The organism is Oryzicola mucosus (assembly GCF_014534685.1).
Classification (GTDB): Bacteria; Pseudomonadota; Alphaproteobacteria; order Rhizobiales; family Rhizobiaceae; genus Oryzicola; species Oryzicola mucosus.
Window position 1 is genome coordinate 113,199 of sequence record NZ_JACVVX010000008.1, and the last position, 57,341, is coordinate 170,539.

50 protein-coding genes and 1 riboswitch (1 of these 51 only partly in view) are annotated in these 57,341 nt (G+C 62.0%); of the genes, 38 read left to right on the plus strand and 12 right to left on the minus strand.

What is annotated here, in order from left to right:
- Positions 1-237 carry the 5' end (the start) of a TetR/AcrR family transcriptional regulator gene (locus ICI42_RS20280; RefSeq protein ID WP_188166426.1) on the minus strand. 462 nt of this gene lie to the left of the window's left edge, so 237 of the gene's 699 nt are visible here — the first part of the coding sequence; it begins with the start codon at positions 235-237; the stop codon falls past the left edge of the window.
- A 94-nt stretch (positions 238-331) separates the two neighbouring features.
- Between ICI42_RS20280 and ICI42_RS20285 the strand changes: the two genes are divergently transcribed.
- The 3 genes from ICI42_RS20285 to ICI42_RS20295 all read left to right on the plus strand — a co-directional run bounded on the left by ICI42_RS20285 (position 332) and on the right by ICI42_RS20295 (position 3,780).
- On the plus strand, positions 332-2,368 hold the full coding sequence (locus ICI42_RS20285; RefSeq protein ID WP_188166427.1) for an NADH:flavin oxidoreductase: 2,037 nt from the start codon (positions 332-334) through the stop codon (positions 2,366-2,368).
- A 39-nt stretch (positions 2,369-2,407) separates the two neighbouring features.
- The gene (locus ICI42_RS20290) at positions 2,408-3,007 is read left to right on the plus strand and encodes a dimethylsulfoniopropionate lyase (RefSeq protein ID WP_188166428.1); all 600 of its coding nucleotides are present in this window, start codon (positions 2,408-2,410) and stop codon (positions 3,005-3,007) included.
- Positions 3,008-3,102: 95 nt separating this feature from the next.
- A complete protein-coding gene (locus ICI42_RS20295) occupies positions 3,103-3,780 on the plus strand; it encodes a DUF2161 domain-containing phosphodiesterase (RefSeq protein WP_188166429.1) in 678 nt (225 codons plus the stop codon).
- A 36-nt stretch (positions 3,781-3,816) separates the two neighbouring features.
- Here the strand turns inward: ICI42_RS20295 and ICI42_RS20300 are convergent, their stop codons facing one another.
- Positions 3,817-4,293 (minus strand): group II truncated hemoglobin, encoded by a 477-nt coding sequence (locus tag ICI42_RS20300; RefSeq protein WP_230980466.1) that lies wholly within the window; start codon positions 4,291-4,293, stop codon positions 3,817-3,819.
- A gap of 58 nt (positions 4,294-4,351) precedes the next feature.
- Here ICI42_RS20300 and ICI42_RS20305 point away from each other — a divergent pair, with 58 nt between their 5' ends.
- The 4 genes from ICI42_RS20305 to ICI42_RS20320 all read left to right on the plus strand — a co-directional run bounded on the left by ICI42_RS20305 (position 4,352) and on the right by ICI42_RS20320 (position 9,640).
- A complete protein-coding gene (locus tag ICI42_RS20305) occupies positions 4,352-4,708 on the plus strand; it encodes a winged helix-turn-helix transcriptional regulator (protein ID WP_188166431.1) in 357 nt (118 codons plus the stop codon).
- Positions 4,709-4,921: 213 nt separating this feature from the next.
- Entirely contained in the window at positions 4,922-7,297 is a 2,376-nt protein-coding gene (locus ICI42_RS20310) for a xanthine dehydrogenase family protein molybdopterin-binding subunit (RefSeq protein WP_188166432.1), read from the plus strand.
- A gap of 8 nt (positions 7,298-7,305) precedes the next feature.
- Positions 7,306-8,022, plus strand: coding sequence for an enoyl-CoA hydratase/isomerase family protein (locus ICI42_RS20315; RefSeq protein WP_330999211.1), 717 nt, complete (start codon positions 7,306-7,308; stop codon positions 8,020-8,022).
- A 79-nt stretch (positions 8,023-8,101) separates the two neighbouring features.
- Entirely contained in the window at positions 8,102-9,640 is a 1,539-nt protein-coding gene (locus ICI42_RS20320; protein WP_188166434.1) for a tannase/feruloyl esterase family alpha/beta hydrolase, read from the plus strand.
- A gap of 25 nt (positions 9,641-9,665) precedes the next feature.
- Here the strand turns inward: ICI42_RS20320 and ICI42_RS20325 are convergent, their stop codons facing one another.
- Complete coding sequence (locus tag ICI42_RS20325; RefSeq protein ID WP_188166435.1) at positions 9,666-10,577, minus strand: acyl-CoA thioesterase; 912 nt, start codon at positions 10,575-10,577, stop codon at positions 9,666-9,668.
- Positions 10,578-10,720: 143 nt separating this feature from the next.
- On the opposite strand from ICI42_RS20325, the gene ICI42_RS20330 reads away from it, so the two are divergent.
- The 6 genes from ICI42_RS20330 to ICI42_RS20355 all read left to right on the plus strand — a co-directional run bounded on the left by ICI42_RS20330 (position 10,721) and on the right by ICI42_RS20355 (position 19,270).
- Positions 10,721-12,187, plus strand: a complete 1,467-nt coding sequence (locus tag ICI42_RS20330) for an NAD-dependent succinate-semialdehyde dehydrogenase (RefSeq protein WP_230980468.1) — start codon at positions 10,721-10,723, stop codon at positions 12,185-12,187.
- 28 nt (positions 12,188-12,215) lie between these two features.
- A complete protein-coding gene (locus ICI42_RS20335; protein WP_188166436.1) occupies positions 12,216-13,913 on the plus strand; it encodes a thiamine pyrophosphate-requiring protein in 1,698 nt (565 codons plus the stop codon).
- Positions 13,913-15,148, plus strand: coding sequence for an alpha-hydroxy acid oxidase (locus ICI42_RS20340; RefSeq protein ID WP_188166437.1), 1,236 nt, complete (start codon positions 13,913-13,915; stop codon positions 15,146-15,148). The genes ICI42_RS20335 and ICI42_RS20340 overlap by 1 nt, the downstream gene beginning before the upstream one ends.
- The gene (locus ICI42_RS20345; protein WP_188166438.1) at positions 15,145-16,794 is read left to right on the plus strand and encodes a thiamine pyrophosphate-requiring protein; all 1,650 of its coding nucleotides are present in this window, start codon (positions 15,145-15,147) and stop codon (positions 16,792-16,794) included. Before ICI42_RS20340 ends, ICI42_RS20345 begins: the two co-directional genes overlap by 4 nt.
- 4 nt (positions 16,795-16,798) lie before the next feature.
- Positions 16,799-18,178 (plus strand): FAD-binding oxidoreductase, encoded by a 1,380-nt coding sequence (locus ICI42_RS20350; RefSeq protein ID WP_188166439.1) that lies wholly within the window; start codon positions 16,799-16,801, stop codon positions 18,176-18,178.
- A gap of 75 nt (positions 18,179-18,253) precedes the next feature.
- Entirely contained in the window at positions 18,254-19,270 is a 1,017-nt protein-coding gene (locus ICI42_RS20355; protein WP_188166440.1) for an amidohydrolase family protein, read from the plus strand.
- A 354-nt stretch (positions 19,271-19,624) separates the two neighbouring features.
- Here ICI42_RS20355 and ICI42_RS20360 read toward each other — a convergent pair whose 3' ends face one another.
- The 4 genes from ICI42_RS20360 to ICI42_RS20375 all read right to left on the minus strand — a co-directional run bounded on the left by ICI42_RS20360 (position 19,625) and on the right by ICI42_RS20375 (position 23,285).
- Positions 19,625-20,101, minus strand: coding sequence for a MarR family winged helix-turn-helix transcriptional regulator (locus ICI42_RS20360; protein WP_230980469.1), 477 nt, complete (start codon positions 20,099-20,101; stop codon positions 19,625-19,627).
- Between the two features lie 182 nt (positions 20,102-20,283).
- A complete protein-coding gene (locus tag ICI42_RS20365; protein WP_188166441.1) occupies positions 20,284-21,273 on the minus strand; it encodes a Bug family tripartite tricarboxylate transporter substrate binding protein in 990 nt (329 codons plus the stop codon).
- A gap of 56 nt (positions 21,274-21,329) precedes the next feature.
- A complete protein-coding gene (locus tag ICI42_RS20370) occupies positions 21,330-22,835 on the minus strand; it encodes a tripartite tricarboxylate transporter permease (protein WP_188166442.1) in 1,506 nt (501 codons plus the stop codon).
- On the minus strand, positions 22,836-23,285 hold the full coding sequence (locus ICI42_RS20375; RefSeq protein WP_188166443.1) for a tripartite tricarboxylate transporter TctB family protein: 450 nt from the start codon (positions 23,283-23,285) through the stop codon (positions 22,836-22,838). It abuts the gene before it with no gap.
- Between the two features lie 360 nt (positions 23,286-23,645).
- Here ICI42_RS20375 and ICI42_RS20380 point away from each other — a divergent pair, with 360 nt between their 5' ends.
- From ICI42_RS20380 to ICI42_RS20395, 4 genes are read left to right on the plus strand one after another with little or no spacing between them, the layout of a single operon-like run.
- The gene (locus ICI42_RS20380) at positions 23,646-24,866 is read left to right on the plus strand and encodes an FAD-dependent monooxygenase (protein ID WP_188166444.1); all 1,221 of its coding nucleotides are present in this window, start codon (positions 23,646-23,648) and stop codon (positions 24,864-24,866) included.
- On the plus strand, positions 24,863-25,681 hold the full coding sequence (locus ICI42_RS20385) for an IclR family transcriptional regulator (RefSeq protein ID WP_188166445.1): 819 nt from the start codon (positions 24,863-24,865) through the stop codon (positions 25,679-25,681). The genes ICI42_RS20380 and ICI42_RS20385 overlap by 4 nt, the downstream gene beginning before the upstream one ends.
- 11 nt (positions 25,682-25,692) lie before the next feature.
- Positions 25,693-26,373: a dienelactone hydrolase family protein gene (locus ICI42_RS20390; RefSeq protein WP_188166446.1), complete on the plus strand. Its 681-nt coding sequence runs from the start codon at positions 25,693-25,695 to the stop codon at positions 26,371-26,373.
- The gene (locus ICI42_RS20395; protein ID WP_230980470.1) at positions 26,370-27,578 is read left to right on the plus strand and encodes an alpha/beta hydrolase family protein; all 1,209 of its coding nucleotides are present in this window, start codon (positions 26,370-26,372) and stop codon (positions 27,576-27,578) included. The genes ICI42_RS20390 and ICI42_RS20395 overlap by 4 nt, the downstream gene beginning before the upstream one ends.
- A 52-nt stretch (positions 27,579-27,630) precedes the next feature.
- Here ICI42_RS20395 and ICI42_RS20400 read toward each other — a convergent pair whose 3' ends face one another.
- Entirely contained in the window at positions 27,631-28,167 is a 537-nt protein-coding gene (locus tag ICI42_RS20400) for a VOC family protein (RefSeq protein ID WP_188166447.1), read from the minus strand.
- Between the two features lie 106 nt (positions 28,168-28,273).
- Between ICI42_RS20400 and ICI42_RS20405 the strand changes: the two genes are divergently transcribed.
- From ICI42_RS20405 to ICI42_RS20440, 8 genes are all read left to right on the plus strand, one after another.
- A complete protein-coding gene (locus tag ICI42_RS20405; RefSeq protein ID WP_188166448.1) occupies positions 28,274-29,053 on the plus strand; it encodes a helix-turn-helix transcriptional regulator in 780 nt (259 codons plus the stop codon).
- A 19-nt stretch (positions 29,054-29,072) separates the two neighbouring features.
- Complete coding sequence (locus ICI42_RS20410) at positions 29,073-29,798, plus strand: SDR family oxidoreductase (protein WP_188166449.1); 726 nt, start codon at positions 29,073-29,075, stop codon at positions 29,796-29,798.
- A gap of 71 nt (positions 29,799-29,869) precedes the next feature.
- Positions 29,870-30,733 carry a p-hydroxycinnamoyl CoA hydratase/lyase gene (locus ICI42_RS20415; protein WP_188166450.1) on the plus strand — a complete coding sequence of 288 codons (864 nt, stop codon included), beginning with the start codon at positions 29,870-29,872 and terminating at the stop codon, positions 30,731-30,733.
- Positions 30,726-32,858: an acetate--CoA ligase family protein gene (locus ICI42_RS20420; RefSeq protein WP_210317400.1), complete on the plus strand. Its 2,133-nt coding sequence runs from the start codon at positions 30,726-30,728 to the stop codon at positions 32,856-32,858. The genes ICI42_RS20415 and ICI42_RS20420 overlap by 8 nt, the downstream gene beginning before the upstream one ends.
- A 30-nt stretch (positions 32,859-32,888) precedes the next feature.
- Positions 32,889-34,334, plus strand: a complete 1,446-nt coding sequence (locus ICI42_RS20425; protein WP_188166452.1) for an NAD-dependent succinate-semialdehyde dehydrogenase — start codon at positions 32,889-32,891, stop codon at positions 34,332-34,334.
- A gap of 10 nt (positions 34,335-34,344) precedes the next feature.
- Entirely contained in the window at positions 34,345-35,205 is an 861-nt protein-coding gene (locus ICI42_RS20430; protein WP_188166453.1) for a p-hydroxycinnamoyl CoA hydratase/lyase, read from the plus strand.
- Between the two features lie 86 nt (positions 35,206-35,291).
- Positions 35,292-35,495, plus strand: a riboswitch (cobalamin riboswitch).
- Positions 35,496-35,616: 121 nt separating this feature from the next.
- Positions 35,617-36,864: an aromatic ring-hydroxylating oxygenase subunit alpha gene (locus ICI42_RS20435; protein ID WP_188166454.1), complete on the plus strand. Its 1,248-nt coding sequence runs from the start codon at positions 35,617-35,619 to the stop codon at positions 36,862-36,864.
- A gap of 9 nt (positions 36,865-36,873) precedes the next feature.
- Positions 36,874-37,980, plus strand: a complete 1,107-nt coding sequence (locus ICI42_RS20440; RefSeq protein WP_188166455.1) for a hybrid-cluster NAD(P)-dependent oxidoreductase — start codon at positions 36,874-36,876, stop codon at positions 37,978-37,980.
- A 75-nt stretch (positions 37,981-38,055) separates the two neighbouring features.
- Here the strand turns inward: ICI42_RS20440 and ICI42_RS20445 are convergent, their stop codons facing one another.
- A complete protein-coding gene (locus ICI42_RS20445; RefSeq protein ID WP_188166456.1) occupies positions 38,056-38,748 on the minus strand; it encodes a trimeric intracellular cation channel family protein in 693 nt (230 codons plus the stop codon).
- Positions 38,749-39,008: 260 nt separating this feature from the next.
- Between ICI42_RS20445 and ICI42_RS20450 the strand changes: the two genes are divergently transcribed.
- The 3 genes from ICI42_RS20450 (at position 39,009) to ICI42_RS20460 (ending at position 42,771) form a co-directional block, all read left to right on the plus strand.
- Complete coding sequence (locus ICI42_RS20450; protein ID WP_188166457.1) at positions 39,009-41,492, plus strand: membrane-bound PQQ-dependent dehydrogenase, glucose/quinate/shikimate family; 2,484 nt, start codon at positions 39,009-39,011, stop codon at positions 41,490-41,492.
- Between the two features lie 125 nt (positions 41,493-41,617).
- Positions 41,618-42,274: a cytochrome c oxidase assembly protein gene (locus ICI42_RS20455; RefSeq protein WP_269140800.1), complete on the plus strand. Its 657-nt coding sequence runs from the start codon at positions 41,618-41,620 to the stop codon at positions 42,272-42,274.
- Positions 42,271-42,771 (plus strand): CopD family protein, encoded by a 501-nt coding sequence (locus ICI42_RS20460; protein WP_330999210.1) that lies wholly within the window; start codon positions 42,271-42,273, stop codon positions 42,769-42,771. Before ICI42_RS20455 ends, ICI42_RS20460 begins: the two co-directional genes overlap by 4 nt.
- Here the strand turns inward: ICI42_RS20460 and ICI42_RS20465 are convergent.
- Complete coding sequence (locus ICI42_RS20465) at positions 42,752-43,219, minus strand: DUF2231 domain-containing protein (RefSeq protein WP_330999212.1); 468 nt, start codon at positions 43,217-43,219, stop codon at positions 42,752-42,754. The two genes, ICI42_RS20460 and ICI42_RS20465, sit on opposite strands and share 20 nt — an antisense overlap.
- Positions 43,220-43,375: 156 nt before the next feature.
- Here ICI42_RS20465 and coxB point away from each other — a divergent pair, with 156 nt between their 5' ends.
- From coxB to ICI42_RS20495, 6 genes are all read left to right on the plus strand, one after another.
- The gene (gene coxB, locus ICI42_RS20470) at positions 43,376-43,987 is read left to right on the plus strand and encodes a cytochrome c oxidase subunit II (RefSeq protein ID WP_230980473.1); all 612 of its coding nucleotides are present in this window, start codon (positions 43,376-43,378) and stop codon (positions 43,985-43,987) included.
- Complete coding sequence (gene ctaD, locus ICI42_RS20475; protein WP_188166460.1) at positions 43,984-46,482, plus strand: cytochrome c oxidase subunit I; 2,499 nt, start codon at positions 43,984-43,986, stop codon at positions 46,480-46,482. Before coxB ends, ctaD begins: the two co-directional genes overlap by 4 nt.
- Entirely contained in the window at positions 46,479-46,793 is a 315-nt protein-coding gene (locus tag ICI42_RS20480) for a hypothetical protein (RefSeq protein ID WP_188166461.1), read from the plus strand. The genes ctaD and ICI42_RS20480 overlap by 4 nt, the downstream gene beginning before the upstream one ends.
- Before the next feature lie 209 nt (positions 46,794-47,002).
- The gene (locus ICI42_RS20485) at positions 47,003-48,088 is read left to right on the plus strand and encodes an NAD(P)H-dependent flavin oxidoreductase (protein WP_188166462.1); all 1,086 of its coding nucleotides are present in this window, start codon (positions 47,003-47,005) and stop codon (positions 48,086-48,088) included.
- Between the two features lie 381 nt (positions 48,089-48,469).
- Positions 48,470-49,498 carry a ribosome small subunit-dependent GTPase A gene (rsgA, locus tag ICI42_RS20490; protein ID WP_188166463.1) on the plus strand — a complete coding sequence of 343 codons (1,029 nt, stop codon included), beginning with the start codon at positions 48,470-48,472 and terminating at the stop codon, positions 49,496-49,498.
- A gap of 66 nt (positions 49,499-49,564) precedes the next feature.
- Positions 49,565-51,238, plus strand: a complete 1,674-nt coding sequence (locus ICI42_RS20495) for an FAD-dependent oxidoreductase (RefSeq protein ID WP_188166464.1) — start codon at positions 49,565-49,567, stop codon at positions 51,236-51,238.
- Positions 51,239-51,350: 112 nt separating this feature from the next.
- Here ICI42_RS20495 and ICI42_RS20500 read toward each other — a convergent pair whose 3' ends face one another.
- Together ICI42_RS20500 and ICI42_RS20505 are read right to left on the minus strand one after the other, a co-directional pair.
- Positions 51,351-52,121, minus strand: a complete 771-nt coding sequence (locus ICI42_RS20500; RefSeq protein WP_188166465.1) for a fumarylacetoacetate hydrolase family protein — start codon at positions 52,119-52,121, stop codon at positions 51,351-51,353.
- The gene (locus ICI42_RS20505) at positions 52,122-53,186 is read right to left on the minus strand and encodes a LacI family DNA-binding transcriptional regulator (RefSeq protein WP_188166466.1); all 1,065 of its coding nucleotides are present in this window, start codon (positions 53,184-53,186) and stop codon (positions 52,122-52,124) included. It abuts the gene before it with no gap.
- Between the two features lie 181 nt (positions 53,187-53,367).
- Between ICI42_RS20505 and ICI42_RS20510 the strand changes: the two genes are divergently transcribed.
- The 4 genes from ICI42_RS20510 (at position 53,368) to ICI42_RS20525 (ending at position 57,222) form a co-directional block, all read left to right on the plus strand.
- On the plus strand, positions 53,368-53,919 hold the full coding sequence (locus ICI42_RS20510) for a TRAP transporter small permease (RefSeq protein ID WP_188166467.1): 552 nt from the start codon (positions 53,368-53,370) through the stop codon (positions 53,917-53,919).
- Positions 53,920-53,999: 80 nt separating this feature from the next.
- Positions 54,000-55,280 carry a TRAP transporter large permease subunit gene (locus ICI42_RS20515; protein WP_188166468.1) on the plus strand — a complete coding sequence of 427 codons (1,281 nt, stop codon included), beginning with the start codon at positions 54,000-54,002 and terminating at the stop codon, positions 55,278-55,280.
- 45 nt (positions 55,281-55,325) lie between these two features.
- Complete coding sequence (locus ICI42_RS20520; protein ID WP_188166469.1) at positions 55,326-56,339, plus strand: TRAP transporter substrate-binding protein; 1,014 nt, start codon at positions 55,326-55,328, stop codon at positions 56,337-56,339.
- A 67-nt stretch (positions 56,340-56,406) separates the two neighbouring features.
- Positions 56,407-57,222, plus strand: coding sequence for an HpcH/HpaI aldolase family protein (locus tag ICI42_RS20525; protein WP_188166470.1), 816 nt, complete (start codon positions 56,407-56,409; stop codon positions 57,220-57,222).
- Positions 57,223-57,341: the final 119 nt, after the last annotated feature.

Consider the following 57,341-nt stretch of genomic DNA (forward strand, 5'->3'; position numbering starts at 1 on the left):
CTGCAGAAGAGCGTCGAGAAGCGCTTCACGGTCGGCGAAAAACCAATAAAAGCTCGTTCTCGACAGATTAAGCTTCTTGGCGAGGGGAAGTATGCGTACGGCATCGACCCCGGCATCGATGAAGGCGTCATAAGCGCTTTTCAGCCAGACGTCCTTTGAGCCGCGCCACACTGTCTCGTTCAAATCTGCCTCCCGGCAATTCCACGTCGACCGGCTGAGGATGCATCGGCGGAACATCTGTGTCAACCGAATAGACGGCTGTATACGTTATCTTGACAGCACTGTACATTTTAGGATTTTATCGCCTGCATCCGTTGTCAAGGCAGGTAAAATGTCCGGCGATCCACTGCTCCAGCCCTACCAGCTCAAGCATCTCACCTTGAAAAACAGGATAATCGTAACGTCGCACGAGCCTGCTTACCCGGAGGACGGTATGCCGAAGGAGCAATACCGCGCCTATCATGTCGAACGCGCTAGAGGTGGGGTGGCTTTGACGATGACGGCGGGGTCGGCTGCGGTGTCGCGCGACAGCCCCCCGGTATTCAACAACGTCCTGGCCTATAAGGACGAGGTCGTTCCATGGCTCAGGGACCTTGTGGACGCCTGCCATGAACATGGCACGGCGGTGATGATCCAGCTGACTCATCTCGGTCGCCGCACGCGCTGGGACAAGGGCGACTGGCTGCCTGTTTTGGCTCCGTCGCATGAAAGGGAGGCCGCGCACCGGGCTTTTCCGAAGAAGATGGAAGACTGGGACATTGCACGGGTCATCAAAGATTTCGCCGATGCCGCCGAACGCATGAAGGCTGCCGGCATGGACGGCATCGAGCTCGAGGCCTATGGCCACCTCATCGATCAGTTCAATTCACCGCTGACGAACACGATGGATGCCCCCTATGGCGGCGCGCTGGATAACCGGGCGCGGTTCATGTTCGAGGTTTTGCGAGCGATCCGCGACAGGGTCGGGCAGGAATTCATCGTCGGTATTCGCTATACGGCCGATGAAAAACTTGGCGGGGGAAACGCCAAGGACGAAGGCCTTCAGATATCCAAGCGGCTCAAAGATAGCGGGCTGATCGATTTTCTGAACGTGATCCGCGGACACATCGATACCGACGCTGGCCTTACCGACGTGATCCCCATCCAGGGCATGGCCAATTCGCCACATCTCGATTTTGCCGGAGAGATCCGCGCGGCTACTCAATTCCCGACATTTCATGCGGCAAAGATCCCAGACGTTGCTACTGCCCGGCACGCGATCGCGACTGGCAAGGTGGATATGGTCGGCATGACCCGCGCGCATATGACCGATCCGCATATCGTTCGGAAGATTATGGAAAAGCGCGAGGACGAGATACGCCCTTGCGTCGGCGCGAACTATTGTCTCGACCGGATCTACCAAGGTGGCGCAGCCTACTGCATCCACAACGCCGCGACGGGGCGGGAACTGACAATGCCGCATACGATTCCGAAGGCCTCGACCAGACGAAAGGTCGTGATCGTCGGTGCCGGACCGGCTGGTCTGGAGGCGGCGCGTGTCGCAGGCGAACGCGGCCATGATGTCGTCGTGCTGGAGGCCGCCGGACAGGCGGGCGGCCAAATCCGGCTGACGGCCCAGAGCCCTAGGCGCCACGAGATGATCAGCATCATCGACTGGCGGTTGGCCCAATGCGACAGGCTTGGTGTCAAGATCCGTTACAATCTGTGGGCGGATACCGACACGATCCTCGCCGAGCAGCCTGACGTGGTGATCGTCGCGACCGGCGGGTTGCCTCACACGGATGTTTTGTCGAGCGGAAACGACCTGGTCGTGTCGTCGTGGGATATCATCGCGGGCGATGTGAAGCCGGGGATGAACGCCCTTGTCTATGACGATGCTGGCGACCATGCCGGCCTTCAAGCGGCGGAGGTCATCGCGGCATCGGGAGCCAAGGTCGAGATCATGACTCCCGACCGGGCGTTTGCGCCTGAGGTGATGGCGATGAACCTGGTGCCCTACATGCGATCGTTGCAAAAGCTCGACACCACTTTCACGGTGACGTTCAGGCTGGAGGAGGTTCGCAAGGACGGCAACCAGTTACTGGCCGTTATCGGCAGCGACTATGGCGGGGTTCGCAAGGAGCGGACATTCGACCAGATTGTCGTCAATCATGGCACGATTCCGCTAGACGAGCTGTATTTCGAACTCAAGCCGATGTCGCGAAATCTCGGTGCCGTCTCTCATGGAGATCTCGTAGCAGGTCGGCCCCAATCGCGCGTCGACAATCCGGATGGGACTTTTCAGCTCTTTCGCATCGGCGATGCGGTCGCTGCACGCAACACGCATGCCGCTATCTACGACGGTTTGAGGATCGCGAAAGACATCTGACGATCGGATCGGCCGAATTCAGGATCGGGAGGCAGTGACATGGCAGCGCGCAGAGAGGATTTGCAGTCGTTTCTGGAAGCGGCATCGATTGCCTTCCGACAGTTCGCCACCGCGCCGTCATCGCAAACATCCCTGCAACATATCTTTGCCGCTCTTGAAAAACCTTGCGCGCAACGTGGCGGAGCCGGGAGCCGCCTGCCGGTTTGCGAGGTGCTTGACTCGGCGTTTTGGGTCGACATCCATCATGATACGCTGCGGAAGCTGATGGATCGTTTCAAGGCGCTGGAGCCGATACTTGAATGGCGGACGCGGACGAAGAACGATGGAACCGCGAGCGCGAATTTCGCAGAGGGGCACGCAAACGCGATAGTCGTCGGTCCAGGAGGCCTGGAGTCGCGCGAAGATGTGTGGCTCGGCGTCAGCCTTCTGGCACCGAACGTCCGTTATCCCGACCACGATCATGCCCCCGAGGAAGTGTATCTCGTGCTGTCGCAAGGCGAATTCCGGCAAGGCGACGGCGAGTGGTTTTCTCCCGGTATCGGCGGTTCGTTCTACAATGCGCCGGGCATCAAGCACGCGATGCGTTCGCTCGACACGCCGCTCCTGGCTTTTTGGGCTCTACGGGTGGATGCGGCTTGAGAGAAGGCGGCCATTCGTTCCAAAAAACAGCTTTTTCAACGTCAGGACTCAGGTAAGCCAGCGAGAACGCAGTTTGCATCGCGCCCGGAGTGCCTATGTCGGAGAGTGACTTCTATCTTCCCCTGAAAGCCTTCATGGAGACTCTCGGCTATTCTGTGAAAGGCGAGGTCAACGGATGCGATCTGCTGGCGCTCAGGGAAGGCGAGCCGCCCGTCTTGGTCGTCTGCGAGATGAAGTTGAGCTTCAATCTCGAACTCATCCTTCAGGGCGTGGACCGGGCACCCGCCTGCGATGAGGTCTGGCTGGCCGCGGCGCTTTCGAAATCCGGCAGGGGAAGAGAGCAGGACGCCCGCTATCGCAACCTTTGCCGGCGGCTCGGGTTCGGTCTGCTGGGCGTCGCAACCGATGGCTCTGTTCATGTGATCGTCGCCCCTTTCGCCGCCACCCCGCGCCGTGAACCGCGTCGGCGGTCCCGATTGGTGGAGGAGCATCGTCGCCGTATAGGCGATCCAAACAAGGGCGGCGGCAACCGCAAGCCGATCATGACGGTCTACAGGCAGGATTGTATCGCCTGCGCCACCGCGATGCTGTCCGGCCCGCAGACACCGAAGCAATTGAAGGCCATTGTCGATAGGGCGCCAGCGATCCTGAGACGGAATGTCTATGGCTGGTTCGTACGTGAGGGCAGAGGGCTCTACGGGCTGTCACAACTCGGCAGGTCCGCGGTCGAGTCAAGCGGCGTCGATGCCGAGCCTGGTTCAGCGGCGGCATAGTTCCAACGGATGGTTAGCTGCTCCTGACGGTTAGCGTTAGCTGCCCGGCTTGCCAGGAGAGTAAGGCCCCTTGGTTTCTCCCCAACCCCATCGGGGCATCGGTGCATTCTCCCAAACGGTTGCACCCGACTGGGAATTCATGACTGCGAGCCGCGACCCCCATTCGAGATAGCCGACCAGCGACGATGCGAATTCCGGATCGGCCGGCAAGCCGAGGTCGGTATAGCTATCCATCAGCAGGTTGATCCACCGCCGGCGCATGGGTTCGCTCAGGTGCTTGTTGAGATGATGGCGTATCATCGCGGGGTGACCGCCATGTTCCTGCGAATACAGTGCCGGACCGCCCATGACCTCGGCCAGGAACAGGGCGACGTGGCGGGGATGCTCGTCGTTCATTCCGGCAAACACCGGGCCGAGCAGCTCATCGGCGCGGACGCGGCGGTAGAACTCCTGCGTCAGGCGGTTGAGTGCGTCGATGCCGCCTAGCCAGTCGTAAAGCGTTGGTGTGCTCATGCTGACCTCCATTCCGGCAATATGATAGGAGGTAGAAAGTCCCGCAAGGAGTTACCCGATGGTGAGTACCCCGGTGCCCGATCCCAAGATGCTCGACTGTCCAGCTCTGGTCACGATCCAACTGGTGTCGGGCAAATGGAAAACCCGGGTCCTCTGGCATTTGCGGCAGGGTGGTGCCGGTTTCGGCGATCTGAGGCGGGCAATGCCGGGCATCTCGGCTAAGGTCTTGACCGAGCATCTGGATGCGCTCGTCGCCGATGGCCTTCTTGCCCGCACGGAAAGCCTTGAAGGCAAGGTCCTTCACACCCGCTATCGCTTTTCCGACTATGGGTTCACCCTCATTCCGGTTCTGGACGCGTTGGGCAGTTGGGGCTTGAATCACGCGGAGCGTGCGGCCGGGCATCGGTTTCCTTAAAATTGAAGCGGGAGCGAGGCGCGGCGTGGCGTCGAGCGTAGCTGCCAACAGCCCACGAGTTCCATTCCCACCAGAACAAACACTCCATTCGACAATATCATATTGAATATGCCAATAATGAATTATAAGTCTCCCTGATATAGGCCTTGATGCTGGCCACGGAAGTTGCCGTGTCGGCTGTCGAAGGCGACTCCGAGGGAGGAGGACGATCGGATGAAGGGAATTGGCGACGACGTCCGGCGCAGGGAAGATGATCGCCTCGTACGGGGTGCCGGCAGCTTCGCCGACGACCTGACCTTCGAGCGGACCGCCTATGCCGTGTTCGCGCGATCGCCCCACGCCCATGCGCGGATCGTCAAGCTCGACGTGTCCGCCGCACGAGTCTTTCCCGGCGTGCTCGCCGTGCTGACGGGAGAGGATGTCATTGCGGCGGGTGTCGGGCCGATGCCGCACAGCATCGGTTCATCCAAGGCCGGCGCGGATGTACCGCTGGCCAATGCCGACGGCTCGGAGCGCGCGCAGACGCCGCATCATGTTCTGCCTCGCGACAGGCTGCGCTTCGTCGGCGAGGCCTACGCGGCGGTGATCGCCGAAAGCGTCGACATTGCAAAGGATGCTGTCGATCTGATCGAGGTTGAATGGGATGACCTCGGCGCGGTCACGCGCGCAACGCAGGCGACCGGCCCGGACGCACCTCTCCTATGGGATCATGTGTGCGACAACATTGCGCTCGAAGCGGTGATCGGCGACCCGGAGGCGACGGATATTGCATTCGCCGGTGCCGTCCACCGCGTGGCTTTCACCAGCCATGTGCAGCGTGTCACCGGTGTTCATATGGAGCCGCGCAGCGCCGCCGCACGCCATGACCCCGCCACCGGCCGTTTCACGCTTCATGCCTCGATGGGCATCGGTGTGGTGATGATGCGCGACCAGATCGCCGCGACGCTCGGGATCGACCCGGCGCTGGTGCGGGTCATTGCACCGCCCGATGTCGGCGGAAATTTCGGCACGCGCAACGCGCTATATCCGGAATTTGTCGTGCTGGCGCTCGCCGCCCGGCAGGTCGGCCGTCCGGTAAAGCATGTCGCCGAGCGCACCGAAGCCTTCCTGTCCGACTATCAGGGCCGCGACCTTGAGATCGAAGCCGAGCTGGCGCTGGACGAGGAGGGCAATTTCCTGGCGTTCCGCTCGACCAATACGGCCAATGTCGGCGCCTATGCCGTATCCTATGTGCCGCTCAACAAGGGCGCACAACTGATGACCAGCCTTTATCGCGTTCCAGTCGCGTCAGTCATGGCGCGCGCGGCCTTGACCAATACGCCGCCGACTATTCCCTATCGCAGCGCTGGTCGGCCCGAGGCGATGTATGCCATCGAGCGGATGATCGACCTAGCGGCCCGCGAGTGCGGATTTGACCGGATCGAACTCCGCCGCCGCAATATGATTGCGCCGGAGCAGCAGCCATACCGCAACCCGTTCGGCGTGACCTACGACAACGGCGCTTACGAAACGGTGATGCAGCGCGCGCTCGACCTTGCCGACTGGGACGGGTTCGAGGAACGCCGTGCCGAGGCGCGGTCACGCGGTCGTTGCCGTGGCATCGGCTTTGGCAACTACATTGAAGGCACCAGCGGCGTGCCGCGCGAACGCGCCGAAATACTCATCGACGGAACGGCGGAAACAATCGATGTCATCGTCGGCACGCAAAACACCGGCCAGGGCCATGAGACCGCGTTCTCGCAGCTGGTCGGCGCCATGCTCGGCGTTTCCCACGAAGCCGTCAGAATCAGAACCGGCGACACCGACTTCGTGACAGCCGGCGGAGGCTCGCATTCCGGGCGCTCGCTGCGCTTCGCCTCGATCGTGTTCCAGCAGGCATCGGATGCGATCATCCTTCGGGGTCGGGCGGTTCTCGCCGATCTGTCCGGCCGGCCGCTCGAAGAGATCGACTTCACCGACGGCCTCTTTCGCGTCACCGGCACGAACCGCGTCGCCACCCTGTTCGAACTGGCGCGCCATGGCGAGGACGACAGCCTTCTGCCTGAGGCGCTGCGCGGGCCGTTCCGCGCGGTCGCCGATCTCATCACCCCCGGCCTCGCATTCCCATATGGCGCGGCCGTCTGCGAGATCGAGATCGATCCAGAGACCGGCGAATGGGACATCCAGCGCTACACCTCCGTCGACGATGTCGGCCGCGCGCTCAACCCTATGATCGTGCACGGCCAGACGCATGGCGGCATCGTTCAGGGTGCGGGCCAGGCGCTGCTGGAGTGGTCGCGCTTCGATGACGACAGCGGCCAGGCGTTGTCGGCGAGCATGATGGATTATGCGTTGGCGCGCGCCAGCGACTTTCCGAGTTTCGTGACCGATGTGAGCGAGGTGCCGTCGATAAACCATCCGATGGGTTTCAGGCCAGGCGGCGAAGGCGGCACGACCCCGGCGCTTGGCGTCACCATCAATGCCGTCGTCGATGCGCTCGCCCATCTCGACGTCCGTCATGTCGAGATGCCGGCGACGCCGATGCGCATCTGGCAGGCAATACAGGACGCACAGGGAAGTCTGAAAGACAACGGAGGAACAGGCCAGTGACCGAAGAGGTGAGTATCAGCCAGAGGGATGATCATGTCCTTGAGATAGAGTTGAATCGTCCTGAACAAGGCAACGCCCTGACCCCGGTCATGGCGGATGCAATCACGGCGGGGCTGCGTGTCCTCGATCCCGAAACGCGCGTGGTGTTGATCAAGGCTGCGGGCGCTGATTTCTGCACTGGACGCAGCGCGGCGATGCCGGCTGCTGGGACGCGAGCTACGGCGCTCGACTTGCGGCGGCGGATCTCGGACCCCGTGCTCGATTTCTACCAGACGCTCCGGGAGATGCCGGTGCCCTTCGTAACCCAGGTGCGCGGGAGCGCCAACGGCGTCGGTTGCGCGATTGCGGCTCTCGCGGATGTCGCAGTGGCAGCCGACACGGCGCGCTTCCAGGTGCCTGAGATGAACCACGACATCGCGCCGACGCTGGTGATGAACGCATTGGCCGACCGCATCCCGCGAGCCGCCTTGGCCCGTCTGGTGCTGACCCGCGACGCCGTGGACGCGGCGGAGGCCAAAACGCTCGGCCTGATCGGAGTGGTCGTCGCGGACGAAGCACTGGGAGCCGAGACCGAGCGGATCGTCGGCCAATTGGCGATGAACTCGGTCGCCACCGTCCGTGCGGTAAAGGCCTTCCTGTCCACGGCGCCCGAGACATCTTTCGCCGCCCGCAAGGAACTCGCGGCGTTGATGAACAGCGTCGCGACCGCCGAGCGTTTTCGCTGATCGGAATTCCCGAGAGGGGGAGCATAGGTCGCGGTGGTATGGGATTGGAACTGACCAAATCCAAAGGGGAGGAGAGATGATGCAAACGAAACGTACGACCATCGCCTTGGGACTGGCATGGGCCTTGGCAGCGGGGAGCTCGCAAGCGGCCCAGGCTGCCGAATGCGCCGGACTCATGCAGCCTGGTCTTGTCGCCGACACAGTCGTCAGTGCTGCTCGGGATGTGGCGGCCGCCGACGGGTTGCCCGCCTATTGCGAAGTCGAGGCGACGAATTCGTCCGCGCCCGGTTCCAAGATCGTCACGATGACGAGGCTTCCGATGGATTGGAACGGCAAGCTTCTGGCGGCGGGCGGCGGTGGGTTCGCGGGCGATACCAAGCTGGAGACGGTGGCTCCGGCGCTGAAGCGGGGCTATGCGACGATCGGCACGAATATGGGCCATGCTGGAACGGAATCGCTCGGCATGGAGTGGATGATCACCGAGAAGGGCAAGCTGAACGAAGTCGTCCTTGCCGATTTCGGCGAGCGCGCGGCACATGTGTCCGCAATCGTCGGTAAGGAACTGATCAAGGCGTATTACGGGCGACCGCAAACGCAGGCTTATTGGCAGGGCTGTTCTACGGGCGGACGCCAAGGCATGACGGAGTCGCAGCGTCATCCCGAAGATTTTGATGGCATCATCGCCGGAGCGCCGGTGTTCAGCTGGGTGCTCTATTCGCAGTCGATCCAGCGGGCGCAGTTTTTCCGCAACACGCCGGGGGCGCTCATCACAAAGGAGCAGGTGCCGCTGATCCGCGATGCGGTCGTCACCGCCTGCGACGGCCTCGACGGCGTAAAAGATGGCTATCTCACCAACCCGCTAGCCTGTTCGTGGGACCCTGCGGAGATCGAGTGCAAGGAAGGTCAGGCGGCTGGTGCGCAGTGCCTGTCAAAAGAGCAGGCAGGAGCAGTCCGTAAGCTCTACGCCGGCTATGTCACGCCCGACGGGCTGACCGTGTCGGATCCGACAATGCGCGGCGGCGAAGGCGACTGGACAATGCGTTTCGTCGGCATCCCGCCATTGCCCAAGGGGCTGAACGTGCATTTCGGCGGTGTAGCCACGGCATATCTCTACAAACTTGATCCTGAGTGGGATCCGCTCAGCTTCGACCCTGACACGGAGATGGCCGAATTGCTCAGGACCAAGGCGACGCAGCATATGATCCCGGACAATCCGGACATCTCGCCTTTCGTCAAGCGCGGCGGCAAGATGCTTTTGTGGCACGGCTTCAACGATTCCGGCCCGAGTGCGCTGCAGACCTTGCATTATTACAAGCAGATGGAGGCCGTCGTTGCGCCGCAGATCGATACGCCGGTGACGGATAGCGTGCGCTACTTCCTCGCGCCCGGCGTCGGTCATTGCGGTGGCGGTGCTGGACCGGACCGGTTCGATATGCTGACGGCGCTGGAGAATTGGGTCGAGAAGGGCGAGGCGCCAGAACGCATCATCGCTTCGAAGAAGGACAGTGAAATGACGCGGCCGCTGTGTCCTTATCCGACCATTGCGACCTACAAGGGGTCGGGCAACACCGACGATGCGGCCAATTTCGACTGCGCGCCGATGAACCCGGCCGAATAGCCGATGCAAGAGCTTTTGCGCCCGGTCAGGCGAGCATCAGAGGGCGGAGCGCGTCGGTTGCGGTCTGTGTGATGCCGACGATCTTGCGTCGGTCGAGATCGAAGACGACAGCGACCGATTCCATGTAGCCCCAGACTTGTCCGTCGACCGGATCGACCATCCAGTGTTCAACCGATAGGGTCTTCGTATCCGCGCCGGTGAAGGCGGAGCGGACTTCGAAGCAATCGCCGATGCGGGGCTGGCCGAGATGGACGATGCGGAACTCGAGCACCGCTCCGCCGAACCGTTGCGGCACGGCTTCAGCATGCTGCGCGACGAGCGCACGCAACGGCGCCATCAAGCCGCGGATGCCATCTGCGACGGTGCCTATGAATTTTTGCGGGAGCATGCGCCCGAAGGCATCGCAGTCGGCCATGCCAACGGAGCCAAGGGCGATCCGCCTGTGGGAGGCAAGCGCCGAGATGCCATCGAAGGACGGAGCGGGGCCGGCTTTCACGCTGCGCGGGCGCGCCTCGGGGGGTACTTTCATGAGGAGATCGGCGGCCTTCCGTGAAAAGTCGGCCGGCCAGGCGATGGCGTCGCCGGATGGCGTGCATGCATGCAATGCGACGCGCAAGGTGGCTGCAACGGCGCCATCGGCATCATGCCGCAACAGGGCCACGATCTCCGCATCGTGTCCGCCGAGTCTGGAGAACCCTGCCACCAGATAAAGAGGCGCCGCTGCCTGGGCCTCGCGATGGAAGCGGATATGCATCTCGTCGACCTCGGCGGTGACGGTCGCGCCTGATGCGAAACAGCCCGGTAGGCCGGCGAGCGCGAACAGAACGGAGATGCCTTCCATACAGCGCGCGACATAGAAGCGCGTGTTCATGTGGCCCATCTCGTCGCATTCCCAGGAATTGACGCCGCCCCGCCACACCTCCGTGCCGTCATTCATCCCCTGAGCCTCCAGATCGCATTCAATGATGGTTGATGAATATCAGGCATCCTGATATCATTCAATCGCGTGATCCACCCTTGACAAGTATCAGGTTCCCTGATGATACGGTCAGGCCTGCATCGGATCGAGGAGGACGACTGATGAACGCCCTATCCATGACCCCAGCCGCGCCGGGCGACTATGTTTCGCCGACACTTCTCATCGACGGCGATTGGATCGAAGCATCCGAGCGCGAGACTCAGCCGGTGGTCAACCCCGCCACAGGCCGCGCCATTGGCGTCGTACCGCATGCCACCACAGCCGATCTCGACCGCGCCTTGGCGGCCGCCGAACGGGCATTCGCGTCTTGGCGACATGTCAATCCACGCGAGCGTGGCAAGATCCTCAAGAAGGCTGCCGAGCTGATGCGTGAGCGCCAGGAGGACATCGCCCGCCTGGCCACCTTGGAAATGGGCAAACCGCTGGCAGAAGCTCGGCTCGAGACGCATTTCGCCTGCGAGGAAATGGAATGGTTCGCCGAGGAAGGCCGCCGCAGCTATGGCCGTGTCATTCCCGGCCGCCTGCACGACACGCGCTTCACCGTGGTGCGCGAACCGGTAGGCCCCGCTGCCGGTTTTTCCGCCTGGAATTTCCCGATCGGCAACGCCGCGCGGAAGATGGGTTCGGCGCTCGCCGCAGGCTGCACCATGGTCTACAAACCGGGTGAGGAAGCCCCTGCCTCGGCGCTTGCGGTGGCTCGCTGTCTGGTCGACGCTGGCGTACCGGCCGGCGCAATCGCTGTCGTGTTCGGTGTGCCGGACACGATCTCGCGCCATCTGCTGGCCTCGCCGATCATTCGCAAGGTCTCCTTCACCGGCTCGGTGGCGGTCGGCAAGCATCTGATCAAGCTCGCCGCGGACGGGCTCAGGCGCACGACGATGGAGCTTGGTGGCCACGCGCCGGTCCTGGTCTTCGACGACGCCGATATCGCCAACGCGCTCGATATGGGCGTGCTGCGCAAATTCCGGAATTCCGGCCAGGTTTGCGTCTCTCCGACACGCTTCTATGTGCAGGAAGCATCTTACAAGCACTTCTGCGAGGGCTTCGCCGAGCGGGCGGGCAAAATTCAGGTCGGCGACGGGCTGGACGCAAGCACCCAGATGGGGCCGCTCGTCCATAATCGACGGCGCGACGCGGTGGAAGCGCTGGTGCAGGACGCGGTTGCCAAGGGGGCGAAGCTGTTGAGCGGGGGAAGGCGCATCGGAAACGACGGCAGCTTCTTTGAGCCAACGGTGCTTGCGGATGTGCCCGGCGATGCGCGGATCATGAGCGAAGAGCCGTTCGGTCCTGTCGCCGTGCTCAATCCGTTCACCGACCTGGACGACGCTGTTCGTAAGGCCAACAGCCTGCCTTACGGTCTGGCGGCCTATGCCTTTACCTCATCTGCCGCAAATATTGTCCGGCTGGGCGACGCCATCGAGGCGGGCATGGTCGGCATCAACTCGTTTAACATCTCCATGCCCGAAACGCCGTTTGGCGGCGTCAAGGAGAGCGGTCACGGGTCCGAGGTCGGCATGGAAGGTATAGACGCCTTCCTCGTCACCAAGACGCTGAGCGTCACCGTCTAGGACGGCTCAAACAAGGGAGGCCGATGCCATGAAGCACATCCGTCCAGAAGGCGCATTTGCCGCGGAGGCCGTGCTCGGCCGCATGAAGGCAGCCGGCATCGACGTTCTGCTGGCCAATGGCGGCACTGATTTCCCATCGATCATCGAGGCTTATGCGCGCTCACCGGAAAGCGGCATTGCGATGCCCGAACCTCTGGTGATCCCGCATGAAGGCGTCGCTGTGGGCATGGCGCATGGCTATTATCTTGCAACCGGCAAGCCGGCTGCCGTGATGGTGCATGTCAATGTGGGCCTGGCCAATTCGGTCATGGGGCTGATCAACGCAGCGTCTGAAAACGTACCGATCCTGATGTGCTCCGGACGCACTCCGTTGACCGAGAGCGGGCGCTTCGGCAGCCGGTCGAGCCCGATCCATTGGGGCCAGGAGATGCGCGACCAGGCCGGGATGGTGCGTGAGATCGTCAAATGGGACTACGAGCTGCGTTATGCCGACCAGGCGGGGCCGGCGATCGACCGCGCGATCAGCATCGCGATGAGCGAGCCGCGCGGTCCGGTCTATGTCAGCCTGCCGCGCGAGGCTCTTGCCGAGGCCTCCGCAGCGCCGGCTTCCCAGCCCAATCTTGCACCGACGACCTATGGCCCGCCGGCCGGCGATCTGGTGGCACGCGCGGCTGATGTGCTGGCCCAGGCGCACAACCCCGTCATCATCACGCAAAGCGGCGAGGTTAGTGACGGCTTCGAGCCGCTGGCCGGGTTCGCCGAACGCTTTGCCCTGCCGGTTGTCGAATTTTGGGCGACGCGCCAGTCGCTCCCGACAAGCCACCCGATGCATGTCGGCCGTGAGCCGACGGCGTGGGTCCGCGACGCCGATGTGATCGTCGTTGCAAGTGCAATGGTCCCGTGGATCGCCGACCACGTCCAGCCTTCGGACACCTGCACGATCATTGCCGTGGGCCCAGAGCCGCTGTATCGCGCTCTGCCCATGCGCAGCTTCCGCATCGACATTTCGCTGGCGGGCGGACTGAACGCAGGCATTGCCGCGTTGGATACGGCCATGCGCGAGCGCGCGCCCGCAGCCGAGGATTTCGCCCACCGCCGCGCCCGCATTGCCGCCTTTCGCGCCGAGGCCGATGCCGCATTGCAGAAGCGGCTGTCGACGGGGAACGGCGCGCCGATGTCGCCTGGCTATGTCAGCAAATGCCTGTCCGATGCGGCCGACCAGAACACTGTGTTTTTCAACGAGCTCGGCGTTGATCCGAGCGCCATGCAGTTCGATGCGCCGGGCAGCTACTTTTCGACACCACTCTCCGGCGGTTTGGGTTGGGGCCTGACGGCTGCGCTCGGCGCGCAGCTTGGCAATCGCGCCAAGCAGGTCGTCGCCACGATCGGCGACGGATCCTATATGTTCGCCAACCCCGTGGCCTGCCACCAGACGGCGGCAGCGCTCAAGCTTCCGCTGCTCACCGTCGTTTTCAACAACGGGATCTGGAACGCGGTGCGCCGCTCGACGCTCTATATGTATCCGGACGGCAAGGCGGCGGCAGCCAACGTGATGCCGATCACGGCACTCGACCCATCGCCGGATTATGCCGCGATTGCGCGGGCGCATGGCGCGCATGCGGAACGGGTCGACGACGGCGCAGCACTCCCCGCCGCGATCCAGAGAGCGCTGGCCGAAACCCGGTCGGGCCGGCAGGCTCTGCTGGAAGTCATCGTGGGATATTAGTGGACCCCGTCTCACACCAGACCCCTGAGGAGGCAAGGCTGGCGCAACGGCTCCCGCTGCTTCGGCGGAAGTTTCCGACTGTCGAGGATCTGGAGAAGAGCGCGGCGCGGCGGATACCGCGATTTGCCTTCCAGTTTCTCCAGGGCGGAGCGGGCGACGAAAGCGGTTTGTCGCGCAACCGTTCGGCATTGAAGGGCATCGAGATCGTGCCGCGCTATGGGCGGGATGTTCGGGATGTCGACTCCTCGGTGGAGTTGTTCGGCCATCGCTACGCTGCCCCGATCGGTATCTCGCCGATCGGCATGGACGGGCTGATGTGGCCTGGCGCGACGGAACTGTTCGCGCGTGCGGCGCAGAGGATGAACATTCCTTATCTCGTCGGCACGCTGGCGACGGCCCGCATCGAGGACGTCGCGCGCTGGGCGGCTGACGTTACCTGGTTTCAGCTCTATCCGATTGCAGCCGACGAGCACCGCGTGAGTTTCGATCTAGCAGCGCGCGCGCAGAACGCGGGCGCCAAGGTGCTGGTGGCAACACTGGATGTGCCCGTCCGTTCGAAGCGGCCTCGCGATCTGCGCAACGGTTTCGCCATGCCGTTTCGGCTCGGCTACCGTAACATGCTGGATGTCGCCGCGTCGCCGCACTGGCTCCGGGCCCTGGCGAAGCGGGGCAAGCCAAGCTTCGCCAATATGGAGGCCTATGCCGGAGGGCGCGATCCTGCTGCGTTTGTGGCCGGCCATGTCGGCGGTGGCTTCGGCTGGGACGTTCTGGTCCGGCTGCGCGAGACATGGCGCGGGCCGATGCTTGTCAAGGGCGTGCTGCACCCGGCAGATGCGGAGACGGCGCGCTCTCTCGGCTTTGACGGCGTCATCGTTTCCAACCATGGCGGCCGCCAGTTCGACGCCGCGCCAGCGTCGATCGACATGCTGCCGGCCATCGCCGCGGCTGTTGGTCGCGATATGACGGTGATCCTCGACAGCGGCGTGACCTCAGGCGTCGACATGATGCGGGCGCTCGCCTGCGGCGCGCAATCCTGCTTTTCCGCACGTGCGTTCATGTTGGCGCTCGCGGCCATCGGCGATGACGGCGCCCGCCACATGGCGGCGAGCTTCATCGACGAATTCACCATTGCACTGGGCCAGTCCGGACTGCGCTCGACCGCCGAGGCCCGCAAGGCGCCCGTAAGACATCCGACGGCCTGGACGTGGAAAGCCAAAGAAGGAGATTCTGCATGAAACTCGGTGCAGCGATTGCCGAAATCCTCAAGCGCGAGGGCGTTGAGCTTATCTGCGGCTATCCCGTCAACCATGTGCTGGAGCGGGCTGCGGAAGCCGATATCCGCCCCGTCATCGTGCGGCAGGAGCGCACCGGCATCCACATGGCCGATGCGATCTCGCGGCTGTCCTCCGGCCGCAAGATCGGCGTTTTCGCCATGCAGCTCGGCCCCGGCACCGAGAACGCCTATGGCGGTGTCGCGCAGGCCTATTCGGAATCGGTGCCGCTGCTGGTTCTTCCGATGGGATACGAACGTCGGCTTGCCCATATCGCGCCAAACTACAACGCCACCGTTTCGATGGCCACGATCACCAAGTCGGCCGAGCCGATTACATCGGCCGACGAGGTGCCGAACGTTTTTCGACGCGCCTTCAGCCGGCTGCGCAACGGTCGCGGCGGTCCGGTCTTGATCGAGATCCCCAATGACATGTGGCAACACGAGGTACCGGAGCCGCTTGACTATCGGCCGGTGCTGACAACCCGCTATGGACCCGATCCGGCAACTGTAGCGGCTGCCGTCGATCTGCTCGTAGCTGCGAAGCGTCCGGTACTTTATGCCGGGCAGGGCGTACACTATGCCCGTGCCTGGCCGCAGTTGAAGGCGCTGGCCGAGCGTCTGGCGATACCCGTTTCCACCAGCCTCGAAGGCAAGAGTGCATTTCCCGAGACGCATGCCCTGTCCATTGGGGCAGGCGGTGCCGCGATCTCGAAAACGCTGCGCCACTTTCTCGATACCTCGGACCTGATCTTCGGCATCGGTTGCTCTTTCACCGAAACCCCCTTCGGGGTGCAGATGCCCCTCGGCAAGACCATGATCCACGCCACGCTCGATCCGGATCATGTAAACAAGGACATCGAGGCCAAGGTGGCGCTTATCGGCGATGCCGGCCTGACGCTCGACGCCGTGCTGGCGGAACTCGACGCACGCGGCACGCCCGGCCGGGACGCGGCGGAGATTTCTGCGGAGATCGCCGAAGTCCAGGCGGCTTGGCTTGCCGAATGGATGCCGAAACTGACATCGCAGGACGCACCGCTTTCACCGTATCGGGTGTTGTGGGATTTGCAGCACACGGTCGACGTAGCGAACACGATCATTACGCATGACGCCGGCAGCCCGCGCGACCAGCTTTCGCCGTTCTGGAAGACGGTCGAGCCGCTGACCTATATCGGCTGGGGGAAAACGACCCAGCTCGGTTATGGGCTCGGCCTCGCCATGGGCGCAAAGCTTGCCCATCCCGACAAGCTCTGCATCAATGTTTGGGGCGATGCGGCCATCGGCTTTACCGGCATGGACTTTGAGACCGCCGTGCGCGAGCGGATCCCGATTCTGTCGATCCTGCTGAACAATTTCTCCATGGCAATGGAGTTGCCGATCATGCCGGTCTCGACCGAGAAATACCGTTCGACGGACATTTCCGGTGACTATGCCGCCTTCGCGCGCGCCATGGGAGCCTATGGCGAGCGGGTGACCCAGCCGGAGGAAATCGTACCCGCGATCCTGCGCGGTATCGAGAAAACGGAGGCCGGCATTCCGGTCCTGCTGGAGTTCATCACCTCCAAGGAAATCCAGCGCTCGCGCTATCACCGCGCAGCCGCAGGGGCGTGACCTGATGACGAGCCCCCTGCAGCAGACGATAGAGCTGCTGAAAGCGCATTTCGGCGAGCGGCTGTCTGTTGCCGATGCGGTGCGCGACCATCACGGCCACGACATGTCGCGTCAGCCGACCCGTTTGCCTGATGCCGTGGTTTTCGCCGAGAGCGAGGACGATGTCCAACGCGTGGTAGCATCCTGCTTCGAGCATGGTGTCCCGGTCACGCCGTTTGCCGCCGGCTCTTCGATGGAGGGTCACACGATCCCTCTGAGGGGCGGCATCTCGCTGGATGTCAGCCGTATGAACCGCATCGTCGCGGTCAACAGCGAGGACTTCGACGCAGTGGTCGAAGCCGGCGTGACGCGCAAGCAGTTGAATACCCACCTGCGCGACATGGGCCTGTTCTTTCCTGTCGATCCGGGCGCCGACGCCTCGCTTGGTGGCATGGCCTCGACGCGGGCGAGCGGTACCACGGCGGTCCGCTACGGTACGATGCGTGAGAATGTGTTGGCGCTGCGCGTCGTTACGCCCACCGGTGCGGTCATTGCCACCGGGCGGCGTGTCAAGAAATCGTCCACCGGCTACGACCTGACCAAGCTGTTCGTCGGCGCCGAGGGCACGCTGGGCGTCATCACCGAGGTGACAGTGCGGCTGCAGCCCATCCCCGAGACGATTGCATCGGCGATCTGCACTTTCGAGACGATGCGCGGCGCGGTCGAAGCGGTGGTTGCCACGATGCAGAGCGGCATTCCCGTCGCCAGGATCGAGTTCCTCGACGAGGTCGCCGTCGATGCCGCCAATGCCCATTCCAATCTCGGTCTCAAACGGGCACCGACCTTGTTCCTCGAGTTTCATGGCAGTCCGCGCTGGGTCGAGGAGCAGTCGCAGTCGGTCGCAGCCATCGCCGCCGATTTCGGCGGCTCGGACTTTGCCTGGTCGACTCTGCCGGAAGACCGCGAACGGCTGTGGAAGGCGCGGCACGAAACGATCTACGCCAACCAGTCGCTGCGGCCGGGCTGCAAGACCTACACGACGGATGTCTGCGTGCCGATCTCGCGTCTTGCCGAAGCTGTGCTTGCCGCGCGGGCCGATGTCGACCAGTCCTTCCTGACAGCTAAGATCATCGGCCATGTCGGCGACGGCAATTTCCATGTCGGCTATCTCATCAAGCCGGAGATCGTCGAGGAGCTGGCGGAGGCGGAGCGCCTTGCTGAACGTCTCTATGCACGCGCGATGGAGATGGGGGGTACGTTCAGCGGCGAGCACGGCATCGGCATCACCAAGCTGCCGTATCTGCGCAGGGAGCATGGCGACGCGGTAGACGTGATGAACGCCATCAAGGCAGCGCTGGATCCGGCAGGCATCATGAACCCCGGCAAGCTGGGCCAGGTTGGTTAAATCACGTCCCCGCCAGTTGACCCGACATCATCAATCAATACATTATCAGGCAACCTGACATATCGGAGGAACCCCATGAAGAAGATCGATATCTTCAACCACATCTGGCCGAAGCCGTTCTTCGAGCGCCTCGTCAAGGAACTGGGCACCATGACCCAGATGACCAAGCGCTCGGGCGACGTGCCGATGATGACCGATCTCGACCGCCGCTTCGAGGTCATGGACATGTTCGGGGGCGACTATCAGCAAATTCTCTCTCTGGCCTCGCCGCCGCTTGAAAAATTCGCCGGGCCGGACGTGGCGCTCGAACTGTCGCAGATCGGCTCGGACTCCATGGCCGAACTGGTGCAGAAATACCCGGATCGCTTTCCCGCCTTTGTCGCCACAGCGCCGATGAACAATCCCGACGCGATGGTCGAGGAAAGCCGCCGCGCGATCGAGGATCTCGGCGCTGTCGGGGTGCAGATATTCACCAACATCAACGGCAAGCCGGTGGATCTTCCGGAGTTCGAACCGTTCTTCGACTATATGGCGAAATCCGGTAAGCCGATCTTCCTGCATCCGGCACGAACGCAGGAGTTCTCCGATTATGAGACCGAGAAGCGCTCCGAATACGAGATATTCTGGACTCTCGGCTGGCCATACGAAACCTCGGCCACCATGGCGCGCATGGTGTTCTCCCGCATGTTCGACAAGTTCTCCGGCCTGAAGGTGCTGACCCACCACGCCGGCGGCATGATCCCGTTTTTCGAGGGTCGCGTCGGCGCAGGCTGGGACCAGATGGGCAAGCGCACTTCCGACCGCGATCTGCGGCCGGTGCTGTCGGCATTGAAAAGGCCGCATCTCGAGTATTTCAAGGAATTCTATGCCGACACCGCCTCTTTTGGGTCGCGGAAGGCGATCGAGCACGCAGTCGAGTTCTTCGGCGAGGATCGCGTCGTGTTCGCTTCGGATGCACCCTTCGATCCAGAAGGCGGGCCGATGTATATTCGCGAGACGTTGAAGATTCTCGATGCGCTCGATATCACCGACGAGCTTCGCAACAAGCTGTATCATGGCAATGCCGAGAAACTGCTCGGCTTGAAAGGGTAGGGTCAGGACCTGTTAATATGGTCGAAATGGTGTGAGGCTATTTGGCTGGGTACATTCGCATGCGCCGAAAAAGTTGCAGACTTTTTCGATAAGCGCATGCGAGAACCTTCATTCTAGTATTTTTTCGCAAGCGAAAAATGCATGAGCGGAGGCGAAGGAAATGTTGACCATTTTCGAGCCTGCGTGACGCAGTTGCCGGTCAAATGGACTACATCCTCCGGACGCCGAAACGGCTGTGACCTGCGGCGTCGAACCGCTCGGTCGGTGGATAGACATCGACCTTCCCGCTTCTCCGGGCATCTCTTTGCCGTTTCAGGCGCCATTTCGATCATCTTAAGGGGTTCTGAACCCTAGCTACCCCGCCGGCTCATCTCGCGTGCGCAGATGCCGCGCGAGATCGCGGGCGAGTTCTGCCAGCCTGCGATAGTCTTCTTCGGGCATCGCGCCGAAGACATCCTGTTCGACAGCATCGGCGAGCGCATCGCATTTCGAAAGCATGTCGCGGCCGGTATCTGTGACGTTCATGCGCAGAATCCTGCGGTTCGCCGGATCGGCCTTCCTGACGATGAGATCGCGGCGCTCCAAGGCGGAGATGAGTTCGTTCATCGTCTGCGGCGTGACATAGAAACGCCGCGAGAGTTCCGCCGACGACAGCCCCGCATGAGCGCCTATAACGCTGAGCACCGTATATTGGATGCCCGTCATCTCCATGACGCCCAGCGCCGCGTCAAGCCGGCTGCGGACGGCATGGTTCGCCTGATTGAGAAAGAACATAGCGCGCGGCCGCAGGATCTTGCGGTCGGCCTTGGCTGAAGTCTTGGTCTTGGACAATGCAGTCTGCCCCTCTTTCCTCAATCCGGCCTAACCGAGAAGAGCCGCCACTGCAAGCATACGGGACGCATGCTATCTTGCCGGAACGCGTTTATACGGAGAAGAAAGGGCATGCGCTTGATCGACCTTGGAACAAGGGCGCCGGCGTTTACGCCGACGCCCTATGGTCGAGGTATTTCCGATCACTGAGCCGGTATCTTCGCCACTTCGACGAGGCGCTTCCACTCCGTAATGGTGTCTTCCATCAGCTTCTGCGACTCCTCCGGAGTCGAGATGTAGGGGTCGCCGCCCTGCTTCATGAGGAATTCCTTCGTCGCATCCTCGGCAAGCACCTTGTTGAACCAGCCGTTGATCGTGGTGGCGACATCGGCGGGCACGCCGGCCGGCACCATAACTCCCCACCAGCCGAGTTGGTCGATGTCGTAGCCCTGCTCCTTGAAGGTGGGAACGTCGGGGATGCCCTGAAGCCGTTCGCCAGCGCCTACGGCCAGAACCCGGAAACGGTCGCCGCGCACCTGCGACAGGGCGAAGACCGGATCATGCACGCCGAAATCGACCTGCCCGCTCAGCATATCGTTGACCGAATCCGATGCGGTTCCATAGGAGACGGGGAGCGTCTCTAGGCCGGCAAGCTGCTTGAACTCCTCGGCCAGAACCCTGCCGGACGTCGCATTGACGGCATAGGAGCCCTTGTCGCCTTTCGCTTTCTGATCCGCGACAAGATCGGCCAGCGTCTGGTAGGGGCTGTCCTTGCGCACGGTGACCATGAAGGCCTGCTTGTTGACGGTCGCAATCGTATGCAGATCCTTGGCGGCGTCCACCGGCGGCTTTTTCATCAGCCACATATTGCCCGCGACCGAATTGCCGGAATGCACGAAGATCGTATGGCCGTCGGCCGGCGCGCGGGCGGTGAACTGGCTCGCAATGCCACCGGCGGCGCCGGGCTTGTTCTCGACGATGACCGTCTGTCCGGAGACCGCAGCCACCTTGTCGGCAAAGAAGCGGACGAGAACGTCCGCGCCGCTGCCCGCCGGAAAAGCGCAGATGAAGCTGATGTTCTTGCTGGGATAGCCGCTTTGGGCGAAGGCAAGCCCTGGCGCAAGCAGCACCGCGCCGCCGAGCGCGAGGGCCAGCGCCTTACGGCGTGTAATGGAAAACTGGTGGTCGGACATTCTCTTCTCCTCCTGGGTGATTTTTATGTACGGCACGAATGGATGCGAAAGCGGGCCTAATCCTCCTGGAAGGCCACCTCGCGGGTCTTGCGAAACTGCGGCAGCACGATCAGCAGGATCATCAGCAGCGTGGCTGCCAGCAGCACTGCCGAGATCGGCCGGTCGAGGAAGATCATCGGATCCCCGCGCGAAAGGGTGAGCGAGCGCCGGAGATTGGTTTCCATCAGCGGTCCGAGGATGAAGCCGAGGACCAGCGGAGCCGGTTCGCAGCCGAATTTCATCAGAATGTAGCCGAAGACCGCAAAGACCATCATCAGCACCATCATGAAGGGCTCGGTGCTGGTCGAATAGACGCCGACAGCGCAGAACAGCAGGATTGCCGGATAGAGGAAGCGGTACGGCACCGAGAGCAGCTTCACCCAGATGCCGAGCAAAGGCAGGTTGATGATGACCAGCATCAGATTGCCGATCCACATTGAAGCAACCATGCCCCAGAACAATTCCGGCCGTGCGGTCATGACGGCGGCGCCGGGCTGGATGCCCTGGATGATCATCGCGCCCATCATGATCGCCATCACCGGGTTGGACGGAATGCCGAGGGTGAGCAGGGGAATGAAGGATGTCTGCGCCGCGGCATTGTTGGCTGCCTCCGGCCCCGCCACGCCTTCAATGGCGCCCGTCCCGAATCTCTCAGGCTGCCGCGTGATCTTCTTTTCGACCGTATAGCTGGCGAAAGAAGCCAGCACCGCCCCGCCACCGGGAAGGATGCCGAGCACGGACCCGATGCCCGTGCCTCTGAGCGCCGCCGGCCAGGCCAGGCGGAACTCCTCGCGCGTCGGCCAGACGTCGCGCAGGCGGGTCGAGATCGGGGCTCGTTTGGCCGGCGGATTCTCGAGGTTGCGGATGATCTCGACGATGCCGTAGAGCCCGAGCACGAGCGGCAGGAAATCGATGCCTTCCCACAGGCCGTTGATGTCGAACGTGTAGCGTGTCAGGCCGGTGTTGACGTCGGTGCCGACGAGGCCGAGCAGCAGGCCGATGAGCACCATGGCGACTGCTTTCAGCACCGACCCGTGCGCCAAGACGACTGCCATCACAAGTCCGAGCACCATCAGCGAGAAATAGTCCGGCGAGGTGAACTGCTGGGCGATTTTGGAGAGCAATGGCCCGAAGCCGGCGAGGAAGACGGTTCCGACGCAGCCGGCAAAGAACGAGGCTAGCGCGGCGGTTGCGAGCGCCGATCCGGCACGGCCGCGCTTGGCCATTTGATGGCCCTCGATACAGGTCACCACCGAGGACGCTTCGCCCGGCATGTTGACCAGGATCGAGGTGGTCGAACCGCCGTATTGGGCACCGTAATAGATGCCGGCCATCATGATGAGCGCTGACAGCGGATCGAGCCCGAAGGTGATGGGCAGCAGGATGGCCAGGGTTGGAATAGGCCCAATGCCGGGCAGAACGCCGATCAGCGTGCCGAGCAACACGCCGATCAGGCAGAACAGCAGGTTTTGCCACGAGGCGGCGGCGGCGAAACCCGTCGCCAGATGATCGATCATTTCCATCTAGCCATTCCACCACAGCGGCATCGGCTGGTTGAGGCCGAACACGAACACGACTGCCACGAAAATCGCGACGCAGACGGCGAAGATCAGGGTCTCGACGATCCTGACGTGCGGCCGGGCATAAGCCGCCACGATCATCATCAGGATCGAGGTTAGTACGACGCCGATCTGGCTGATGAGAAAACCGAAGACGGCGAGCGCGACGAGCAGCATGAAGATCGGTCGGAACTGCACCCGCTCAATCGCAGGGCCTTCGACCAAAAACGCCCGGCCCGCGACGATCGCTCCGATGACAACGATGAAACAGGAAATGAGAATCGGGAAATAGCCGGGACCCATGTTTCGCGCGCTGCCGAAATCGAGATCGCGGCCGAGAAAGATACCCGCCAGCCCGAACAGCAGAAACAGTATTCCCGCGCCAAGATCCTGCGGGCTCCTCACCTTGATCATCAATCTCCTCCCGGGTCTATGTCACTCCAGTGCGTCGCTGTCTTCACCGTATGGCTCACTTAGGTGACAGAGACCTTCTCCCGAGGTCGCTCGTCGTGGCCAACTCGATTTGATTATTTCAAAGCGCCGCACATCGTTCGCTTGCCGTTTTCCCGTGCTTCAAATCTGGCAGATCACATGGTACCCATATATCAGGACACCTTACATCCAATGTCAATGCGGACATTGGATGTCCTGCCAACAAGATTGACCGATGGTCAGTCATTGGATTTAAGCAAATTGAGTTATACTCTGTCAAAACGAAATTGACATCGATCAGGTTGCGTTTCATCCTTCACGTCAATTCGGAGTGTCCCAGGCATGAAAATCTCGATCGTCGGAGGCGGTATCGGCGGGCTCACTGCAGCGCTTGGGTTGCTGCGGCAGGGTTTCGATGTTGAAGTCTTCGAGCAGGCGCCGGAGCTTCGAGAGGTTGGCGCGGGTGTCCAGATCAGTGCCAACGGTACACGTGTCCTGTTTGCTCTCGGCCTTGAAAAAGAAATCATGGACGTCGCCAGCGAGCCGGGCGGCAAGCAAATCCGTCTATGGAACACCGGCAAGACATGGAAGCTGTTCGATCTCGGCCCGGTATCGGTAGCACAGTACGGCTTTCCCTACATCACGATCCATCGAAACGACCTGCACCAGGCCCTCGCGGCCGGTATCCGAAAAATCGCTCCCGACGCGATCAAGCTCGGCATGAAGTGCATTGGCGTCGACCAGACTTCGCGAACGGTGACGCTGCGCTTCGCCGACGGTGCCACGGCCGCATCCGATATCGCAATCGGCGCCGATGGCGTGCATTCGGTGATCCGTGAAGCGCTCTTCGGCGTCGACAAGCCGACATTTACCGGCATCGTCGCCTGGCGCGGTGTCATTCCGGTCGACCGGCTTCCGGAACGCTTCCACCTGCCCGTCGGCACGAACTGGATCGGACCGGGCGGACACGTCATCCACTATCTGCTGCGGCGCGGCGAACTGATGAATTATGTGTCGGTTGTCGAGCGGGACAACTGGCAGGTCGAGTCATGGTCGGTGGCGGGAACTGTCGAGGAATGCCTCGCCGACTACCAAGGCTGGCATGAGGACGTGCACACGCTGATCAAGGCTATCGACACACCCTACAAGTGGGCTCTGATGCTGCGCCAGCCGATGAAGCACTGGACACAGGGCCGGGTCACGCTGCTGGGCGACGCGTGCCATCCGACGCTGCCTTTCCTGGCGCAGGGGGCGGCGATGGCGATAGAAGACGGTTTCGTTCTCGCACGAGCGCTGGCCGCCAATGGCGACGACCATCGCTCGGCATTCCGACATTACGAGGCGGCGCGCAACGACCGCACTTCGAAAATCGTCAAGGGCGCGGAGTCCAATCTCGGCCGCTTCCACAATCCGGCGCTGTCGGACACGGCACTTGCGGACGCCTATATCAACGCCGAATGGGAGGAATCCAAGGTCCGGCAGCGCTACGAGTGGCTTTTCACCTATGACGCAACCACAGTACCTGTCTCCGCAGGTCTTACCACGAGTGTGAACGCGTCATGACAGCCAAGATCCGCACACAGCGCCGTATCCAGTCGATCGATGTCGGCTTTCGGCTTATTCGCGTGCTTGAAGGAGCCAGCGGCAAGCTGCCGCTGAGCAAGATCGCCGAGCTTGCAGACATGCCAGCCAGCAAGGCGCATCTCTATATGGCGAGCTTCGTCCAGGCCGGTCTCGTCGAGCAGGATCCGGTCACGATGCGTTACGGTCTCGGCCGCTACGCCCTGCAACTCGGCGCAGCCGCGATGCGTCAGCTCGATGTCGCGCAAGTTTCGCGGGAAGCGCTCGACATGCTGCAATCGGAAACCGGGCTGCTCGTTTTTCTCACCGTCTGGGGCAATCGCGGGCCGGTAATCATCGCCAAGGTCGACGCCACGGTCGAGGTGCTGGTGTCGGTCCGCGTCGGCCACGTCCTGCCGCTCTACCAGGCGGCGACAGGGCGGGTTTATCTTGCCTACAAAGCGCGGTCCGCGATCCAGCATGTGGAGACCCGCGAGCGGCCGGTGGACGCAACGCTCAAGCAGCGGGCCGAGGAGAGCCTAGCGCTGATACGGCAACGACAACTGGCCTTCTCCGACAGTCAGATCAATGCGGGCTTCGCCTCCATTTCGGCGCCGATCTTCGACTATGCCGGTGAAATCGCCGCCGCGGTCACTGCGCTCGGCATGAAGAACGATATCGATATCGACCCCCAGGGGCGTACAGCGCAGCGCGTGCATGCTGCCGCGGTGGAAGTGTCGCGAAAGCTCGGCTGCCCGCCGGATGTCTTGCGCGAAGATTTCGCCGATCCGATCTCCAACGACCGCAAATCAGCCTGAAGGATACAGACATGGGAGAAATGCTGCGGCTTCGCGCCGCCGACGGTCATGAACTGGGCTGCTATCGCGCAGCGCCTGCGGGAACGCCGCTTGGTGGCGTCGTTGTCCTGCAGGAGATTTTTGGCGTTAACGACCATATCCGCAGCGTCTGCGACAAGTTCGCCGCGGACGGCTATGTCGCATTGGCGCCGGCTTTGTTCGACCGCTTCATCCGAGATTTCGAGTCCGGCTATTCGCCTGACGAGATCGCTGCCGCGCTCGGCTATCTGAAGTCGCTCGACTGGGATGCGTTGATGCTCGACACGGAAGCCGCGATCGAACGCCTGCGCAAGGAGACGGATGCGGTGTCACTTGTCGGGTTCTGCCTCGGTGGATCGCTGGCGTTCCTGGCGTCCACAAAGCTGGACGGCCTCGACGCCGCCGTCTGCTATTATGGCGGCATGATCGCGAAGTTTGCCGATGCAAAGCCCTTGTGCCCGGTGCTGATGCATTTTGGCGAGATGGACGGCTCGATCCCCTTGAGCAACGTGGACACCGTGCGCGCCAAACGTACTGAGGCCGAGATCCGCCTTTATCCGGCCGGGCACGGCTTCAACCGCGGTGCGCCGGGCACGCCGGATGCAGAGCAGGCGGCTGTTGCCTGGGAGCGCACAATGCATTTCCTGGCAGACGCCAGGGGTGATGGACAATGAAGCAGGAGCAGGCGAGAGAGCGGATGTTGGCCAACGACCCCACCTGGACACGGGTGCCGCTGATCGTCTCCTTCCCGGATACGGCCCGTTTCACGGAAACCTACGGCTTCGCCGGCAATTCGGGGCGCGTCAATCTCGAGGGTCAATTGTTGCGGCCCGCTCAGCCATCATCCACGGTCTATGTGTTCATGCACCCGACCTCGACCTTGCAACTCCTGCCAATGCCGATGGCGCTCGCCGACCGTGGGCTGCATGTGCTGTGCGCGGCGAGCCGCTATCCGAAGAATGACAGCGCACTGATCATGGAGAAGGTGGCGATAGATCTGGGCCGCTGGCTGGATTACGCCCGAAACGAACTTGGTTACGCCAAGGTCGTGCTGGTCGGCTGGTCGGGCGGCGGCTCGCTGTCGCTGTTCTACCAGGCGCAGGCGGAAAACCCGACGATCACCCACACGCCGGCGGGCGACGAGGTAAACCTGGTGGAGGCCGGTCTCAAGCCGGCAGATGGGGTGATCTTCATCGCCGCGCATCTGTCCCGGGCGGAGACGCTGACCGAGTGGCTCGATCCTTCCGTCCTCGACGAGCTCAACCCGGACCGGCGCGACCCTTCGCTCGACATCTACGCTCCGGATTGTCCCGACCAGCCGCCTTATTCGCCGGCCTTCATCGCGCGTTTCCGCGCTGCACAGGTGGCGCGAAACCGCAAGATCACCAACTGGTGTCTCGACACATTGGAACGTCTCAAGGCACGCGGAGGGCCGGAACAGGAGCGCGCCTTCGTCGTCCACCGCACGATGTGCGACGTGCGGTGGTTCGACACCTCGATCGATCCGAACGACCGCAAGCCGGGCTGGAGCTATATGGGCGATCCGCGTACCGTCAATGTCGGGCCGGTGGGATTGGCGCGCTATACGACGCTGCGCTCATGGCTCAGCCAGTGGAGCTACGATTTGTCAAACGCCAAAGGGCCGATGAACGCGCGGCTGATCAGCCGCTCGCCCGTGCTGCAGATCGAAAACAATGCCGACGAGGCCGTTCCGGCGACGCATAATCCGACGATCGCGGCAGCGCTGGCCACGCCGGACAAGGACTATCTGCGGATACCGCATGCGACGCATTACTATCTCGGACAGCCGGAGCAGCTGAAGAGCTGTCTCGACACGCTGACCGACTGGAGCAGGCGGCACCGTCTGCTGGACGAATGATGGCGGCCGCAGGCGTTGGAGGCGCCTGCGGTCCTGGGAGGATAAGACGATGTCAGGCAGCCCGGCCCTTCTTGGCGGCGACCATCTTCGCTTTCTTTTCGGTCCATGCCGTCATGGCGGCGTGAGCTTCGCTCTTGGCCTTCTCGATATAGCCCGGCTCTTCGGTCCGCGCCGTGATCTCGAGGCGAAGGCCGTTCGGGTCGAAGAAGTAGATCGAATTGATAAACTCATGATCGATCACATCGGTCGTCGTCACGCCTGCCGCGATCAGACGTTCTTTCATCTGCAGCACCTTTTCGACCGATTCCACTTCCATCGCAAAGTGCATCACCCAGCTGGGCGTGTTAGGGGAGGGCAGCGGCATCTCGTTCTCGCCGAGGTCGAAGAAGGCCATGTACGAGCCGTCGCCCATCTCGAAGAAGAAATGCGCGTACGGCTTCTCTTCCCCAGTGCTTGGCACCTTGTCGGCGGTCATGCAGTTGACCAGCGGCAGGCCAAGCAGATCCTCGTAGAATTTCCGCGTCTCCTCGCCATCGCGGCATGGAAAGGAATAGTGGTAAAGTCCCTTGATCTTCGGGGCGGGTACCATGGCGTGTCCTCCTTGTTCTCGTTGACCGCAAAACTGCTTCCGAAGCTAGCCCGTCCCACGTTGCGGTCTGTCCCCCCGACGGGAGGACAGACCCGGGAGAACCGTCATGGCTGAGCGGGATAGTACGGAGCCATTGACTGCCGCTGTCGCCGCCATCGGAACGGCGGACTTCGCCGAGCGCTTCCTCGCTGTCTTGCGTGACATTGCCGGCACGGACCTGTGCTCGGCCTTCGAAATCGGACTGGACGGTGCCCCGCACTATGTGTTCGCGGTGGGCCGCCACCCCGAAATTCCCGACTTCGCCGAGAGTGCGTCGCTGGCTTATGCCCGCAACTACTGGCAGCGCGATCGCACAACCCAGCGCGCACTGGTTCAGTCGGCAGGCACGGTGCAACTCGTCCGGCAGGCCTGGAACGGCATTACCGATCCCGACTACCGACGCGCCTGCTATGAACGCGGCGGCATCGTCGAGCGCCTGACACTCTATGCCGGAGGCGCCCGACCGCTTTTCGCCAGCGCTTACCGGACACGCACCAGCGGCCATTCGAGTCCGAGCGAGGTCGAGGCGCTGGGAAAGGCAGCCGGCTTGATCATGGCGATGCTGGCCAAGCATCTGGAAATGAAGCACCGGCCGGTCGAGGCAGGAGGCATGCCGCTGCACGAACATGCCCGTCGCCTGCTCGACAGCGGCCATGCGCTGAGCGAGCGGGAGGCCGCCGTCGCAGCCGCGCTCTTTTTGGGAAGAACGCAGAGGGAAATCTCCGAAGCCACCGGCATCGCGCTCAGCAGCGTCATCACCTATCGGCGGCGCGCCTATCGCAAACTGTGCGTCAGCGACCGGCGTGGGCTGGCCGCGTTTTTCCACGCGCTCGATCGACGGCACTGAAACCGCAAAGGAAACGACAATGGATCTCACGGGCAAGGTTGCGATCGTCACCGGCGCGAGTTCCGGCATTGGCTGGGAGATTGCCAAAGCTTATGCGGCGGTGAGTGCAAAAACGGTGCTGGCGGCACGCACGGCTGCAAGGCTGGACGAACTTGCGAGCGAGATAGAGCGCGCGGGCGGTTCGGCGCTCGCCGTCGCCTGCGATGTGACCGATGAAGAGCAGGTCGAAGCGCTTTTCGCTCGGTGCCGCGAGGGTTTCGGCGAACCCGACATCCTGGTGAACAATGCGGGCATTGCCGATCACACGCCGACCGTCGACATGACGCTGGCTCGCTGGGAAGAGGTGATGCGGATCAATATCACCTCGGTCTTTCTGTGCAGTCGCGCCGCCCTGAAAGCCATGATCCCGCGCCGCAAGGGACGGATCATCAATATCGGCAGCATCTCGGCGAAGGTGCCGCGCCCCCATACGGCCGGCTATACCGCCAGCAAATTCGCGCTGGAGGGGCTTACCCGCTCGCTGGCGCTGGACGGGCGAGAACACGGCATCGCAGTGTCGATGCTGCATCCGGGCTCGACCCAAAGCATGCTGGTGCCGGGCGTCACCGACAAGCCGCGTCCGAACTCGATGAATCCGTCTGACGTTGCCCGCGTTGCTTTGGTGATGGCCACGTTGCCGGACGATGTGAACCTGTTCGAAACGACGATCCTGCCGGTCGCAATGCCTTTTCTCGGACGCGGTTGACTCTTGTATGTCAGGTTGACGGATATATGGGTACCTGATATCCAAACCACGACTTTCACGGAGTTTTCCTCATGCAGACCGCCGAAACCGCGTCCGTTGCACCGAAACCGAACGGGACATGGGGCGAGAACGTCACCGTCGAGTTCGAGGACGGCATCGCCTGGGTGACGTTGAACCGCCCGGCGCGGCGCAATGCGATCAACCCTGGCATTGTCTGGGAAATGAACGCGATCATGGACGCGCTGGAGGCCGACGACCGTTGCAAGGTGATGGTCGTGACCGGCGCTGGCGAATCCTTTTCCGCCGGCATGGATCTCAAGGAATACTTCAGGGCGACCGATTCGGTGCCGCCGATCGAGCGAGAACGGCTGTTTCGTGCCAACGCCGCATGGCAGTGGCGCCGTATGATGCAATTTCCCAAGCCGACCATCTCGATGGTCAATGGCTGGTGCTTCGGCGGAGCGTTCCAGTTCTTGGTCGCTTCCGATCTCGCCGTCGCTTCCGAGGATGCGGTGTTCGGTCTGTCAGAGATCAATTGGGGCATCATCCCGGCCGGTATCGTTACCAAGGCCGTGGTCGAGGTGATGAGCTTCCGCGATGCGATGTATTACATCATGACGGGCGAGACGTTCACCGGTCGCGAGGCGGCCGACATGAAGCTGATCAACAAGGCGGTGCCGGCTGCGGAGTTGAAGGACAAGACGCGGGATTTGGCCAGGACGCTGATGGGCAAGAACCCCTATGTGCTTCGCCAGGCAAAAACAGCGGCTCGTTTCGTCAAGGACCTGACCTGGGAGCAGGCCGGCGACTATCTGATGGCAAAGTCCGACCAGACCGAATTCCGCGATCCCGAGAACGGCCGCAATACGGGCATGAAACAATTCCTCGACGACAAATCGTTCAAACCGGGACTGGAAACCTATGACCGTGGCTGAAGCTGCGCTCTCGGCCGTACACCCCTCGACTCCAATCCTGGACCTCGACCGGCTGTTGAGGCCGCGCTCCATCGCCATTGTCGGCGCGCAGCCCGAGCCCACATCCATCGGCGGCGGCGTTCTCGGCAATCTCGAGGCGTTTCATTATGCCGGTGAGATACATCTCGTCAGCCGCTCGCGCGATGAAATCCGCGGTCGTCCCTGCGTCAAGTCGATTGCCGAGTTGCCGCGCGATATCGACGTGGCGGTGCTGATCGTGCCGCAAGCCGCGATCCTCGACTCGGTTCGCGCCTGCGTCGAGCGCGGCATCGGCGCGGTCGTCGTATTTGCGTCGGGCTTCGCCGAGGCGGGTGACGAAGGACGCCAGCAGCAGGACGAACTTGCCGAGTTGTGCCGCGATAGCGGCATTGCGCTGCTCGGCCCTAACTGCATGGGCTACACCAATTATCCCGACGGGATTCCGCTCACCTTCGAGCCGGTTGATGTCCGCCCGCTTGCGGCTGCCGGAAAGAGGGTCGCCGTGGTGGCGCAGAGCGGTGCGACTGCTGCCAACATCCGCTTTGCCATGCACGCGCGGGGTATCGACGTCTCCTATGTGATCGCCACCGGCAACGAGGCGACCCTTGGCGCGGAACACTTCATCGACGTGCTGATCCACGATCCGCAGAACGCCGCGATTGGCTGTTATGTCGAGCAAATCCGCAATCCCGGGCTGTTTCTCGACGCAGCCCGCCGCGCTCGCGCCAAGGGCATTCCAATCGTCCTTCTGCATCCCGGTTCCAGCGCGCGAGGACGCGCCGCCGCGCAGTCTCACACCGGCGCGCTTGCCGGTGATCACGCGGTAATGGAGACCATTCTGCGCAACGAGGCCATCGCGCTTGTCGAGACGACGGACGAGTTGTTCGATGTGTTGGCGATCCTGTCGCGCTTTCCGACACCCGTACCGGGCAAAGCCGGTGTTGTGACCAATTCCGGTGCGATTCGCGGCCTATGCTTCGATTTCTGCGAGCGGATCGGTCTCGACCTTGCGACCCTTTCCCCCGAGATCGAGGCGGAGATGCAGGCGCTGGTGCCGCCCTATGTGCATGTCGACAATCCGTTCGACATCGGGACGGTCGGCTTCGCCAATCCGGCCATCTACGGTACCTCGGTGGCGGTGCTGCTCAAACAAGCGGATATCGGCATGGCGCTTCTGTCTTATGCCGGCGGTTCGCCCAAAATGCAGATCGCAAAGTCGGACGCGATCATTCCGGTCTATGCGGCAGCGACGAAGCCCGTCATTCTCAACATCGTCGGCGACGACTATCCGCTGGACGAGAAATTCATGGCCGACGTGCGCGCCAGCGGCATCCCGTTCTTCCGCTCGCCCGAGCGGGCGCTTCGGGCAATGGCGGCAATCTCAGCCTATGCCGATGCGCTGGCTGCCACAGGCGAGCCGAAACCGCTCCTTTCGGTCGAGGCTATCGTGCCCGGTTCCGGCGTCATTCCCGAATATGCGGGCAAGCGCGTGCTGGCCGATCTCGGCATCGCCGTGCCGCGCGGCGAGATGGCGAGGAGTGTCGAAGACGCCGTCGGCGCAGCGGCGCGGATCGGCTATCCCGTCGTCATCAAGGCACAGGCGGCGGCACTTGCCCATAAGAGCGATGTCGGTGGCGTCATCATCAACATCGCAGACGAAAAAGCACTACGCTCCGCATGGGACCGGCTTCACGCCGGTGTATCGGCGGCCAAGCCCGGCCTTGCGCTGGACGGAGTGCTGATCGAAGAAATGGCGCAGCCCGGCCTCGAAATGGTCGTCGGCGCCCGGCGCGACCCGCAATGGGGGCCTGTGGTTTTGGTAGGCCTTGGCGGCGTCTGGATCGAGGCGATCAGGGACGCGCGGCTCCTGCCTGCGGCAACGACCCGCGAGCGCGTAATCGCAGAACTCGGCAAGCTCAAGGCGGCATCGCTTTTGGGGCCGTTCCGGGGGCAACCCGCACGCGATGTCGGCGCCATCGCTGATGTCGTCGTGAAGCTCGGCCAGCTGATGCTGTCGGACCCGTCGATCTCGGAAGTCGACATCAATCCGCTGATGGTCGGGGCAGAGGGCGCGGTGGCGTTGGATGCGCTGTTCGTAAAGGACTGACGCGGCGCGCTGCGCAGTAGGGGAGGGACCATGACCGAAGACCCGCGCTATGGAACACTTCGGCTGTTCATCGATGGGCATTGGCTCGACGCGGGCACCCGCGTCACCGAGGATGTCATCAACCCGGCGTCCGGCGAAGCCATCGCCGCCCTGCCGCACGCCAGCCGCGACGATATCGATGCGGCGGCGCGGGCAGCGGATAGAACCTTCAAGCCATGGAAAGCTCTTCCCGCTTACGACCGAGCCAAAATCATCCGCAAGGCGGCCGACCTCCTGCGCGAGCGGGTCGAACCCATCGCCCGGCTGGTGGTTCTGGAACAGGGCAAGCCCATCTTGGAGGCGCGGCAGGAGGTGTTGGCCGCCGCGGACATCTTCGACTGGACGGCCGATGAAGGCAGACGCACCTACGGCCGCATCGTGCCGTCGCGCATGCCGGGCGCGCGCTGGCTGGTGACGAAAGAGCCGGTCGGCCCGGTCGCGGCCTTCACGCCGTGGAACATTCCGATCGTCATCCCCGCGCGCAAAATCTCGGCTGCACTCGCCGTCGGCTGTACCATGGTCATCAAGCCTTCGGAGGAGACGCCTGCCTCGGTGCTGGAGCTCGCCCGCGCCCTGGATGACGCCGGCCTGCCCAAAGGCGTGCTCAATGTCGTATACGGTGTTCCGGCCGAGGTGTCCGAACATCTGATCGCGCATCCGGCGATCCGCAAGATCACCTTCACCGGCTCCATAAGCGTCGGACAGGAACTGGCGAAGCTCGCGGCCCAGGCGGGAGTCAAGCGCGCGACGATGGAGCTCGGCGGCCACGCGCCGGTTCTGGTGTTCGAAGATGCCGATCTCGACCACGCGGTGCGGTCGATGGTCGCCGCCAAATATCGCAATGCCGGCCAGGTCTGTGTCTCGCCTACACGGTTTTATATCCACGAAAGCCTGCATGACAGGTTCGTCGAAGGCTTCGCCAGCGCCGCGAAGGCGATCAAGCTGGGCGACGGGCTCGACGCCGCCACCGGCATGGGGCCTCTCGCCAACCCGCGTCGAACCGCGGCTATGGAGCGTCTCGTTGTAGACGCCGTCGATCGTGGAGCGAAGCTGGTGACTGGCGGGGAGCGAAGCGGCAACCGCGGGTATTTCTTCCAGCCAACGGTGCTTGCCAACGTGCCGACAGAAGCTCGTGCGATGAACGAGGAACCCTTTGGCCCGATGGCGATCACCTCGTCTTTCTCGTCGTTCGACGAAGCCATAGAGCAGGCCAACCGGCTGCCCTTCGGCCTGGCCTCCTACGCCTTCACCACATCGGGCAAGACCGCTGGGATGGTTGCGGACGCGTTGGAGGCGGGCATGGTCGGCCTCAACAACAATTTCATCAACATGCCCGAAACGCCGTTCGGCGGGGTGAAGCAAAGCGGCTACGGCAGCGAAGGCGGTACCGAGGGCATGGACGCCTACCTCACCACCAAATTCGTCAGCCAGACGTGAGGATACCGACATGACATCCGATATGACCCATAAGGACAGCCGGCCCGAACCCTGGGGCAAGGACGTGCTCGTCGAATTCGAGGACGGCATTGCCTGGGTCAAGCTCAATCGCCCGGAAAAGCGCAACGCGATGAGCGTCGGCCTCGCCGAGGAGATGAACAAGGTTCTGGACGCGCTGGAGATCGACGAGCGCTGCGGCGTCATCGTCCTGACCGGCATGGGCGAGGCCTTCTCCGCCGGCATGGACCTCAAGGACTTCTTCCGCGCCACCGATGGCGTGAGCGATATCGAGCGCATGCGCGCCTATCGTTCGACCCGCGCCTGGCAGTGGCGCACGCTGATGCACTATTCCAAGCCGACCATCGCCATGGTCAATGGCTGGTGCTTCGGCGGCGCCTTCACGCCGCTGATATGCTGCGATCTCGCTATCGCCTCGGAAGACGCGGTGTTCGGCCTGTCGGAGATCAACTGGGGCGTGATACCGGGGGGCGTTGTCTCCAAGGCGATCTCGACCCTGATGAACGACCGCAAGGCGCTCTACTATGTGATGACCGGGGAACAGTTCGGCGGCAAGATCGCCGAGCAGCTGGGCCTGGTCAACGAGGCGGTTCCGGCCGACCGGTTGAGAGAGCGTACGGTCGAGTTGTGCAAGGTGCTGCTGGCTAAGAACCCGACCGTGCTGCGCCAGGCGCGGATGGCCTATAAATATGTGCGCGAGATGAGCTGGGAAGAATCGGCGGAATATCTGACGGCCAAGGCCGATCAGACCACATTCGTCGATCCCGAGCGCGGCCGCGCCAAGGGCCTGTCGCAATTTCTCGACGAGAAGACCTTCCAGCCGGGTCATGGGACGTACAAGCGCGAGGGCTGACAGGTCGCACCGGACAACGCCATTGGATCGTCGCGCGTTGCGTATGCGATGTCGCTTTCATGACCTTGTTTTAACCGCGCCTGTGGTGTCATCCCGGTGTTCAAGGTGCTCGTCGGCACGGTGCCGGAGAGATAATTGGGAAGCCGGTTTGATGCCGGCGCTGCCCCCGCAACGGTGGCGGAGTTGACGTTTCGACGGGAGACCACTGGGCCAAAAGCCTGGGAAGGTGTCGAAACGGTCCGAAGGGACGGCTCCGGAGCCCGGAAACCAGCCTTGACGTGTTGATGAACTCGACTGATCGCGGTGGGCGGTCAAGAGATGGAACGTTCAGGGCGGTCGGCGACCGCTGCCCCGACGCCCTTCCTTCTCAAATCGCCACCGGTTCAGTCCTTGGCTTTGTAAGGACAGGACATGGACGTCCGCAACGAAATGCTGAGCCTCATTCGCGGTCGCCGCGAAGGGTTCAGCCTGCCGCAGCCATTCTATCTCGATGAGGCGTTCCACAAGCTGGACATGGAACTGATCTGGTATCGGGACTGGCTCTTTGCCGGCCACGATTGCGAAATCGCCAAGCCGGGCAGCTTCTTCACCATCCAGGTCGGCGATTATCCTGTCGTGGTTGTGCGCGGTCGTGACGGCGTCATTCGCGCGTTCCACAATTCGTGCCGGCACCGCGGCAGCAGGGTCTGCAACACCGAGAGGGGAACATCAGCGCGTCTGGTCTGTCCGTATCATCAATGGACCTATGATCTCGACGGCTCGCTGGTGTTTGCCCGACAGATGGCCGACAGTTTCGACAAGGCCGACTTCAGCCTGAAACCGGTGGCCTGCGAGAGCGTCGCCGGCTATATCTTCATCTGCGTTGCCGAGCGTCCCGCTGATTTCGCGCCGTTTCGTACGCTGATGGAGCCCTATTTCGCGCCCCACAATCTGACGGGCGCAAAGGTCGCCTACGAAAGCACCATCATCGAAAAGGGCAATTGGAAGCTGGTCTGGGAAAACAACCGCGAGTGCTATCATTGCGCCGCCAATCATCCGGAACTCTGCAAGACATTTCCCGAAGCTCCCAACGTCACGGGCGTCAACGGCGCAGATAGCGACCCCGAAATGCAGGCGCATTGGGCGAAGTGCGAGGCGGTCGGGCTGCCGTCGCGCTTCCGCATCGACGGGGAGGGCCAGTATCGCGCCACGCGCGCGCCTCTGCTGCGCGATGCGGTCAGCTACACGACGACCGGCAAGCGCGCCGTCCGCAAGAATCTGTCTGAGAAGGTTGCCGCGGATCGCATCGGCGCGCTGATGCTGTATCACTATCCGACCACCTGGAACCATGTGCTCGTCGACCATGCGGTGACGTTCCGCGTGCTGCCGATCAGCGCGACCGAAACGGCGGTTACCACCAAATGGCTGGTCCATGGGGATGCGGTCGAAGGCGTCGACTACGATCTCAAGGACCTCATCCACGTCTGGACGGAAACCAACGACGAGGACCGGCGCATCGTCGAGGAGAATGCGTTCGGCATCAAGTCTCCCGCCTATGAGCCGGGTCCATATTCCGAGTTGCATGAAGGCGGCGTCATCCAGTTTGTCGACTGGTACACGCGCTTCATGGAAACGCGCCTGGTCGAAGGCGAAAAACCTGCCTTGCGCAACGTCGCCTGAGGCCCGGACATGAACGCTGTCACAGAAACCAATCTCTATCGTCATCTCGACGAGATGGCGCCCTGGAACGATCGTTTGCAGGTGCTGGAGGTGATCGGCATCACCGAGGAGGCACCGGAGGTGAAAACCTTCACCTTCCGCTCGGATGCTCAGACCTGGTTTCGCTACAAGCCCGGCCAGTTCATCACGCTGGAACTGCCTATAGAGGGTGGGCCGGTGATGCGGACCTACACTTTGTCGTCGAGCCCGTCTCGGCCGTTCTCCATCGCCGTGACGGTGAAGGCCCAGGCCGACAGCATTGGAACGCGCTGGATGTTCAACCATTTCAAGCCCGGTTCAACGGTCAAGGCTTTCGGGCCTGGAGGCACTTTCAGCCATCATGAGCACCCAGCCGGGAAATACCTTTTCATATCGGCGGGATCGGGCGTGACTCCGATGATGTCAATGCTGCGTTGGCTGAACGACTGCGCGCCATGGACGGACGTCTCCTTCGTCAACTGCGCCCGCAGGCCCGAAGAAATAATCTTCCGCAAGGAACTCGAACTTCTCGGCACCCGCATGCCCGGGCTGTCGCTGGCCTTTGTGATCGAGGAACGCTCGGCCTCGCGCGAAAGCTGGTTTGGACATATGGGCCGCATCGATGCGGTACGGTTGCCACTGCTCTCTCCCGATTTCCAGGAGCGTGAAGTCTTTTGCTGCGGACCCGACCCTTTCATGCGCGCGGTGCGCGGCATGCTCGAAGCAGCAGGCTTCGACATGGGGCGTTATCACCAAGAGAGCTTTGGCGCGCCGCCTGTCGAACCAATACAGCTGTCGGTCGGCGAGGAGATACTGAACCTGGCTTCAGCCGAAACCGGTCAGCCGATCCGGTTTGCCCAATCCGATGTCGATGCCGAATGCCTCGCCGGCCAGACCATCCTTCAGGCGGCACGCGCCAGCGGGGTCCGTATTCCCGCTGCCTGCGAGTTCGGCCTGTGCGGCACCTGCCGGGTTATGAAGATTTCGGGCGATGTCGAGATGGAGCACAATGGCGGCATCCTCGACGATCAGATCGCCGAAGGCTACATCCTGGCATGCTGCTCGAAACCGCTTACAGCGGTTGAGATCGAGGCCTGAGGGCAGACTTATCCATCGGATGGTCGTCTAACTCCAGTGCGACCGCCGAAAAGAAGCCGCGACTTCGATGCCGCGTTACCCTGCCGTATCGCCATTGTCCGGCTTGATTCTCGACGTCTCATCCAAGGCAGACCGTCGGGAGATGGTTTTGGGTGGACGCGCTTTATAGACCGGCAGCCTCCAGCCGAACTGCAGCGATCCGGCGCGGAGCAGGAAGGTTACGCCTGAAGCGCTCATCAGCGAAAGCGTCTCATGGGCAGGAAGCAGGTGAAGCAACAAGACGCTGGTGAGTGCGCCGGCGAGGCAAGCGCTGACATAAAGATCGCCCTGGCGGAGAACCAGCGGGATTTCGTTGGCAACCACGTCCCGCATCAATCCACCGAATGTGCCGGTCGCTACGCCCATGATCAGCACAATAGGCCAGGACGCACCGGAATCGCGGGCGATGCCGACACCCGCAGCGACCGCGACCGGGAGCGCCAAGGCATCGAGCCAGAGGATCGCGTTGTAGCGTGATTCAAGACGGTGCGCGGTGAAGAAGGTCAACATCGCCGCGGCGCAGGCGACACCCATATAATGCGGACTTGCGACCCAGAACACCGGGGCGCGGCCCAGCAAAAGGTCGCGCAGCGTTCCGCCGCCCACGCCTGTGAGGCATCCGAGAAACAGAAACCCGACGATGTCAAGCTGCGCGCGAGACGCCACGATACCGCCGGTCAGTGCAAAGACGAAGACCGCGATCAGGTCGAGGACGGCGTCAAGCGGCATGGCTTTCTCCCATCTGGCGGGCGGCGCCTGAAACAATCCGGCAATCACATATCATTCTTGGCACAGGACAAACCACCAAGGAATTTCCGACACGATCTCACCATTGGGGCGCGCAAGGGGGCAGTGCAGCCGTCTACACCATTGAATTTGCGTCCGTTTCTCCACTCTAACGGAGAAAAGAATCTTTCTGTCCGATTGGGCGGAACCATGCCGGGGCAATGGCGTTTGCAAAAGTATCCCCAAACCTCAGGAGTTTCCATATGGCCAACCCACACCGTACATTTGGCCAATGGGCTACGATTGCCTTGGCCGTGGTGATGGGGCTTTTCGGGCTTCCGATCATGCTGGGCGGTGTATGGCTGATCACCTTGGGCGGCTCCTGGTACTATGCCTTCGCCGGCCTGGGCCTGCTGGTCTCGGCCTATTTCCTGTTTCGCCAATCCATGGCTGGTGTTTCGGTCTATCTGCTCACCTTCATAGCCACTGTGGCCTGGGCGCTATGGGAATCGGGCCTCGATGGCTGGGCCCAGGTGCCTCGCCTTGTGGCGCCCACTGTCATTCTGGTGCTGGTCCTGGCTACAATTCCGGTGTTGGGCGGACGTTTCAGCGCTCACCGTGGCGCTTTCGCAGCCTCCGCAGCCGCAATCATAGCAATCGGCGCCGCGCTGATTGCTTTGACATCCGGCAGCGAGGGCACGGCCGTTGCGCAGGAGGTGTCGCCACCGCCAGCAACCCAGGCTCCCGCATCGCAAGCGCCAGATGCCGCAACCTCCGCGCCGCAGACTTCAGCGACATCGTCCCCCGCGGCCTATGCGACTTTGGAAACAGGCGCTGACTGGCCGGCTTATGGCGGAACGCACCGTGCCACGCGTTATTCGCCGCTTGATCAAATAACAGCTGAAAATGTCGGCAAGCTGGAGAAAATCTGGGAGTTCCGCACAGGCGATCTTCCGAAGGATGGAGAGCCTTTCGGCAATCAGAACACGCCCGTCAAGGTCGGCAATCGGCTCTATTTGTGCTCGGCCCTGAACAAGATCAGCGCCTTGGATGCGGCGACGGGAGCGGAATTCTGGACCTACGATCCGAAAACGCCGGCCGACGCAATCGGCTACAATGCGTCCTGTCGCGGGGTGGTCTATTTCGAGGACACAACCGCCGAAGCCGGTTCGCTCTGCGCCGCCCGCATCGTCAATCTGACCCACGATGCGCGGATGATTGCCCTCGACACCGAGACGGGCCAGCTGTGCCCTAACTTCGGCAATGGCGGCATCGTCAATCTGCTCGAAGGCATTGGAGATACTGCCCCTGGTTTCTATGCGCCGACCTCACCGCCGACGCTCGTGCGTGACGTGCTGGTAGTCGGCAGCCAGGTCAGCGACGGCCAGACCCGTGAAGCTCCCTCGGGCGTTATTCGCGGTTTCAATGCGGTGACCGGTGAGCTTGATTGGGCCTGGGACATGGGCCGTCCTGATGAGAAAGGCTTGCCGCCGCAAGGCGAGGTCTACACGCCGGGCACGCCCAATGTCTGGACGATTGCTTCCGGCGACGACGAACTCGGCCTGGTCTATCTGCCCATGGGCAATTCGGCCGTTGATTATTGGGGCGGCGACCGCTCCGACGCGGAGAACACTTATTCGACAGCCATCGTAGCGCTGGACGTAGAAACAGGCGACGTCGCCTGGCATTACCAGACGGTGCATTACGACGTGTGGGACTATGACCTTGGCGGTCAGGGGACCCTGGTGGACTTTCCAACCGAAAATGGTCCGGTACCCGCCATCGTCATGCCTTCCAAGCAGGCCCAGTTCTACATTCTCAACCGGGCGACCGGTGAGCCCCTTGTCACCATAGAGGAGCGTCCGGCGCCTCAGGGCGGCGTGGAGCCCGAGCGCTTGTCGCCGACCCAACCCTATGTAACGGATTTTCCCAATCTGCTGAAACCGGACCTGACCGAAGCAGACATGTGGGGCGCAACGCCGCTCGACCAGTTGTGGTGCCGCATCCAGTTTCGTCAGGCGAGCTACGCGGGTGTCTATACGCCGCCCACCGTCGATCAGCCATGGATTCAGTTTCCCGGCTACAATGGCGGATCGGATTGGGGCGGTGTCGCCATCGATCCCATAAAGGGCATCATGATTGCCAACTACAACAACATGCCGAATTTCAACCAGCTGGTGCCGCGCGAGACCATCGATGAACTTGGTATCCTGCCGATCACCGATCCGAACTACGATCCGGACGCCGGCGGCGGCTCGCATGGCAGCATCAGCCCGCAAGCGTTGTCGCCTTACGGCATTCGTGTGAATGCCGGATGGCGGGTTCCGCTTACCGGTTTGCTGTGCAAGCAGCCGCCTTATGGAGGCATTGCGGCCATCGATTTGAACACACGAGAAGTTTTGTGGGATCGTCCTTTCGGGACTGCGCGCAAGAACGGGCCGTTTGGCATCCCTTCCATGTTGCCGATCGAGATCGGTACGCCGAACAATGGCGGCGGATTCATCACGGCCTCAGGTTTGTTCTTCATCGCGGCCGCGACAGACGACCTCTTGCGTGCAATCGATATCAAGACCGGCAAAGAAGTGTGGCAGGTTGCGCTACCGGCTGGCGGTCAGGCGACACCGATGACCTATGAGGCCGGCGGACGGCAGATCGTCGTCATCAATGCTGGCGGACACGACTTCATGGAGACGGCCATCGGCGATTACTTCATCGCCTATGCCTTGCCGAAGAGCGAAGCGCCCTAGTTGGCGTTGTATCGAAAAGGATCTGTATGCCCGCAGCCTTGCCTGTCATAAGCTATTGCGGCCCATCGCCGATGCCCGCGGATCTTTGGGGGCGGTGGAATCTGGACCCTGTGCTTCTGGCAGTCATGGCGATAGCCCTTGGCCTATATTTTTTCGGGTGCAAACACGCTCCGCGTGACCGAACTAGCTTCATCGCCGGCATGGCGGTGTTGGCAATCATCTTCATCAGCCCCCTTTGCGCATTGACGGTGGCGCTGTTTTCGGCTCGGGTGGTTCACCATGTCCTGCTTGTGGCGGTGGCCGCACCCCTGCTTGCCTGGGCCTTGATCGACCGCATAAGCGTAAATCGTCGTGTGCTGCTGGCCCGGTTCCTTACGCCGCTGTTTGTGTTTCACGCCGTGATCTTCTGGCTGTGGCATGCTCCAGCCATCTACAGCTTGGCCTTGGCCAGTACTCCGGTCTACTGGGCGATGCAGGTGAGCCTGCTGTCCAGCGCGGCCTTGTTTTGGGCATCCGCCTTGCTCGCATCACCTTCCAGAGCGATTACAGCACTGTTGGCTGTAACCGTGCAAATGGCACTGCTCGGCGCGATCCTCGTCTTCTCCGGCAGGCCGCTCTACGAGCCGCATTTCTTCACCACCGAGGCGTTCGGCATAGACCCCCTTTGGGACCAGCAATTGGCTGGGCTCATCATGTGGGTGCCGGCGAGCCTGCCCTATCTGCTGGTGGCGATGCTGCGCCTCATTGCCTGGCTACGGCAAGGCGAGGTGCGACGGGCGTGATCGTCATCCTCCTCAAATTCGTCCACATCCTTTCTATTGCGATCTGGTCGGCGGGGCTTCTGTGCCTTCCGTTCCTCTATGTTCAACGGCGCCGGTTGGAAGACGATGCCTTGCATCGTCTGCACAATTTTACCCGCTTCATCTATGTCGGTGTGATTTCTCCGGCCGCCTTTATGGCGGTGGCCTGTGGTATTGCACTCATCTTCCTGCAGGCGACGTACCAGCCTTGGTTCTCGGTGAAACTCGCGCTCGTCGGCATCATGGTCATGATCCATGTGATGAGCGGACTGATGATCCTGCGCTTGTTCGAGCCCGGGCAGACCTACCCTTACTGGCGGTTCGTTGCTGTGACGGTGCTTACGACCTCGGTCATCGGCGCCATTCTGTTCGTAGTGCTGGGCAAGCCTGTATGGTCTATCGACCGTCATATCGCTGGGATCTTTGCGCCCGGTGCGCTCGGCGTCATGCTCGGCGAGCTTATTGCTTGGTTGAGATGATGAGGCCGGCTCCATGATCGAAAACCAGCTTCCCACCATGCCATCCAGCCAGCGCCGTCAACACGCTTGCGAGCAGGGACAGAAGCAACCCGTGTGGCAGCACGGCATCGGGTATGTTGAGACGCAGGCCCCAATTCGCGCCTGCGACCGCGAGCAGCGTCATGGCGGCAATCGCATGGTTCCAACTGGCGACGCGTACCCGAATGCCTGGAACTGCGAGCAGTTCGGCTGTGCCCGCCACGGAGGCGAGCAAGCCGAAGGCAAAGGCGAAGCCGGTGGACCAGAGACCGACCCGCAGCCAGAACGGGTCGCCGTTCAGCCAGTAGAGGCCGTCGATCCCCAAGGTGCAAACGACCAGCGCGATCGGAAAATGCACGAGCATGACATGGATGGGGTGGCCGGCGACGGCGATGGCCGAGCCAATATCCTGCTCGGCAACGGCGCGGATGGCGGGATTGTCATGCGAACTGGTCGCCTCCGGTGGCGTTTCCTCCAGAGCGATCTCAGTCTCTTCCGTATCCGACTTCGTCAAGTCAGCCCTCTCGCTGTTCGGTTGGCACCTGCTGCAATAACACCGCTTGTCCTCTTAGGTTGCGCTGCTCCTTTGTCCACCCTCGATCCCGCAGGTCCATCCGCGTCGAGCATCGCAGCGCTCTGGTGGGTGATGTTCTGGGGTGCCCTTGCCCTATTTGCCTTGGTCATTGCGCTTCTTGCGGTGAGTTTGCTTCGTCCTTCCGCGCTCGCCTCCATCAAGCCGGGAACCTGGATCGTCGGCGGCGGGCTGGTCCTGCCGGTGCCGATCCTCGTGGCGTTGCTAGTCGCTGCGCTACTGCTGGGCGAGCAATTGCTGCCCAAGCCGGGCGGCGCTGCTCCTGTTCGCATCGACGCCCATGCCAGCCAGTGGCAATGGCGTTTCAGCTATCCATTCATTCCAGATGCCGCGTCGACGTCGATTTTGCATCTTCCTGCGGGGGAGCCGGTGGATGTTGTGGTGACGGCAGAGGATGTCATTCACAGTTTCTGGGTTCCTCGTCTCGGAGGTAAGATCGACGCCATCCCGGGACACACCAACATCATACGTCTGCAGGCCGACAAGCCGGGCGTCTATCGCGGCATCTGCGCCGAATATTGTGGCGAAGGCCATGAAACCATGGGCTTCGAGGTCCGGGCACATGCGCCGGCGGATTATGCTGCCACGATCGGAGGCCAGCCGTGAGTGGGGAACATCTCTCGCCCGTCGCCTTGCATAAGGCGCTTACCAGGATATGGGGCACACCGCCCGGTTTGGCGCGGTTCTCGGCGGTGAACCACAGTATTCTGGGCAAGCGCTTCATGGTGGTGGCGATGGTTTTCTTTGCCATTGGCGGGGTCCTTGCCATGCTGATCCGCGCCCAATTGGCGACGCCCGACAGCGCCTTCATCGGCCCGGAACTCTACAATCAGATTTTCACCATGCATGGCACGGTGATGATGTTCCTCTTCGCAATCCCGATGTTCGAGGGCTTGGCGATCTACATGCTGCCCAAGATGTTGGGCGCTCGCGATCTCGCCTTTCCGCGTATGACCGCCTACGGCTTCTGGTGCTATCTGTTTGGCGGCACAATCCTGATTGTCGCCATGGTCATGGGCTATGCGCCGAATTCCGGCTGGTTCATGTATACGCCGCTGTCGTCGGGCATCTACACGCCCGGCATCAATGCCGATGTCTGGCTGCTGGGAATCACATTCGTCGAGATTTCGGCGATCACGGCAGCTGTCGAACTGATCGTCACCATCCTCAAGATGCGCGCGCCCGGCATGTCGCTGACCCGCATGCCCATCTTCGGCTGGTATATGCTCGTGACCGCTACCATGATGCTGATCGGCTTCCCGCCTTTGATCCTGGGCTCGATCCTGCTGGAGATGGAGCGGGCATTCGACCTGCCTTTTTTCGACCCCACGCGCGGCGGCGATCCGCTGCTCTGGCAGCATCTCTTCTGGCTGTTCGGACATCCGGAGGTCTACATCATCTTTCTTCCCGCCGCCGGTATGCTGTCGACCATCATTCCCACATTCGCGCGTCGCCCATTGATCGCCTACAACGCCATCATCGTGGCAATCGTCGCCATGGCCTTTCTCAGTTTCGGACTGTGGGTGCACCACATGTTTACCGTCGGGATTCCCCATCTGGCGCTGGGCTTCTTTTCGGCGGCGAGCGCATTGGTGGCCATTCCGACCGCTGTGCAGATATTCGCCTGGATCGGCACCATCGCCTCGGGGCGGCCGAGGCTCGATGTTCCCATGCTCTACGTCATCGGCTTCTTCATTGTCTTCGTCTGCGGCGGGTTGACCGGCGTGATGCTGGCGATGGTGCCGTTCAACACCCAGGCGCATGACAGCTATTTCGTCGTAGCCCACCTGCACTATGTGTTGGTCGGCGGGTTTGTTTTCCCAATGCTGGCAGCGCTTTACTACTGGTTGCCGCATTTCACCGGGCGGAGCAGCGTTTACCGCCTGTCGGTGCCTGCCTTCTGGCTCATCATCATCGGGTTCAACTTGACGTTCTTCCTGATGCACCTGACCGGGCTGATGGGTATGCCACGCCGCATATCCACATATCCGTCCAACTGGGGTTGGGACTGGCTGAACCTATTGTCCTCCTTCGGCGGGTTCATCATGACGATGGGGTTTGCGCTGGTGCTGGTCGACATTGTCATGCAGTTTCGTTTAGGCAGGCGCGGAACCCGAAACCCCTGGGACGCCGGCACTTTGGAATGGGCCATGCCCACGCCGCCGCCGGATTATAACTTCGCCGCACTTCCCGCTGTCACACAGCGCGCCGACTCCCTCGATCCTGGACGCCTTGGCAACAACCTTGCGGCAGGCGACGGTTATCTCGGCTTCGCCCGAGCCAGCCGCCAGGAGAGCCTTGGGGTCGACATGATGACCGGCAAGCCAGACCAGGTGATCGTTCTTCCGCGCCGGACCTGGCTACCGCTGTGGACGGCGCTCGCAACGGCGGTCTTCTTTCTCGGCCTGCTGTTCAAGATTTACTGGGTCGTGCCTTTGGGTGCGCTAGCAGTCGTTGGGCTGTTCCTCGTATGGCCGCGTGCGCTCGGTCAGAGGCACGATGCAGGCCCTATCGACATCGGGCAGGGCGAAGCCGTTCCGGTCGACGCCGAGGTTGAGGACAACGTCACTTGGTGGGCCTCTAAAATCGCCGCCGTGGCCGACGCCACCCTGTATGCCTCTCTTTTGTTCGGCGCACTGTATCTGGCTGTCGTCGCGCCCGGTTGGCCGGGGCAGTCGACAGAGACCAACTGGTGGCCGGCTCTCGGGCTCCTGGCGGCATTTGGTGGAAGCGTCTCGGTCCGCCTTGCGCGCAGCCGAAATGCGGATGGAACGTCGCCTTACGGCTGGCTATTGGGAACAGCTGTACTGGCTGCACTGGCGGCTGCCGCCTGCATTGTCGGCATGGTCCAGTTGGGCGATGCGACCATTCATGCCAACATCTCGCTGCGTTTTGCGCTCTACGCCTACTGCGCTATTCATGCCGGTATCGCGATGTTGATCGCCGCTCACGCCGCGTGGCGCTGGCGTGGCGGCTATGTCTCGGCCGTCCGCGCAACGAGCCTCCGCCTCTCGGTACTATGGACCGATTATGCCACGGCCGCCTTGATCCCGGCATGGGGATTGACGCTGTTGCTTGCAAGATCCGGCGGGGCTTCATGATCCGCCACCTCTGGCCATTGCTGATCGGGTTTTCGCTATGGGCGATGGCCTTCACTGCGCTTTATACCGTGCAGTATCTGGGCTGTTATCTCGGCTGGTCACCTCAGGCACACCGTCTCGCATTGGTCGCCGGCGCGGCGATTGCAATCGCTGTCTCGGTTGGCGTTTTGGTGGTCCAGATCGCCTATGTCAGAAGACTGGGACAAGCGACGACGTTCATGCATCGTGTCGGCATCGGTGCAACCGTCGCGGCCATCGCGGCGACGATCATCACATTTGCGCCGATTGTCCTGGCATCGGCCTGCATATAGCTTCGCTGATGTTTTCAGAGCTGTTCTGCCGACAGCGACTGGGCTAGCGCTGAGCCGGAAGCTGAGGGCTTTGGCCCACGCGTTGGAATGGCTGGCGCAATCCGTCATCTTTGTCGGGATGAATGAGGCAAGGCTGTGAACGATGATTTGGTTTATGCTGTCTGGCGCAGACTCGATGGCTGGATCCGCATCACTCACGGTACAATGACATGTCCTTTATAGAACAGCTGAAACTTTCGATCCCGCTCATCCAGGCTCCGATGGCGGGGGTGTCGACGCCGACGCTGGCCGCAGCGGTATCGGACGCGGGCGGTTTGGGTTCCATCGGTGTAGGTGCAACCGATGCCGAAGGCGCGCGGGCGGTGATCGCGGAAGTCCGCGAGCGCACCAAACGCCCGTTCAATGTCAATCTCTTTGTGCATGCGCCCGCGACGGCCGATCAAAAACGCGAGGCCGAATGGCTCAACTGGCTTCGGCCCTTGTTTCTGGAATTTGACGCAGAGCCGCCGGTATCGCTGCGTGAAATCTACAAAAGCTTCCTTGAGGATACCGAGATGTTGGCGATGCTCTTGGAGGCGGCCCCGCCGGTGGTCAGCTTCCATTTCGGCCTGCCGTCCGACGAGGTGCTGTCGGCACTGCGTGCCCGCAATGTCCTTCTGCTCGCCACCGTCACCAGCCTTGACGAAGCGCGCATGGCGGAGGCTGCCGGGATCGATGTCCTGGTTGCCCAGGGAATAGAAGCGGGCGGTCATCGCGGTGTTTTCGATCCGTCACATCATGACGCCGCCTTGGGTACCATGGCGCTGACGAGACTGTTGGTGCTGAAGTCCGGTCTGCCGGTCGTTGCGGCTGGTGGCATCATGGATGGCGCTGGCATCGCCGCTGCTCTCAATCTCGGTGCGGTGGCCGCTCAACTGGGCACGGCGTTTATCGCGTGCCCTGAATCCGCTGCCGACGATGCTTATCGGGCGGCGCTCATGGGGCAGGGCGCCTGTCACACGACAATGACCTCCCTCATTTCAGGCCGGCCGGCTCGTGCGCTTGCAAACCGGTTTACCGCTCTGGCCCGACAATTTGGCAAACCGCGTCAGCCTGATTATCCCATTGCCTATGATGCCGGCAAAGCGCTCCATGCTGCTGCCAAGGCAAAGGGAGAACATGGTTTCGGCGCGCAATGGGCGGGAAAAGGTGCGCCGCTTGCACGCGCGATGCCTGCCGCAGAGCTTGTCAAGTCGCTCCAGGCGGAGCTTCGGATATGCCGAAGCAACGGAGCGGTTGAACAACCTGGGTCTTGACCGGAGTAGCATTGTTGCGGAAACCGATGTCTGCTCGGCATCCGGATATGCGGCGTGGCCCGGCATTGAGACTGGCAAGTTTCGACAATCCCAAACGTCAGGCGGGTTTCCATCATCTCTCGCTGACCCGCCAATGAGTCCGCCCCCACGCCCATGAGCAGATCGTCAAGCTCGACGTTTCCGCCACGAGCCTTTCCCGGCGCGCTCGCTGCAAAGATAGCGACGGTCGGCACACGCGCTTGGCCTATTACAATCCCGACGAAAGCGGTGCCGACCGCAACGTCATTATGTGATAGTCAGCTCTTGGATGGATCGCAGCTTTTATGCAGGCGGTGCATGCCAAGGCACTACGGCCGTTCCAAATGCACAAGTTAAAGGGATATGACACTGTTTCCTGACACGACGTCTCCGGTGCTGACCGATCTCGGCTGGTCCCCGTTTTTCGCGGAGCAGATTGAGCCGGCTGAAAACGGCCTCGTTCCGATTCGCATTGCTACCGTCCATCGGTCCCGTTTGATTGGGGAAACGGGATCCGGTCAGGTGGAGCTTGGCTTTCAGCAAAACACGGGTGATTTCGCGGTCGGGGATTGGGTGCTGATCGACTCTGAAACCCAGGATATCGTCCGCAGACTGGACAGAAAAACGGTGCTGCGTCGGCGGACGGAGAACGCCAACGTTCCACAACTGATCGCAGCGAATGTCGACACCCTGTTTATCGTGACCTCGTGCAATGACGATTTCAACCTGGGGCGGCTGGAGCGCTATCTGGCGCTGGCGAACGAGGCCGGCGCCAATCCGGTGGTCGTCCTGACGAAAGTCGATCAGGTATCCGACGCCCAGTCCTATCGGCCGCAGGTGGAGGCTTTGCAGCAAGGTCTTGATGTGGTGTTGGTAAATGCCAAATCCTCCGATGCCGCCATCGCCCTGGCGCCATGGTGCGGCCCGGGACAGACCGTGGCGCTAGTCGGCTCGTCAGGGGTCGGTAAGTCGACGCTCCTGAACATCCTGGCCGATAAGGCCGCGGATGAGGCGCAACCCACCGGCGGTATCCGCGAACATGACTCCAAAGGCCGCCATACGACCACCTCTCGCTCTCTCCATGCCATTTCGGGCGGCGGTTGGGTAATCGATACGCCGGGGATGCGGACGCTGCATGTCGGAAATGTCGCCGCCGGCCTGGACGTGGTGTTTGCCGAGATTAACCAGTTGGCCTTGAAGTGCCGGTTCCGGGACTGCACCCACGCGCATGAACCCGGCTGCGCCGTGCAGGCCGCTGTAGCCGACGGAACACTGTCAGCCGAGCGGTTGGGCCGCTGGCGCAAGCTGCATGAGGAAAACAGCGCAAACACGCCGGTTCAATCGGGTCCGCGCGGCAATAAGTCGGACGCTTGGCGTGGCAAACGGCGTTGAAGGTGAATATTCTGCCGGGCTAGGGTGCATAAGGTTTCGCCAACCATCTTGACGCAAGGAGAACCGATGGCAGATCTTAGTGCGCGCCAACACCAGATGTTTCCGGTGCTGAACAGCCATCAGATCGAAACGGCAAAGCGCTTTGCCAATGGCGAGCCACGCTATTTCGCGCCCGGCGAATTTCTCTCCAAGGTCGGCGACCACGCCGCGCCGGCCTGGCTCGTGCTGCAAGGCTCGATGGATGTCTTCCGCCATGAAGGCCTGTCGCGCGAGACGCTGATAACGACACACGGCGTCGGCCAACTGTCCGGCGAGGTTAATCAACTGTCAGGGCGGCCGACGCTCGCCGGCGCGCGTGCGGGAGCGGAAGGTTGCACGGCCATGGCCTTCGACGCCGCTCATCTACGTGCACTGGTCATAGGTTCGGCCGATGTCGGCGAGATCATCATGCGTGCGTTCATTCTGCGTCGGGTCGGGCTCATCGATGCTGGTGCAGGATCGGTTCTGATCGGGGCTGCGGGCAATGCCGCTCTGTCGCGCCTGCAGGGTTTTCTCGCCCGCAACGCCTTCCCCTATATCGTGCTGGATTCGTCGACCGAAAGCGAAGCCAAAGCTCTGATTGAGCGGCTGGGGATTCTTCCTTCCCAACTTCCCCTGATGGTCTGCCCCAACGGTACTGTTCTCCGGAATCCGACGGATATCGAAGCGGCGGCGTGTCTGGGCCTGACGCCTGAGCTTAGGCCCGACAAGCTTTATGACGTCGCGGTCGTGGGTGCCGGTCCGGCGGGGCTTGCCACCGCCGTCTATGCCGCATCCGAGGGACTGGAGGTCATCGTTATCGATGAACGGTCTGTGGGTGGACAGGCCGGTGCTTCGTCTCGGATTGAGAACTATCTCGGTTTCCCCACCGGCATTTCCGGTCAGGCCCTGGCAGGCCGGGCTTATAGCCAGGCACTGAAATTCGGTGCGGAGCTGGTTCTGCCGGTCGAGGTCAACAGGCTCGTGGCGCCGAAGGTCGACGATGGTGCGCTGACGCTGGAACTTGCTGGCGGCAAGTCGGTGGCCGCGCGCAGTGTCGTGATCGCATCGGGTGCCCGTTATCGGCGGCCAAGCATCGCCGAGATCCGGACATTCGAGGGCAACGGCGTTTCCTACTGGGCTTCGCCGATTGAGGCAAAGCTCTGCGCGGGTGAAGAGGTAGCGCTGGTTGGCGGCGGAAATTCTGCCGGCCAAGCGATCGTTTTCCTGGCGCCGCAAGTGCGGAAACTGCATCTCATTGTTCGCCGCGCTCTTGAAGAGACGATGTCGCAATATCTGATCGACCGCATCAGGGCTCTTCCCAATGTCGAACTCCAAATGCAATGCGAAGTGGTTGCGATCGATGGCGATCCCGGCTCCGGCCTCGCCGCGGCAACTCTACACAACCGGCTGGATGGCAGCGAACGGCGCCTTGCCTTGCACCATCTTTTTCTCTTCATCGGAGCCGATCCAAATGCGGGCTGGATCTGCGACCGGGTCCATACCGACGAAAAGGGTTTCATTGTCACCGGCCAGTCGTTTGATGCGCACTGCGGCTTCACTCGCAAGCCGCTATCGTTGGAAACCAGCCTGCCAAATGTTTTTGCGATTGGCGACGTCCGAGCCGGGTCGACCAAGCGGGTCGCCGCGGCCGTCGGCGAAGGAGCAGCCGTCGTCTCACAGGTTCACGCCGCGTTGAGCTTTATGAATGCCGGCCGCTGAGGCTGATCACGTAAGACAGTACCATAGTGCCTGACCTTCGACATCTCACCGGAAACGATTTTGCGATGTCGATCCGGTCACGGTGGACCTGCCGTCGACACATGATCCAGAGTTAAGCACCACCGTTAACGTCAGCTGCGAAGATCAGGCGGATGCCTTCCAGGCCTTTCAAATCGGCGCTGAGGGTGCCTGGGCTCGTGATGGGAATAGCCCCGCAAAGGGCGCCGGTTGTGACGATCTCGCCGGCATTGAGCGATTCCGACGGACGGTTGATATCCGATGCGTATGCGATGAGCCAGGCGAGTACATCGCCGGCCGGGTGTTGCGCGTTTCCGGAATATAACAATGCCTCGCCGAGGTGGATATCGAGCTGGCACCGCCCAACCCTGCCAAGGATTTCCTTCGGCAGTTCAGGTCCCAGCGCATAGCCCGCATTGCCCAGCCGGTCCGCGAGAAACAGGAGGTACGGCGCCTCGCCGCCTTCCTCTATCCGGCTGTCGAGAATTTCGACACCGAGGTGAAGCGCTTCAATAGCGGTGACCAACTCCGCGCGGCTGTAGCCGCCATCGCGGGGCGGCAGCGCAGTGCCAAGCCTGACGGCTATCTCGACCTCGATCCTCACGCCATCGCGCCATGGGAAAGCCGCGGGATGGCCCTCAACAATTGATTTCAGGGGTGCCAGCCATCCGGTCACGGGCAATCCGTCAGGCGAAAGCGCCACCTTGCAGCCCGGCGTGCGACCCGTCGACGCCAGTTGCACGGCCATCGAGTCCGCGATCGTTGCTGGCACGGCTAGGGAAGCTGCCGGAATGCGGTCGCGCGCAACGGAAAGGTCTTGTGCGAGCCGATGCGCGTCGAAGGCCTTGGGAGCGGAATGGGACATTCATTTATCCGGAAGAACTGGGCGAGAGCGGGGTGCAGCGGTGGACTTGCGCAGCATCAGGTGGAATTCGACGGGTTGTGGGTCGTCCGGAGCGCCGTCCTCAAGACAGGCACGGAGATAGTCGGCAGCACGGCGGCCGATTTCGGCGTTGTCCACGCGCATCGTCGTCAGCGGCGGTTCCATATGCGCCGCCATGGCCACGTCGTCGAAGCCTGTAATCGAAAGTTCGTCGGGCACCTTGATACCCAAGGCGCGCGCTTCGATCAGCGCCCCCATGGCCAGCGTGTCGTTGCCACAGACAATCGCCGTCGGACGCGGTTCGGACGTTTCCATGATCGCCTTCAGTCCCTGGCGGCCAAACAGCAGGGAGGGCGCGCCTTCGTGAACATGCTGGGGCCGAAGCGCAATGCCGTTCTCTGCCAGCGCCCCACGCAGCCCGTCGAGGCGCGCCTGCACGCGGTCATTATCTCCAGCAGGCTGATGGATCAGGCCGAAATCCCGGTGGCCGAGATCAAGCAGGTGACGTGCAACGCTGCGAAACGCTCCTGCGTTGTCGAAGCCGGCAAAGGGATGCTCCGCGCTGTCGCGGTAGGAATACATGACGACGTAGGGAACGCGGCGAGCGCGGATCATGTCGAACACGCCCTCGCGCTGTGCCTCGCCGACAATCGCGAGCGCCTCGACGCCCCTCGCCAACATGGCCCGCAACTGGGCTTCCGCCTGTGCGCTATCATAGTTGGAGCAGCCGATGAGTACCGTTATGCCCGCTTCCGCCAGCCGCGCCTGCAAAGCCCCGACCTGCGAGGCGAAGACGTCGTGATCAAGCGTAGGAATCAGAACGCCGACCAGCCATGTGCGCCGGCTGGCAAGGGCCGCACCAGCGGGATGAGGCATCCAGCCGAGGTCGGCCGCGATCTTCAGAATTTTGTCGCGGATTTCAGGCGCCACCTTTTCAGGCGTGTTGAACGCCCGTGAAACTGTGGCCGTGGAGACGCCCGCCGCCGCCGCGACGTCGAGCGCGCGCGGTGCCGCCGCTTTGTTCCGTTCCTTGCTCCCCCGTGCCATGCGCATCCCATACAGAATTATGTATTCGCGTACAATACGATAAGTCTTGCTAGAACGCGTGCCCGGTCCGGTCGATTGACAAAATTTCGATGCCTGATATGTAAGCGCTTACATGCAGATTGCGAGGGGGCGGAAGCGGCTGTGGGACGCCGGATCCGAGGCACATCTGAGAGGAGAGGGCATGAACGTCGCCATAAGAACTTTGGTCAAGCCGGTCGAGGCTATCATTGCCGCCTGTATGGCTGTGATGCTTCTGTTGGTGTTCGGAAATGTCGTCCTCCGCTACGTTTTCAACACCGGCATTTCGGTTTCAGACGAGCTGTCGCGTCTGCTCTTCGTCTGGATGGTGTTTCTGGGGGCGATGGCGGCACTTGTCGAGCGCGCTCATCTCGGTGTCGACACCTTGGTCAAGCGGCTGTCGCGGACGGGGCGCATCGTCTGCTTCGTCCTGTCCAATATCCTCATGCTCTATGCGACATGGCTGATCGCATCCGGCACCTGGAAGCAGTTCGGCATCAATCTCGGCATGACGACCCCGGTCATGGGCATCTCCCAGGCCTGGTTCTTCGCGCCGCTGTTGATCTTTGCCGCACTGTCGGCGGGCTGGTTCTGCTTCATGATCCTTCGCGTCATGACGGGACGCATCGACAGCGACGAGTTGATCGGCGTGCGCGAAAGCGAGGAAGAGGTCGATATCGAGGCCTTCCGGAGGTCGGACAGGGACAAGCCCTGAACGACCACCAAGCCTTCGCCGACCCTTCAACCGTGCCGTAGTTGCGCCAGACGCGCATGGCTGTCGCAGGAACCAGCACAATGACCATTTTGATCTTCGTAACGTCTTTGCTCGCCGCCATGGCGATCGGCATGCCGATCGCCTACGCGCTGATCATCTGCGGCGTCGCGCTGATGCTGCAGCTCGACATCTTCGACGCTCAGATCCTGGCGCAAAATCTGGTCGGCGGCACCGATAGCTTCACCCTCTTGGCCGTGCCCTTCTTTATGCTGGCGGGTGAGGTCATGAACGTCGGCGGCCTGTCACGCCGCATCGTCAATCTCGCACTGGCCCTTGTCGGCCATGTGCGCGGCGGGCTCGGCTATGTGGCGATCATCGCTGCCTGCATCCTGTCTGCCTTGTCGGGCTCGGCGGCGGCGGATGCGGCCGCGCTCGGCGCGCTTCTCGTGCCAATGATGGTGAAGGCCGGCCACGACAAAGCCCGCTCCGTCGGCCTTGTCGCCTCCGCGTCGATCATCGGGCCGATCATTCCGCCCTCCATCGCCTTCATCCTGCTCGGCGTGACGACGAACCTCTCTATTTCAAAGCTGTTCATGGCCGGGATCGCGCCCGGCCTGATGGTCGGCCTCGCGCTGGCGGTGGCCTGGTACATCGTTGCGCGCAAAGAACAGACACAGCCACGTCCGCGTGCGTCGGCCACCGAGCGGGTGAAGGCGCTGCGCGAGAGCCTTTGGGCGCTGGGCCTGCCGGTGATCATCATTTTCGGCCTCAAATTCGGCCTCTTCACTCCCACCGAAGCCGCAGTGGTGGCTGCCATCTATGCGCTTTTCGTCTCGATAGTGATTTATCGCGAACTCAACCTCAAGCAACTCTACGGCGTCTTCGTCACCTCGGCGAAGATCACCAGCGTCGTCATCTTCATGGTGTCGGCCGCGCTTGTCTCCGCGTGGCTGATCACCATTGCCGATCTTCCGGGCCAGGTCGTGGCACTGCTTTCGTCCTTCATGGACAGCCCACGCCTGTTGATGCTGATGATCATGATCCTCGTGGTCATCGTTGGCACAGCGATGGACATGGCGCCGACCATCCTGATCCTGGGCCCGGTCCTCGTACCTGTGGTCCAGGCGGCCGGCATCGACCCCATCTATTTCGGCGTCCTGTTCATCATCAACAATTCCATCGGCCTTATCACGCCGCCTGTCGGCACCGTGCTCAACGTGGTTGCCGGCGTTACCCGAACCAGCATGGAGACGGTCATCCGCGGCGTCACGCCGTTCATGATCGCCCAGATTATTGTTCTGGGTCTCATGATCATCTTTCCCGAACTCGTCACCGTTCCGGCTGCATGGCTCAGCCGCTGATACTCGCTTGAGCCCTTTCACATCGTCACCAGGAGGAAAAAACCTATGCGTCAGTTCATCAATGCTCTTCTCGCCAGCGTCATCTTGGCATCCGCCTCCGCGCTGCCCGCCGTGGCAGAAATCCGCGAACAAACAATCCGCTTCGCCAGCGCCGGTTCGGAAGGATCGCCGCTCGTCATCGGCCAGCGCAAGTTCGCGGAGATCGTCAAGGAAAAAAGCGGCGGGAAGATCGACGTTAAGGTGTTTCCAGCCGGCATGCTCGGCGGTGACATGCAGTCGGTTTCCTCGCTGCAGGGCGGCCTGTTACAGATGTCGGCCCTCAATGCCGGTCTGATGGCGAGCCTTGCCCCGGATTTCGCGCTTCTCGACATTCCTTTCTTGTTCGAGAACACCAACGAGGCCGACGCCGTCATGGACGGTGAAGTTGGCAAGATATTCAAGATGGAACTTGAGGCGAAGAACCTGATGGTCCTCGCCTATTGGGAGCTTGGTTTCCGCAACCTGACGAACAGCCGTCGCGCCGTCGAGAAGGTCGATGACATCGAAGGTTTGAAAATCCGTGTGGTCCAGTCACCCATCTATCTGGAAATGTTTCAGGCCCTCGGCGCCAATGCCGTGCCGATGCCCTTCCCGGAAGTCTATACAGCTCTCGAAACCGGCACAGTGGATGGACAGGAGAACCCGGCGGCGTCCATCCTCACGGCAAAGCTCAACGAAGTGCAGAAATATCTGACCCTGACGCGCCATACCTACAATCCGATGGTGCTGCTTTATTCCAAGCCGGCCTGGGACAAGCTGGATGCTGACGAGCAAGCCCTGCTGCAAGAAGCCGCCACCGAGGCGGCCGCTTTCCAGCGCCAGACCTCGCGTGACGCCGACGCCAAGGCAGTGGAGGCGCTTGCCGCTTCCGGCATGACGGTTTCCAAGCTTACGCCTGAGGAAATCGCGCGGTTCCGCGAAAAGACCAAGCCGGTCGCCGAAAAGTTCTCGGCCGCTGCCGACCCGGCGCTGGTCAAGCTGCTGAACGATACGATTCAGCAGGTCCGCGCCGCCAAGTAAACTCGTTCGCAGGCGCGCAGACCCGCTCCGCGCCTGCACCTCTTTCAATGTTTCGAAGGTATCACCAATGTTCAAGACCAATGGGCTCAAGGCTCGACTTCTCGCTGGCGAAAGCGTTTACGGCTGCTGGGTCGGCGGTGGGTCGCCGACCAATGCCGAAATCCTCGGCCATGTCGGGTTCGACTTTCTACTGGTTGACCACGAGCACGGCATCGGTGAGACCCGCGAGATCATGGAAACCCTACGGGCGGTTCAGACCACGCCGACGCTGGTGCGCGTGCCGTGGAACGACCACGTCCTGCTAAAGCGGGTCATCGATGCCGGCGTGCAGTCGGTGATGATCCCCTCTGTCGATACGCCGGAAGCCGCACTGGCAGCCGTGCGCGCCTGCCTTTATCCGCCGCACGGCATTCGCGGGTATGCGGCCGGCGTCGTGCGGTCGTCCACTTTCGGACTTGAAGCGGGCTATGTTCACAAGGCAAACGGCGAAATGCTGATCGCTCTTCAGCTGGAATCCTACACCGCCGTCGAGAATGCCGCTGAGATTGCCGCCACCGAAGGCGCCGACATCATCTTCATTGGCGTCAACGATCTGGCCGGTTCGATCGGCCTGCTCGAACAGACCGGACATCCGGACGTGCGGGCCTTGGTCAAGAAGGCCGAGGACGCCATCCTCGCTTCGGGCAAGATCATGGGAACCGTGCCCAACGGGGGAGCGACGGTCGGCCAGCTTCTCGATCGTGGATATCGTATCGTCGCTGGACCACACGATGTCGCGCTGCTGCGCGATGCCGGCAGCGCGGCCATGGCCGACTATAAGGCACTGGTTGACGCCCGCGCTGCCGGGGGCTCCAATGAGGGTGGACTCCAGCGCTCGTACTAAAGCGTGTCGCGTTTGACGTGATTCAGGATTCCCATTTTGGTTGGGGGATGATTCATTGAGGTTCGAAGGAGAACCGCGATGGGCAAGCCGCTACCGATGGCGTTGCGTGAACGTGTTGC

Excerpts from the sequence above, each read along its gene's own strand:
- ICI42_RS20335 (WP_188166436.1), top strand. The coding sequence starts at position 12,216 with ATGAAGCACATCCGTCCAGAAGGCGCATTTGCCGCGGAGGCCGTGCTC.
- ICI42_RS20485 (WP_188166462.1), top strand. The coding sequence starts at position 47,003 with ATGTCCTTTATAGAACAGCTGAAACTTTCGATCCCGCTCATCCAGGCT.
- ICI42_RS20380 (WP_188166444.1), top strand. The coding sequence starts at position 23,646 with ATGAAAATCTCGATCGTCGGAGGCGGTATCGGCGGGCTCACTGCAGCG.
- ICI42_RS20295 (WP_188166429.1), top strand. The coding sequence starts at position 3,103 with ATGTCGGAGAGTGACTTCTATCTTCCCCTGAAAGCCTTCATGGAGACT.
- rsgA (WP_188166463.1), top strand. The coding sequence starts at position 48,470 with ATGACACTGTTTCCTGACACGACGTCTCCGGTGCTGACCGATCTCGGC.
- ICI42_RS20410 (WP_188166449.1), top strand. The coding sequence starts at position 29,073 with ATGGATCTCACGGGCAAGGTTGCGATCGTCACCGGCGCGAGTTCCGGC.
- ICI42_RS20520 (WP_188166469.1), top strand. The coding sequence starts at position 55,326 with ATGCGTCAGTTCATCAATGCTCTTCTCGCCAGCGTCATCTTGGCATCC.
- ICI42_RS20405 (WP_188166448.1), top strand. The coding sequence starts at position 28,274 with ATGGCTGAGCGGGATAGTACGGAGCCATTGACTGCCGCTGTCGCCGCC.
- ICI42_RS20450 (WP_188166457.1), top strand. The coding sequence starts at position 39,009 with ATGGCCAACCCACACCGTACATTTGGCCAATGGGCTACGATTGCCTTG.
- ICI42_RS20320 (WP_188166434.1), top strand. The coding sequence starts at position 8,102 with ATGCAAACGAAACGTACGACCATCGCCTTGGGACTGGCATGGGCCTTG.
- ICI42_RS20345 (WP_188166438.1), top strand. The coding sequence starts at position 15,145 with ATGAAACTCGGTGCAGCGATTGCCGAAATCCTCAAGCGCGAGGGCGTT.
- ICI42_RS20445 (WP_188166456.1), bottom strand. The coding sequence starts at position 38,748 with ATGCCGCTTGACGCCGTCCTCGACCTGATCGCGGTCTTCGTCTTTGCA.
- ICI42_RS20325 (WP_188166435.1), bottom strand. The coding sequence starts at position 10,577 with ATGAATGACGGCACGGAGGTGTGGCGGGGCGGCGTCAATTCCTGGGAA.
- ICI42_RS20390 (WP_188166446.1), top strand. The coding sequence starts at position 25,693 with ATGGGAGAAATGCTGCGGCTTCGCGCCGCCGACGGTCATGAACTGGGC.
- ICI42_RS20505 (WP_188166466.1), bottom strand. The coding sequence starts at position 53,186 with ATGGCACGGGGGAGCAAGGAACGGAACAAAGCGGCGGCACCGCGCGCG.
- ICI42_RS20395 (WP_230980470.1), top strand. The coding sequence starts at position 26,370 with ATGAAGCAGGAGCAGGCGAGAGAGCGGATGTTGGCCAACGACCCCACC.
- ICI42_RS20430 (WP_188166453.1), top strand. The coding sequence starts at position 34,345 with ATGACATCCGATATGACCCATAAGGACAGCCGGCCCGAACCCTGGGGC.
- ICI42_RS20500 (WP_188166465.1), bottom strand. The coding sequence starts at position 52,121 with ATGTCCCATTCCGCTCCCAAGGCCTTCGACGCGCATCGGCTCGCACAA.
- ICI42_RS20350 (WP_188166439.1), top strand. The coding sequence starts at position 16,799 with ATGACGAGCCCCCTGCAGCAGACGATAGAGCTGCTGAAAGCGCATTTC.
- ICI42_RS20440 (WP_188166455.1), top strand. The coding sequence starts at position 36,874 with ATGAACGCTGTCACAGAAACCAATCTCTATCGTCATCTCGACGAGATG.
- ICI42_RS20510 (WP_188166467.1), top strand. The coding sequence starts at position 53,368 with ATGAACGTCGCCATAAGAACTTTGGTCAAGCCGGTCGAGGCTATCATT.
- ICI42_RS20400 (WP_188166447.1), bottom strand. The coding sequence starts at position 28,167 with ATGGTACCCGCCCCGAAGATCAAGGGACTTTACCACTATTCCTTTCCA.
- ICI42_RS20495 (WP_188166464.1), top strand. The coding sequence starts at position 49,565 with ATGGCAGATCTTAGTGCGCGCCAACACCAGATGTTTCCGGTGCTGAAC.
- ICI42_RS20290 (WP_188166428.1), top strand. The coding sequence starts at position 2,408 with ATGGCAGCGCGCAGAGAGGATTTGCAGTCGTTTCTGGAAGCGGCATCG.
- ICI42_RS20435 (WP_188166454.1), top strand. The coding sequence starts at position 35,617 with ATGGACGTCCGCAACGAAATGCTGAGCCTCATTCGCGGTCGCCGCGAA.
- ICI42_RS20285 (WP_188166427.1), top strand. The coding sequence starts at position 332 with ATGTCCGGCGATCCACTGCTCCAGCCCTACCAGCTCAAGCATCTCACC.
- ICI42_RS20365 (WP_188166441.1), bottom strand. The coding sequence starts at position 21,273 with ATGTCCGACCACCAGTTTTCCATTACACGCCGTAAGGCGCTGGCCCTC.
- ICI42_RS20330 (WP_230980468.1), top strand. The coding sequence starts at position 10,721 with ATGAACGCCCTATCCATGACCCCAGCCGCGCCGGGCGACTATGTTTCG.
- ICI42_RS20515 (WP_188166468.1), top strand. The coding sequence starts at position 54,000 with ATGACCATTTTGATCTTCGTAACGTCTTTGCTCGCCGCCATGGCGATC.
- ICI42_RS20305 (WP_188166431.1), top strand. The coding sequence starts at position 4,352 with ATGGTGAGTACCCCGGTGCCCGATCCCAAGATGCTCGACTGTCCAGCT.
- ICI42_RS20425 (WP_188166452.1), top strand. The coding sequence starts at position 32,889 with ATGACCGAAGACCCGCGCTATGGAACACTTCGGCTGTTCATCGATGGG.
- ICI42_RS20525 (WP_188166470.1), top strand. The coding sequence starts at position 56,407 with ATGTTCAAGACCAATGGGCTCAAGGCTCGACTTCTCGCTGGCGAAAGC.
- ICI42_RS20385 (WP_188166445.1), top strand. The coding sequence starts at position 24,863 with ATGACAGCCAAGATCCGCACACAGCGCCGTATCCAGTCGATCGATGTC.
- ICI42_RS20480 (WP_188166461.1), top strand. The coding sequence starts at position 46,479 with ATGATCCGCCACCTCTGGCCATTGCTGATCGGGTTTTCGCTATGGGCG.
- ICI42_RS20310 (WP_188166432.1), top strand. The coding sequence starts at position 4,922 with ATGAAGGGAATTGGCGACGACGTCCGGCGCAGGGAAGATGATCGCCTC.
- ICI42_RS20355 (WP_188166440.1), top strand. The coding sequence starts at position 18,254 with ATGAAGAAGATCGATATCTTCAACCACATCTGGCCGAAGCCGTTCTTC.
- ICI42_RS20415 (WP_188166450.1), top strand. The coding sequence starts at position 29,870 with ATGCAGACCGCCGAAACCGCGTCCGTTGCACCGAAACCGAACGGGACA.
- ICI42_RS20370 (WP_188166442.1), bottom strand. The coding sequence starts at position 22,835 with ATGGAAATGATCGATCATCTGGCGACGGGTTTCGCCGCCGCCGCCTCG.
- ICI42_RS20455 (WP_269140800.1), top strand. The coding sequence starts at position 41,618 with ATGGCGATAGCCCTTGGCCTATATTTTTTCGGGTGCAAACACGCTCCG.
- ICI42_RS20300 (WP_230980466.1), bottom strand. The coding sequence starts at position 4,293 with ATGAGCACACCAACGCTTTACGACTGGCTAGGCGGCATCGACGCACTC.
- ICI42_RS20375 (WP_188166443.1), bottom strand. The coding sequence starts at position 23,285 with ATGATCAAGGTGAGGAGCCCGCAGGATCTTGGCGCGGGAATACTGTTT.